Annotated in this window: 54 protein-coding genes (2 of these 54 cut by a window edge); 41 read left to right on the forward strand and 13 right to left on the reverse strand. The window is 66.1% G+C overall.

Translation table 11 applies throughout. The annotated features are described in order from the left end of the window. A protein-coding gene (locus JOF46_RS20275) for an RNase H family protein (RefSeq protein ID WP_209910720.1) crosses the window boundary here: on the forward strand, positions 1-599 show its 3' portion. 361 nt of this gene lie to the left of the window's left edge; only the last 599 of its 960 coding nucleotides appear in the window; its start codon lies beyond the left edge, outside the window; its stop codon occupies positions 597-599. Positions 600-1,041: 442 nt separating this feature from the next. Here JOF46_RS20275 and JOF46_RS20280 read toward each other — a convergent pair whose 3' ends face one another. After that, positions 1,042-2,028, reverse strand: a complete 987-nt coding sequence (locus tag JOF46_RS20280) for an HNH endonuclease family protein (RefSeq protein WP_209910723.1) — start codon at positions 2,026-2,028, stop codon at positions 1,042-1,044. Positions 2,029-2,139: 111 nt separating this feature from the next. Then, the gene (locus JOF46_RS20285; protein WP_209910725.1) at positions 2,140-2,739 is read right to left on the reverse strand and encodes a sunset domain-containing protein; all 600 of its coding nucleotides are present in this window, start codon (positions 2,737-2,739) and stop codon (positions 2,140-2,142) included. Positions 2,740-3,321: 582 nt separating this feature from the next. Here JOF46_RS20285 and JOF46_RS20290 point away from each other — a divergent pair. Continuing rightward, positions 3,322-4,677, forward strand: a complete 1,356-nt coding sequence (locus tag JOF46_RS20290; protein WP_209910728.1) for an MFS transporter — start codon at positions 3,322-3,324, stop codon at positions 4,675-4,677. A gap of 199 nt (positions 4,678-4,876) precedes the next feature. Here JOF46_RS20290 and JOF46_RS20295 read toward each other — a convergent pair whose 3' ends face one another. After that, positions 4,877-5,935, reverse strand: a complete 1,059-nt coding sequence (locus JOF46_RS20295) for an IS1595 family transposase (protein WP_209905747.1) — start codon at positions 5,933-5,935, stop codon at positions 4,877-4,879. A gap of 110 nt (positions 5,936-6,045) precedes the next feature. On the opposite strand from JOF46_RS20295, the gene JOF46_RS20300 reads away from it, so the two are divergent. From JOF46_RS20300 to JOF46_RS20355, 12 genes are all read left to right on the forward strand, one after another. Further along, positions 6,046-6,192 (forward strand): hypothetical protein, encoded by a 147-nt coding sequence (locus JOF46_RS20300; RefSeq protein WP_209910731.1) that lies wholly within the window; start codon positions 6,046-6,048, stop codon positions 6,190-6,192. A gap of 30 nt (positions 6,193-6,222) precedes the next feature. Next, a complete protein-coding gene (gene kynA, locus JOF46_RS20305) occupies positions 6,223-7,092 on the forward strand; it encodes a tryptophan 2,3-dioxygenase (protein WP_209910733.1) in 870 nt (289 codons plus the stop codon). A gap of 9 nt (positions 7,093-7,101) precedes the next feature. Further along, on the forward strand, positions 7,102-7,926 hold the full coding sequence (locus tag JOF46_RS20310; protein WP_342592520.1) for a PaaX family transcriptional regulator: 825 nt from the start codon (positions 7,102-7,104) through the stop codon (positions 7,924-7,926). A 192-nt stretch (positions 7,927-8,118) separates the two neighbouring features. Then, positions 8,119-8,454: an ArsR/SmtB family transcription factor gene (locus JOF46_RS20315; protein ID WP_113763346.1), complete on the forward strand. Its 336-nt coding sequence runs from the start codon at positions 8,119-8,121 to the stop codon at positions 8,452-8,454. 18 nt (positions 8,455-8,472) lie between these two features. Further along, positions 8,473-8,946: an SRPBCC family protein gene (locus JOF46_RS20320; RefSeq protein ID WP_209910736.1), complete on the forward strand. Its 474-nt coding sequence runs from the start codon at positions 8,473-8,475 to the stop codon at positions 8,944-8,946. Between the two features lie 737 nt (positions 8,947-9,683). Continuing rightward, a complete protein-coding gene (locus JOF46_RS20325) occupies positions 9,684-11,093 on the forward strand; it encodes an NAD(P)-binding domain-containing protein (protein WP_209910739.1) in 1,410 nt (469 codons plus the stop codon). Positions 11,094-11,333: 240 nt separating this feature from the next. Then, on the forward strand, positions 11,334-12,605 hold the full coding sequence (locus tag JOF46_RS20330) for a P-loop NTPase family protein (RefSeq protein WP_209910741.1): 1,272 nt from the start codon (positions 11,334-11,336) through the stop codon (positions 12,603-12,605). Then, positions 12,602-14,347 (forward strand): ATP-binding cassette domain-containing protein, encoded by a 1,746-nt coding sequence (locus tag JOF46_RS20335; protein ID WP_209910744.1) that lies wholly within the window; start codon positions 12,602-12,604, stop codon positions 14,345-14,347. The genes JOF46_RS20330 and JOF46_RS20335 overlap by 4 nt, the downstream gene beginning before the upstream one ends. After that, entirely contained in the window at positions 14,344-15,483 is a 1,140-nt protein-coding gene (locus JOF46_RS20340) for a CapA family protein (protein WP_209910748.1), read from the forward strand. The genes JOF46_RS20335 and JOF46_RS20340 overlap by 4 nt, the downstream gene beginning before the upstream one ends. A 3-nt stretch (positions 15,484-15,486) precedes the next feature. Continuing rightward, on the forward strand, positions 15,487-16,392 hold the full coding sequence (locus JOF46_RS20345) for a hypothetical protein (RefSeq protein ID WP_209910750.1): 906 nt from the start codon (positions 15,487-15,489) through the stop codon (positions 16,390-16,392). 84 nt (positions 16,393-16,476) lie between these two features. Beyond that, positions 16,477-16,842, forward strand: a complete 366-nt coding sequence (locus JOF46_RS20350; protein WP_209910752.1) for a PadR family transcriptional regulator — start codon at positions 16,477-16,479, stop codon at positions 16,840-16,842. Then, complete coding sequence (locus tag JOF46_RS20355) at positions 16,842-18,191, forward strand: permease prefix domain 1-containing protein (protein ID WP_209912093.1); 1,350 nt, start codon at positions 16,842-16,844, stop codon at positions 18,189-18,191. Before JOF46_RS20350 ends, JOF46_RS20355 begins: the two co-directional genes overlap by 1 nt. 121 nt (positions 18,192-18,312) lie before the next feature. Here the strand turns inward: JOF46_RS20355 and JOF46_RS20360 are convergent, their stop codons facing one another. The 3 genes from JOF46_RS20360 to JOF46_RS20370 form a co-directional block, all read right to left on the reverse strand. After that, on the reverse strand, positions 18,313-19,032 hold the full coding sequence (locus JOF46_RS20360; protein WP_209910755.1) for a transglycosylase family protein: 720 nt from the start codon (positions 19,030-19,032) through the stop codon (positions 18,313-18,315). 319 nt (positions 19,033-19,351) lie between these two features. Further along, complete coding sequence (locus JOF46_RS20365) at positions 19,352-20,041, reverse strand: phosphonatase-like hydrolase (RefSeq protein WP_209910758.1); 690 nt, start codon at positions 20,039-20,041, stop codon at positions 19,352-19,354. A 31-nt stretch (positions 20,042-20,072) separates the two neighbouring features. Beyond that, complete coding sequence (locus JOF46_RS20370) at positions 20,073-20,831, reverse strand: GntR family transcriptional regulator (RefSeq protein WP_209910761.1); 759 nt, start codon at positions 20,829-20,831, stop codon at positions 20,073-20,075. A 172-nt stretch (positions 20,832-21,003) separates the two neighbouring features. Between JOF46_RS20370 and JOF46_RS20375 the strand changes: the two genes are divergently transcribed. The 6 genes from JOF46_RS20375 (at position 21,004) to JOF46_RS20400 (ending at position 26,854) form a co-directional block, all read left to right on the forward strand. Further along, a complete protein-coding gene (locus JOF46_RS20375) occupies positions 21,004-22,200 on the forward strand; it encodes a TIGR03364 family FAD-dependent oxidoreductase (RefSeq protein WP_245348741.1) in 1,197 nt (398 codons plus the stop codon). A 14-nt stretch (positions 22,201-22,214) separates the two neighbouring features. Next, positions 22,215-23,129 carry a phosphate/phosphite/phosphonate ABC transporter substrate-binding protein gene (locus JOF46_RS20380; RefSeq protein WP_209910764.1) on the forward strand — a complete coding sequence of 305 codons (915 nt, stop codon included), beginning with the start codon at positions 22,215-22,217 and terminating at the stop codon, positions 23,127-23,129. Continuing rightward, positions 23,129-23,938: a phosphonate ABC transporter ATP-binding protein gene (locus JOF46_RS20385; protein ID WP_209910766.1), complete on the forward strand. Its 810-nt coding sequence runs from the start codon at positions 23,129-23,131 to the stop codon at positions 23,936-23,938. The genes JOF46_RS20380 and JOF46_RS20385 overlap by 1 nt, the downstream gene beginning before the upstream one ends. Next, a complete protein-coding gene (gene phnE, locus JOF46_RS20390; protein WP_209910769.1) occupies positions 23,935-24,753 on the forward strand; it encodes a phosphonate ABC transporter, permease protein PhnE in 819 nt (272 codons plus the stop codon). Before JOF46_RS20385 ends, phnE begins: the two co-directional genes overlap by 4 nt. A gap of 61 nt (positions 24,754-24,814) precedes the next feature. After that, positions 24,815-25,675 carry an EamA family transporter RarD gene (gene rarD / locus JOF46_RS20395; protein ID WP_209910772.1) on the forward strand — a complete coding sequence of 287 codons (861 nt, stop codon included), beginning with the start codon at positions 24,815-24,817 and terminating at the stop codon, positions 25,673-25,675. A 66-nt stretch (positions 25,676-25,741) separates the two neighbouring features. Continuing rightward, a complete protein-coding gene (locus JOF46_RS20400) occupies positions 25,742-26,854 on the forward strand; it encodes a YihY/virulence factor BrkB family protein (protein ID WP_209910776.1) in 1,113 nt (370 codons plus the stop codon). Between the two features lie 10 nt (positions 26,855-26,864). Here the strand turns inward: JOF46_RS20400 and JOF46_RS20405 are convergent, their stop codons facing one another. After that, positions 26,865-28,355 (reverse strand): TIGR01777 family oxidoreductase, encoded by a 1,491-nt coding sequence (locus JOF46_RS20405; protein ID WP_209910779.1) that lies wholly within the window; start codon positions 28,353-28,355, stop codon positions 26,865-26,867. 168 nt (positions 28,356-28,523) lie between these two features. Between JOF46_RS20405 and JOF46_RS20410 the strand changes: the two genes are divergently transcribed. After that, positions 28,524-28,697, forward strand: coding sequence for a hypothetical protein (locus tag JOF46_RS20410; protein WP_209910782.1), 174 nt, complete (start codon positions 28,524-28,526; stop codon positions 28,695-28,697). Between the two features lie 21 nt (positions 28,698-28,718). Here JOF46_RS20410 and JOF46_RS20415 read toward each other — a convergent pair whose 3' ends face one another. Continuing rightward, positions 28,719-30,467: a hypothetical protein gene (locus tag JOF46_RS20415; protein ID WP_209910785.1), complete on the reverse strand. Its 1,749-nt coding sequence runs from the start codon at positions 30,465-30,467 to the stop codon at positions 28,719-28,721. Between the two features lie 193 nt (positions 30,468-30,660). Between JOF46_RS20415 and JOF46_RS20420 the strand changes: the two genes are divergently transcribed. Then, on the forward strand, positions 30,661-31,275 hold the full coding sequence (locus JOF46_RS20420) for an NUDIX hydrolase (protein ID WP_209910787.1): 615 nt from the start codon (positions 30,661-30,663) through the stop codon (positions 31,273-31,275). Here the strand turns inward: JOF46_RS20420 and JOF46_RS20425 are convergent. Then, on the reverse strand, positions 31,272-32,003 hold the full coding sequence (locus tag JOF46_RS20425; protein WP_209910790.1) for a M50 family metallopeptidase: 732 nt from the start codon (positions 32,001-32,003) through the stop codon (positions 31,272-31,274). The genes JOF46_RS20420 and JOF46_RS20425 overlap by 4 nt on opposite strands. Positions 32,004-32,154: 151 nt before the next feature. On the opposite strand from JOF46_RS20425, the gene JOF46_RS20430 reads away from it, so the two are divergent. The 12 genes from JOF46_RS20430 to JOF46_RS20485 all read left to right on the forward strand — a co-directional run bounded on the left by JOF46_RS20430 (position 32,155) and on the right by JOF46_RS20485 (position 45,481). After that, positions 32,155-32,496, forward strand: a complete 342-nt coding sequence (locus JOF46_RS20430) for a hypothetical protein (protein ID WP_209910792.1) — start codon at positions 32,155-32,157, stop codon at positions 32,494-32,496. 73 nt (positions 32,497-32,569) lie between these two features. Beyond that, positions 32,570-33,214 carry a DUF305 domain-containing protein gene (locus tag JOF46_RS20435; RefSeq protein ID WP_209910794.1) on the forward strand — a complete coding sequence of 215 codons (645 nt, stop codon included), beginning with the start codon at positions 32,570-32,572 and terminating at the stop codon, positions 33,212-33,214. 14 nt (positions 33,215-33,228) lie between these two features. Then, positions 33,229-33,837: a thioredoxin-like domain-containing protein gene (locus JOF46_RS20440; protein ID WP_209910797.1), complete on the forward strand. Its 609-nt coding sequence runs from the start codon at positions 33,229-33,231 to the stop codon at positions 33,835-33,837. Between the two features lie 35 nt (positions 33,838-33,872). Continuing rightward, entirely contained in the window at positions 33,873-34,169 is a 297-nt protein-coding gene (locus JOF46_RS20445; protein WP_209910800.1) for a hypothetical protein, read from the forward strand. 93 nt (positions 34,170-34,262) lie between these two features. Further along, positions 34,263-35,834 (forward strand): AMP-binding protein, encoded by a 1,572-nt coding sequence (locus JOF46_RS20450; protein WP_209910803.1) that lies wholly within the window; start codon positions 34,263-34,265, stop codon positions 35,832-35,834. A gap of 66 nt (positions 35,835-35,900) precedes the next feature. After that, on the forward strand, positions 35,901-36,620 hold the full coding sequence (locus JOF46_RS20455; protein WP_209910806.1) for an SGNH/GDSL hydrolase family protein: 720 nt from the start codon (positions 35,901-35,903) through the stop codon (positions 36,618-36,620). Positions 36,621-36,625: 5 nt separating this feature from the next. Continuing rightward, entirely contained in the window at positions 36,626-38,413 is a 1,788-nt protein-coding gene (gene glsA, locus JOF46_RS20460; protein WP_209910808.1) for a glutaminase A, read from the forward strand. 117 nt (positions 38,414-38,530) lie between these two features. Next, entirely contained in the window at positions 38,531-39,199 is a 669-nt protein-coding gene (locus tag JOF46_RS20465; protein ID WP_209910811.1) for an alpha/beta hydrolase family protein, read from the forward strand. A 115-nt stretch (positions 39,200-39,314) separates the two neighbouring features. Further along, positions 39,315-42,779: a TM0106 family RecB-like putative nuclease gene (locus tag JOF46_RS20470; protein ID WP_209910816.1), complete on the forward strand. Its 3,465-nt coding sequence runs from the start codon at positions 39,315-39,317 to the stop codon at positions 42,777-42,779. Positions 42,780-43,077: 298 nt separating this feature from the next. After that, entirely contained in the window at positions 43,078-44,214 is a 1,137-nt protein-coding gene (locus tag JOF46_RS20475; protein ID WP_209910820.1) for a hypothetical protein, read from the forward strand. Further along, positions 44,211-44,387 (forward strand): hypothetical protein, encoded by a 177-nt coding sequence (locus JOF46_RS20480; RefSeq protein WP_209910823.1) that lies wholly within the window; start codon positions 44,211-44,213, stop codon positions 44,385-44,387. Before JOF46_RS20475 ends, JOF46_RS20480 begins: the two co-directional genes overlap by 4 nt. A gap of 95 nt (positions 44,388-44,482) precedes the next feature. Then, positions 44,483-45,481: an aldo/keto reductase gene (locus tag JOF46_RS20485; protein ID WP_209910825.1), complete on the forward strand. Its 999-nt coding sequence runs from the start codon at positions 44,483-44,485 to the stop codon at positions 45,479-45,481. Positions 45,482-45,491: 10 nt separating this feature from the next. On the opposite strand, the gene JOF46_RS20490 is transcribed toward JOF46_RS20485, so the two are convergent. Next, positions 45,492-46,799, reverse strand: a complete 1,308-nt coding sequence (locus JOF46_RS20490) for a polysaccharide deacetylase family protein (protein WP_209910828.1) — start codon at positions 46,797-46,799, stop codon at positions 45,492-45,494. Between the two features lie 160 nt (positions 46,800-46,959). Here JOF46_RS20490 and JOF46_RS20495 point away from each other — a divergent pair, with 160 nt between their 5' ends. The 7 genes from JOF46_RS20495 (at position 46,960) to JOF46_RS20525 (ending at position 54,816) form a co-directional block, all read left to right on the forward strand. Next, positions 46,960-48,417: a DUF3375 domain-containing protein gene (locus tag JOF46_RS20495; RefSeq protein WP_209912096.1), complete on the forward strand. Its 1,458-nt coding sequence runs from the start codon at positions 46,960-46,962 to the stop codon at positions 48,415-48,417. Then, positions 48,414-49,073 carry a DUF4194 domain-containing protein gene (locus tag JOF46_RS20500; RefSeq protein WP_113764614.1) on the forward strand — a complete coding sequence of 220 codons (660 nt, stop codon included), beginning with the start codon at positions 48,414-48,416 and terminating at the stop codon, positions 49,071-49,073. The genes JOF46_RS20495 and JOF46_RS20500 overlap by 4 nt, the downstream gene beginning before the upstream one ends. Then, complete coding sequence (locus JOF46_RS20505) at positions 49,070-52,393, forward strand: ATP-binding protein (protein WP_209910831.1); 3,324 nt, start codon at positions 49,070-49,072, stop codon at positions 52,391-52,393. The genes JOF46_RS20500 and JOF46_RS20505 overlap by 4 nt, the downstream gene beginning before the upstream one ends. A gap of 181 nt (positions 52,394-52,574) precedes the next feature. Beyond that, positions 52,575-53,183 (forward strand): nucleotidyltransferase domain-containing protein, encoded by a 609-nt coding sequence (locus JOF46_RS20510; protein WP_245348213.1) that lies wholly within the window; start codon positions 52,575-52,577, stop codon positions 53,181-53,183. Then, positions 53,180-53,584 carry a hypothetical protein gene (locus tag JOF46_RS20515; RefSeq protein ID WP_209910835.1) on the forward strand — a complete coding sequence of 135 codons (405 nt, stop codon included), beginning with the start codon at positions 53,180-53,182 and terminating at the stop codon, positions 53,582-53,584. Before JOF46_RS20510 ends, JOF46_RS20515 begins: the two co-directional genes overlap by 4 nt. Positions 53,585-53,746: 162 nt before the next feature. After that, on the forward strand, positions 53,747-54,226 hold the full coding sequence (locus JOF46_RS20520; protein ID WP_209910838.1) for an RNA polymerase sigma factor: 480 nt from the start codon (positions 53,747-53,749) through the stop codon (positions 54,224-54,226). After that, positions 54,223-54,816 (forward strand): methylated-DNA--[protein]-cysteine S-methyltransferase, encoded by a 594-nt coding sequence (locus JOF46_RS20525; RefSeq protein ID WP_209910841.1) that lies wholly within the window; start codon positions 54,223-54,225, stop codon positions 54,814-54,816. The genes JOF46_RS20520 and JOF46_RS20525 overlap by 4 nt, the downstream gene beginning before the upstream one ends. Here JOF46_RS20525 and JOF46_RS20530 read toward each other — a convergent pair. The 3 genes in view from JOF46_RS20530 to JOF46_RS20540 are tightly spaced (at most 14 nt apart) and all read right to left on the reverse strand, a layout consistent with a single transcriptional unit that may run on beyond the window. Then, complete coding sequence (locus tag JOF46_RS20530) at positions 54,813-56,135, reverse strand: PP2C family protein-serine/threonine phosphatase (RefSeq protein WP_245348214.1); 1,323 nt, start codon at positions 56,133-56,135, stop codon at positions 54,813-54,815. The genes JOF46_RS20525 and JOF46_RS20530 overlap by 4 nt on opposite strands. A 14-nt stretch (positions 56,136-56,149) precedes the next feature. Continuing rightward, complete coding sequence (locus JOF46_RS20535) at positions 56,150-56,581, reverse strand: ATP-binding protein (RefSeq protein WP_209910845.1); 432 nt, start codon at positions 56,579-56,581, stop codon at positions 56,150-56,152. Next, on the reverse strand, positions 56,574-56,875 hold the 3' portion of the coding sequence (locus JOF46_RS20540) for an STAS domain-containing protein (protein WP_209910848.1). 31 nt of this gene lie beyond the right edge of the window; the window shows 302 of its 333 coding nt (coding positions 32-333); its start codon lies off the right edge, out of view; it ends in the stop codon at positions 56,574-56,576. Before JOF46_RS20540 ends, JOF46_RS20535 begins: the two co-directional genes overlap by 8 nt.

The following is a 56,875-nucleotide window of genomic DNA, read 5'->3' on the forward strand; positions in this document are numbered from 1 at the left end:
GAGCCCTCGCCGCCAGCGCCCTGCTGCGCGAAAGCATCGACGACTTCCATTCCGAACTGACGATCACCACGGACGCCTCGCGCAGTTGGCACAGCCCGTTGATGGGCCACGGCTGGATCCTTGACTACGGCAGGGGCTCGTCGCCAACGATCAATGCCTATGCGGCCACCGGCAAGGAAATACTGCAAGGCGAATTGAACTCGATCCACTATGCCCTGCTGGATGCCAGCAGGTACCGCGAGGATCTGTTCGCCGGACGGGTTCGTTTCCACATTCGATCCGATTCCCTCATGGCCATCGACCTGCTCAACAATCCGGCCAGCCACGCACGCAGCAGGTCGCAGGCGGCCAGGTCCATCGTGCACAAGATCCACGAGCTGTTATCCCGGTCAGAGGTTCGGTACAGCTGGGTCAAGGCGCACTCGGGCGATCCCATGAACGAGCTGGCCGACAGGTTGGCGCTGGTGGCCAGGCGTTGTTACGCGGCGGACATCACCACCGGCGAACGCCAGCGCTTGATGCTGCAAATCGCTGCGGAGGGCGTGGATCTGGGCAAGGTGCTGCCCTTGCGCACCGGCCGCTACTTCCAGTTCCAATGACCTTCGTTCCGTCCATGGTCCCCGGCGGCTTCACAGTGGCGGGGGCGACGCGTTTGCGAGGGTTGCCACACCATCCATTTTGATACCCCCAGGGGTATGTGGAATCCTTGGTTCGGGCGTCATCCAGTCGGTCTTCGCCCTTGGACTTCCCCTGGAGAACGAATATGTGTCGAGCAGTCACCTGCCGCAAATGCTCAAAGACCACCTGGGCCGGATGTGGACAACACGTCCAGCAGGTCATGAAACACGTGCCGCGCACCGAACGGTGCAGCTGCGACCCGAACGCACCCAAGGAAAAGAAGGACAGCTGGTTCCGCCGGCTTTTCTCGGCCTGGTAGTCCCGGCCCAACGGCGAGATGAAACGAAATTGCCGCCCCTGCAAGCGCACGGGCGGCAATTTCACGTTCGTCCCGGATGCCGGAACGGCGATTGGCGGACGGGGCTACCGCCAACGCAATCGGGTGTCGGAGCTGCTGGTCTTGCAGGTGTAGCTCTTGCCGTTCTTCTTGCCGACGCCCTTGGCTCCCCTGTCGGCCTTCGCGCAGTAGGCGCCGGGCGACACCTGCTTGGGCTTGGCCACGCTGGTCGGCTGCTTCCCGGTCGGTGCCGCGGTGTTCTTCGGGGCGGGGGCCGGAGCCTTGGCCGCAACCACCTTGATCGGCGCCACCTTCGCGGCCTTTTGTTTCGGGCAGGAGTTGAGAACGCGCTTCATGGCGGCCTTCTCGGCAGCGGTCACCGAAAGTGCATACTTTTTCTTCACGCTGACTTGGGTGGCCACGTACTGGCAACGGAAAGGTTTGTGGGTCGGCAACCATTCGGCGGCATTGGCATCGCCCTTGGACCGGTTCGCGGAAGCCTGCGAAGCCATCAGGTTCAACGGGTCGTTGGCGACCGCCAGCCGCTGGTCCTGGGACAGCTTCTGGCCCCCGGAAATCCAGACGTTTTTCAGCGCAACCACGTGGTCGATGTCAACGGATCCGCTGTTCACCTTCCACTTGATCGTGGTTCCGGTGTAGGAATCCGCCAGGATGCCCGAGGCCAGCTGGCATTTCCTGGCGTCCTTGTACTTCACCTTCGACAGGTCTCGCTTGAGGGTGTCCTGGCGCTCGTCGCACTTGTTTCGATTGAAGTCTTTCCAACCGTTGCCGAACTTCTTGTTCCGGTCATACCCGGTAGCCGGCGCCTTGCCCTTGACCGGCAAGGTATTCAGGACGGTCATAGCGGAAGGGCCATCGAGCTTGGCGCCCGGGCGGGTCTTTGCGACCCCGGCTGGTGCCTTGGGCTTGGCCTTCGCGGCGGGAACGCTGATGGATGCCGAGGCACCGCTCGCAGCCTTCGGCGGTGCAGGTCCATCCATGGCGGCGGGGTCCACGACCAAGGAACCGGTCAGGATCAACACGGTGAGAATAAAGGAAATCAGGTGTTTCAAATCGCTCTTTCAAGATGACTCAACGAGGCACAACGCCAAAGGTACATACAAGCACCGGCCACCCACGCATTGAACGCCGGCGGCCGGTGCTTCGATGGTTCGGAGACGGATTTAGCGCTTGGAGGCGCGGTATCCGGCCTTGCGCGCGTCGGAGGTGTTCTTGAAGCACTGCTCCGGAACCGTGCGGTCATAGAACTGGCCACCGCGAACGTGGTACTTCCATTCCTTGTTGCTGCCGGTCTGGTTGCCCTTGACCGGGAACGCAGCGGGGCAGCTCTTGCCCTTGGGCGCTGCCCACGACTTCTTCGCCGCGGCCTTCTTGACGACCAGGGTTTGAGCCTTGGAGATGGTTTTCTTCTTCTTGCCGACCTTGTAGTTCACCTTTGTCGTCACCTTGTAGGTGCCGGCCTTCAGCTTGACCGAGGTCTTGTTCTTGGCAACGGTCTTCTTCCCCTGCTTGACGGTCAGCACCTTGGAGGTGATCTTCACGCCCTTGGCCGCCTTGGCCAGCGGCTTGATGGTGGCCTTCGCCGATCCCTTGACGGTCTTGGTGGGAATCTTCCCGATTGCAACGGCCGGCGCCTTCTTGGCTGCCACGACACTGACACCCTGCGCGGGCGCAACCGGTGCGGCCACTGCGACGGCGGCCCCGGAAAACGCGATCGACACCGCCGCGGCAAGGGCAGTGAGTGTGCGAGTCAAAGTCTTCATGAATCCCCCATGTTTTCGGGCACGCTTTCACCGCGGCCCATGATCGTGGTCAAACCTCAATCAAACCATGCGCCGCGCCCAAGCCCGGGCATCGAGGGGGCGTTGTGCAACCGGACGGCACCGGGGATGCACCCGACCCGACCGGAAACCTTCTTGGCCGCACGGCCCCGCGCCCGGAATGTCACGCACCGATCCCACCACGAGCAAGAGGGGGACAATGGTTGCATCACCCTCGTACCTACGGAGCGTTTTCGATGAAGCCACGCGCGGTTCCCCCGGGGAGGCACCAAGCCGGCACCGGCTCCTCCGGCTTCCCGGCCTGCACAACACGGCCGGAAATCCCCGCCGCGCCCGGTGCAACAGCCAGCCTCGAAGCCCCGCATCGTCAACATGAGCCAGCCGCATCGCCCCATGGGCGGGGCGAGAGTTAACATACCCGCAAGGGGTCCCTGATCAGCCTGATAGCCCCTTGGCCGTTGATCGATCGGGGAAGCCCGGTTCTACTTGTAGGAGAGGAAAACGATGTGCGGTAGATCACGTTCAGCCTCGCGTCTTTCGACTCCCAAATGCAAGGAGACTTCCGTGGCGGTTACCACGATCCTCAAGGGCACCCCCACCCGGTCAGGCACACCAACCACCCGACGAAACTGGGGCATCGTTCTGATGCTCCTGATTTTTTCCATGCTCAATTTTGCCGACAAGGCAGCGATCGGCCTGGCCAGCAAGCCGATCCGGGAAAGCATGGATCTCAGCGCCAGCCAGTACGGCCTGCTCTCCAGTGCGTTCTTCTGGCTCTTTGCCATTGGAGCCGTGGTGCTGACCGCGGTGTTCCGCAAGATCTCCTACACCTGGGCCGTGGGCATCCTCATGTTCACCTGGATCTTGACGATGCTGCCACTGACCACGCAGACCACGTTCGGTGTCCTGCTGGCAAGCCGCATCGCCCTCGGGTTCTTTGAAGGTCCCGCACATGCCTTGTGCCAATCCATCGTTCACGGGCTCTTCCCGGCCGAGAAGCGGGCAACGGCCGGCGCCGTGGTTACCGCAGGAACCTCGCTTGGCCCGCTGATCTCGGCCCCGGTACTGACCTGGATCATCCTCCGATGGGACTGGCACGCGTCGTTCATCTTCCTGGTCGGTGTCAGCCTGGCCTGGATCGTGACGTGGTTCTTCTTCGCGGACCGCCTTCCGTTCAGGAAGCGGATCGATACCGACGAGGAGAAGAAGGCGGAAACCGCCATCGACCCCAACGGAGACATCGACGTCCCGTTCTACCGCCTGCTGATGCTCCCCAGCTTCTGGGGCCTGGCCCTGCTCTCCTTTGCCGGATACCTGATCACCTCGCTCAAGGTCACCTGGCTGCCGGCCTTCATGAACGAAGGCCTGGGCTATTCCATGAAAACCGTCGGCACGCTTGTGGCAATCCCCTACGTTTCGGCCATGGTGATCCTGCTCGGTACAGGCATGTTCTCCGGATGGTTGATCAAGCGCGGATTCTCCTCCCGGGTGGCCCGCTCGTTCCTCACCTCCGCTTGCCTGCTGTTCGCCGGGGTCTGCATGATCACTTTCACCCAGCTCCCCTCCGGCCCGTTGCAGCTGTTGCTGGTGGTTTGCGCATTCTCCATCAACTCGATCGCCTTCGCGATCGGTTTCGCCGGGGCCTCGGACTTCCTGCCGGCCCACCAGCGCGCGGCATTCTTTGGCTGCATCGTCGCCGCCTACTCCGTGGCGGGCATGGTCGCCCCCTACGTGCTGGGATTGATCGTTGAAAACGCCCCCACTCCTGCCGAGGGATACTCCAACGGGTTCTTCATCGTCGGCATCGTCATTTGCGTCTTCGGCGTTGCCGGCGGCCTCATGCTGAACCCGGCCCGCGCCAGGGCCCGCCTCCTGGAGCTCACCGCGATCCACGCCATTCGCAAGCAAGCAGCCCAATGACCCCTTGGTCCCGATAATCGGCACCCAGGTCTTGCACCTTGGCCACGATGCTGCGGCAAGACCCTGCGCCCAGATCCTCCCGGATCCGGGCGCAGGGTCTTTTAATGCCACGACGACCGAGAATCCTGGAAAAGGGGTATCCATTTAGGTGCCAATGGCCACGTGAGGCCCTGCAAGCCGTGAACGCACGCCTTTTGGCTCAGGTGTTTTTGCGCCAAGGCAGCGGCGGGGAGTCGATATCCAGGGTGCCGGGCCATGCCCGCGCGCCATGGACCCCGGCGGGATGCACCGGTTTGGGTTTCGAGACCAGGGCAAGGTCGCGGTAGGTCACGCGTTGCGATGCGGCCGCGCGCTGCAGCAGCCGCATGAAGACCAGACCTCTGCTGCGGCTGTGTCGCCGATTGAACCGGAACACGAACTCATCAAGGTACTGCGGCAGGTGCTCAACGCTCCAGGAACCCTGGTAGGTCCCTTCCATGGATCTTTTGACCAGTGCGAACAGCCGGTGAACCGCGGGCAAGGACTCGTGGGCGGGTTTGCCTGACGCGGCCACGTTGACCGGCTCGTGCACGTAGCCCGCAAGGGCCGATGGGTATGACCTCCACGCGTCGGTGATGACGGTGGATCCGGACGCGATGTTGGCCCGGACAAACGCCTTGAGCGACGCGGCCGAGGCATCGGGGATGACCCCCAATCGTGCACGCCCCCAGCCGTCGGGCAGGATCTCCAGGGCGCCTGCCACCAGCGTCTTTCCCGCAGCGCCCCGCCCGAACTTGCCATGGCGGGGACCGCCCAGGAACGTCTCGTCCATCTCCACGGTTCCGCGCAGCGGCTCGCTTTCGGCACTGCTCATCACCTGCCGGAGCCGGGACAACATGGTCCAGGCTGTTTGGTAAGACCCGATGGGCAGCACGCGATGCAGGTACATGGCCGAAATGCCGCTCTTGCCGGCCGTGAACAGCCAGATGGCTTCGAACCAGACCGTCATTGGGATGCGTGTCTTGTCAAAGATCGTCCCCGCGGTCACCGAGACCCGTCGCCGGCACCCGTGGCAACGGTACCGGCCAATCTCATCCCGCCCGGCCGACGGCGAGCCGCAGCGAGGACAAATGAACCCTTGCGGCCAACGCAGCCAATCCAGGTAATCCAGGCACGCATCGTCACCGGGAAACCAGGCACGCAGCTGGGCGATATCAACCGGATAGTCCCTGCCGGCAACGGGCTCGACGGCCCCGGAGTCAGCGGTAGGCTCGAACACGACGCACACCCCTTCGCGGTGTAGTCCGTGCCCCCGGCTGTTGACGCAGCGCGGAGGTCCTTGGTTCACATCAGCCTACCGGTTCACGTAAGTGGAGCATTGGCATCTAAATGGATACCCCTTTCCTGGAATTCAAGCTCAAGCCCAAGCCCGGGGAAGCCGCGAAGCGTCGGGACCCGACCCCGACCACCGGCATCATCGCAGCGCTTCATGAGCACATCCCCACGCGCTCCACCCCAAAAATTTCACTATCTTGACGCACGTCGAGATACTGATACGCTGTTTTCATGGCCTGCCCACACGCACAGACACCCGAGGGTGCACGCGAAATCGAAGACACCGTCCGCACCGACTTCCACAACGCCATGTCCTACGGAAGCTACCTGGACCTTGAGCGCCTGCTTTCGGCCCAGCACCCGGTCAGCGTCCCCGAGCACCACGACGAAATGCTGTTCATCATCCAGCACCAGACCAGCGAACTCTGGCTCAAGCTGATGCTGCACGAACTCATGGAGTCGCGCCGGCTGATGGACAACGACGAAATCGGCAAGTCCCTCAAATGCCTGGCCCGCGTCAAGCACATCCAAAAGACCCTCACCGAGCAGTGGGCCGTGCTGGCCACGCTGACCCCGCGCGAATACGCACAGTTCCGCGGCTTCCTCGGATCGTCCTCCGGCTTCCAGTCCTTCCAGTACCGGGCCGTCGAGTTCATCCTGGGCAACAAGCACGAGGGCATGCTCAAGGTCTTCGAATCCGATCCGGAGGCGCACCAGTTGCTCACCCAGGTCCTGCACGAACCGACCGTCTACGACTCGTTCCTGCACGCCCTGGCCCGCTCCGGATACGCGATTCCCGAGGAAATCCTGGACCGCGACGTCACCAAGCCCTGGGTGTTCCACGAGGCCCTGGTTCCCATCTACAAGGACATCTACGAATCCGACGACACCACGTGGAGCCTCTACCAGGCCTGCGAGGACCTCGTCGACCTGGAGGACAACTTCCAGGCCTGGCGCTTCCGCCACATGCGCGTCGTGCAGCGCACCATCGGCTTCAAGAAGGGAACCGGCGGTTCCTCCGGCGTCGATTTCCTCAAGCGCGCCCTGGACCTCACATTCTTCCCGGAGCTGTACGCCGTGCGCACCGAGATCGGCAAGTAGCCCAGAGACGTGCTTTCCGAACTCGATGACCTCGATGCCCGCCCGGGCAGCACCACCTCCCTGGTGCGCACCATCGTGGGGCTGTACCTGCGCGAATTGGGCGGCTGGATTTCCTCGGCGCACCTGATCGCGCTGATGGACACCCTGGGCACCAAGGCGCAGGTGACCCGGACGGCGATTTCCCGCCTGAAGAAGAAGGGGATCCTGGACCAAAGGGAACGCGACGGGGTCTCGGGGTTCGAGCTCACGGCCACCGGCGAACGCATCCTGGCCCGCGGGGATCGGCGCATCTTCGAGCCGCGTTCCATGGGAGCGGACGACTCGTGGTGCCTGGCCTCCTACTCCATTCCGGAGTCCGAACGCGAACGCCGTCACCAGCTGCGCAAGTACCTGCAGGGCATCGGCGGCGGGCTGGTGGCCCCGGGGCTGTGGATCTTCCCCGACTACCTGCGCGCCGAGGTGTGGGAGATCCTGCGCGTGCTCGGACTGGAGGACCACGCGACCATCATTGTCTCCAACACCCTGGAGTTCACCGGCACGCCACGGGCCCTGGCCGCCGCTTGGTGGGACCTGGATGCTCTGGCCGCTCTGCACCAGGTGTTTCTCGAACAGAACGGGACGATGGCCGAGACAGGTTTCCCGAGCACCGGCGACAGCTTCGCGGCCTACGTTCGGGCCATTGATTCCTGGCGGACCATCCCCTATCTGGATCCCGGCTTGCCAGATGGCTATCTGCCCGGCAACTGGCCTGGACACCGAAGCGCAGAGCTGTTCCTTGGAATCCAGGGGCGCCATGCCGCCGCTGCACGTGAATTCATGCGTTCTGCCGCTTAGACGGCACCTGGCGTGGTTGCGGGTGCTGCCCGGGAGATTCCCAGTGGCAACACCCGCATGGGCTTCGTCTTGAATTGTGCCGGATCGGGAAAGTTTCCAAGAATTCCCTGGCCCACCCCTTGACTACGGAAGGGCATCGGAGCATTCTTGTAATCAACCGAAAGGTTGATAAAGAAATGAGTTGAATACTCGATGTTTGACGAGCAGGATCTCAACAGGGCGTTCCTCGCCCTCGCTGACCCGACGCGGAGGCAGATCATCGTCCGGCTCTCGGCCGGACCGGCCACCGTCAACGAACTCGCCGAACCGTTCAAGATGTCCATCCAAGGCATCTCGAAGCACATTCAGGTCCTGGAACAGGCGCACCTGGTGACCCGCACACGCGAGGCACAACGCCGCCCGGTCCACTTGAATCCTGCACTTCTCACGGAACTGACCGGCTGGATCGACAAGTACCGGATACTTGCCGAGGCAAAATACGACCGCTTGGATGCCGTGCTCCAAAAGCATTCCGCACGCCGCGGATAATTCCAGGAAAGTCTCATCATGAGCAACCCATTGAACCTCACCGTCCCCGAAGGAACGCCCTTCATTGATTTCACCCGGGAGTTCGATTTCCCCGTCGACGCCGTGTTCGAGGCACATCGCGATCCGGCCCTCGTCGCCCAATGGCTTGGGCCGAACAACATGAAGATGGAAGTCGACCACTACGACTTCCGCACCGGAGGCTCCTATAAGTACGCCCATTCCGATGAATCAGGAACCTACGGCTTCACCGGGGTGTTCCACACCGTGCGCGAGAACGAGTTCGCCATCCAGACCTTCGAGTTCGACGGATACCCCGACGTCGTTGCCATGGATTACATGCGCTTCGAAGCATTGGAGGGCAACCGCTGCCGGCTGGTGGGCCACTCCGTCTACCCGACCCAAGAGGCTCGGGACGGCATGGCCGCCTCGGGAATGGAAGAGGGCATGTCGCAGGGCTACCAACGGCTGGATACCCTGCTCTCCGCCCGCTGACCACCACGTGTCCCGGGGTGGCCGCCCTGCCGCGGCATCCCCGGGACGCCACCAAACAAGACACTGCCAAACCCAAAGTGGACAGTGGGGGGAATCCGCCGGCCGGAGCGATACCGGCGGCAACATCCGGTGCAGACTCAAGTGGCCACGACCGGTGTTCCGGGTCCGCACACGCGCTTGGGCATGGTCCGAAATCCGCCACAACGCCTGCGGCAACCTATTCCGGCAGAGCGATTTATCATTTCAGATATCTGTCAACTTACCCATGTCAATGTCTAAATTGTGACCTCGGCACTTGGACGCACGGGACCGCTTTTCCGATCAGCCGCTCTGGCCCCGGTTCCCGGGGAATATGCCGACATATAACTATTTGAAACTCTTGTTTTTGGCTGGGTTCCCGGCCCTGAATTAGGGCACAAGATTTGACTAATTGGCCCGCTACTGCTGTTATGGAGAGAGGACCAGTCCACCCACATCGGGCCGAACACTGGTTCATTCGGAACCGCAATGACCGCTATCTGTCGGTCCTTTTCTGTTATTGCGGAGCCTCTCCCCCTGCGGGGATCTGAGGCCCGGGAGCATTTGACCTTGCGGCGCGCGAAGCGCCGGGCCTCATATTCGGAGGAGAGCTTTGCCTCTTTCAAGGGTCGCACTTCCGTTGTCGCCTTTCATTGGCGCGGTCCCGAATTACCCTTTGCCACGGGTAATTGAATCGGCCCTGGAATGAGGAGAAAAGCATGAGCTTGCGAGTCGGAATCATTGGTGCAGGACCCAGCGGAATGGCACAGCTGCGGGCATTTGAGGCCGCGCGCGCCAAGGGTGCGGACATGCCCGAAATCGTTTGCTTCGAAAAGCAGTCCGACTGGGGCGGCCAGTGGAACTACAGCTGGCACACCGGCATCGACGGCTCGGGGGAATCGGCCCATTCGTCGATGTACCGGCACCTGTGGTCCAACGGCCCCAAGGAATGCCTGGAGTTCTCCGACTACACCTTCGATGAGCACTTCGGCCGGCCGATTTCCTCGTTCCCGCCGCGCGAGGTCCTCTTCGACTACATTGCAGGCCGCGTCGAAAAGTCCGACGTGCGCAAGTACATCCAGTTCAACACCGCCGTTCGCTGGGTCAACTACGACGAGGCAACCGAGGAGTTCACGCTCTTCAGCCAGGACGTGAAGACCGGGGAATCCAAGACCTATGTCTTTGACAAGCTGGTCGTCTCCACCGGGCACTTCTCCACCCCCAACATCCCGGAGTTCGACGGGATCAACACCTTCCCCGGCGAGGTGCTGCACGCCCACGACTTCCGCGGGGCCGAGCGCTTCGGCGGCAAGCGACTGCTGATGATCGGGTCCTCGTACTCCGCGGAGGACATCGGCATGCAGGCGCACAAGATGGGCGCCGCCTCGATCACCCTGAGCTACCGCAGCGGACCCATGGGATTCGACTGGCCCTCGACCACCGTGGAACGTCCGCTGGTCACCCGCTTCGAGGGCACCACGGCCCACTTCGCCGACGGCACCAGCGGCGAGTTCGATGCCGTCATCATGTGCACCGGCTACCTGCACAAGTACCCGTTCCTGCCCTCGGACCTGGCGGTGAACTCCCCCAACGTCCTGTACCCGGGCAACCTCTACAAGGGCGTGGTGTGGCAGCAGAACACCAACCTGTTCTACCTGGGAGCGCAGGACCAGTACTACACCTTCAACATGTTCGATGCCCAGGCATGGTTTGCCCGCGACGTCATGACCGGCAAGATCGCCATGCCCTCGGCCGCAGAACGCGCCGCGGACATCCAGTCCTGGCTCGACACCCAGGCCGCCCTGGCCGACCACGACGCCGAGGCCGATTTCCAGACCGACTACGTCCGCGAATTGATCAACGCCACCGATTACCCGGAATTCGACCTGGATGCCGTCAGCACGCTGTTCAAGGACTGGATGCGCCACAAGTCCGAGGACATCCTGGGCTACCGCGACAAGGCCCACCGTTCGGTGATCACCGGAACCATGGCCGAGATCCACCACACGCGCTGGATCAACGCCATGGACGACTCGCTGGAGCGCTTCCTCAACGGCCCGTCGCAGAACATGGACACCAATGCCATGGCGACGGTGGATGCCAACGCCATTCTGGCCAAGGGCAAGTAGGCCGACCGCCCTTTCCCGGCCCGCGCTCGTGACGCGGGATCCATGATGCGGTTGTCCCCGCCGGCTGGCGGCGAGGGCAACCGCATCATGCGTTTTGAAGGGGCCACTGTCCTCGGCCGTCGTCGCGGCTTGCGGGCGAGAAGTAGGTGGCCATTCCCATGCGTCGGTTTCTCTTGTAGGGTGCCTCGGACAGGAACTCTTTGGGGAGAGTTCGGGAAGTCAATTGATCTTGGGGATTAAATGGCCTTGCAATCTGTTGTCGTTTCCGTGCTGTCCGAAGCCGAACTCGCTTTGGCCCGTCCGGCATTCACCACCCGCAATGTACCCGCGTCCGTCATGCACACCTTGATTTCGGGCCGGGTACGACCCCGGTCGGGCGACCTGGTCATGGCCCGGGTGTCACGGCTGGGAAACCACCGGCGCATCGAGCTGCCCGACGGTCGCAAGGCCGGGCTCAATGTGGGCGATAACATCATCGTCTGCTATGCGGACCGTTACGCCCCCGACCAGTACGAAGCGGTGGTCCCGACCTCCCTGGCACGCACCAACCTCGTGGCATCCGGCGGCTGCGCGGCCGATGCGGTGAGCAAGAGCATGGACGTCAGGAATCCCACCGTCATTGCGCCGCTGGGGCTCATCGGAGACGAACACGGCCGACCGCTGAACCTGCGGGATTTTGCCTTGCCCAGGGAACAATCGGGGCTGCTGCACCCCCGCACCGTGGCGGTGGTGGGCACGTCCATGAACTCCGGGAAAACCACCACGATTTCCTCGCTCGTCTACGGCCTGGCGCAGGCCGGAGCCCGGCCCGGCGCCACCAAGGTCACCGGAACCGGATCCGGTGGGGACTTTTGGGTCATGATCGATGCCGGTGTCCACACCATGCTGGATTTCACCGACGCCGGCGTGGCCTCCACGTACAAGCAGCCCATGAACGTCATCGAACGAATCATGACACAGCTGACCAGTCATTTGACGATGAGCGGCACCGGAGTCAACCTGATCGAGGTCGCCGACGGCATCTACCAGCAAGAGACCTCCAAGCTCATCCGGACGGCCACGTTTGCCGAGCTGGTCGACGGGGTGATCTTTGCCGCGGGAGATGCCGGCGGCGCCTACGCCGGCGTCCAGGTCCTCCAGGGGCTGGGGCACAACGTTCTAGGCATCTCCGGCAAGCTGACCCGATCACCCTTGGCCGTGCGAGAGGCAGCGGCGATCACGGGCCTGCCGGTGCTTACCAGGTCGGAACTGATGGACCCCAAGACGGCCCTCGAGCTGCTGGGAATCGACGAATCCGTGCTGCAGGACCCGTTGCCCGTGCGTGAGGCGGCATGGCCCGAGGACCTGGTGGCGGCACCGTTGCTGCTGAACCTGGACGCCGAGCGCAGGGAGCGTGCCGAGCGGCAGCGACCGCGTGAACCCGTCGCTGTCGCAAAGCGGTCGTTGCCGCCGCCGGCGGCAGCCGCCCGGATCCGCCGCAGGTTTCATTTGCGTCTTGGTGGCATGCCATGAGCTCGGGCTTTAGCGACCCAAGCACCGGCAAGGATCCCTTCCGCATCAGCCGCGCCCTCATTGCGGCGGTGGTGGCCGCCGGTGTCCTGCAGTCCGTGGCATTGGTGTTCTTCGTTGTCGCCGTCCACCAGATGCTGCGGGCCGTCGGCCCGGACCAGTTCGGCTCCCAGGCCCAGGCGGACTGGACTGCCGGGACCAATGCCGCGTGGCTGCTCCTTGCCTCCATGGCGGGGGTGGCCCTGGGCCGTGGAGCCTCCTTCGCGTTCTCGGAGCGGGCCGGCTACGAGATGGTGCGCGAATTGCGCATGTCCCAATACCGGCACCTGCAAGGAATGAGCCAGCGGCAACTGCAGCACCGATCCCGCGGCGGGTTGCTGCTGCGCTTCACGGGAGATCTTGGCATGCTGCGGACGTGGGTGAGCCGGGGCCTGCTTGAGGGCAGCGTTTGCGTCATCGTGGTTTGCGCCGGGCTCGGCACGCTCTTTTGGCTCGACCCGCATCTGGGCACCGCCGTCGCCGGCTCCTTGTGCTTGGTGGCCGCGGCCGGCCTGGCGGGCGGGCACGGAATGCGCAAATCCATTCGTTCCATGCGCCGGCGCCGTTCGCTGCTCACCAGCAACATCGACGAACAGCTCCAGGCCATGCCGGTCGTGCAGGGCTTCGATCGGCTGGCCGGTGAGGAATCGCGGCTTTCGCGCCAGAACGACGCGATGACCCGCTCCCTGGTATCGGTGGCCAACCGGCGCGGATTCTGGCGCATGCTCACGGCCCTGTGCGGGCTGCTTCCGGTCGCCGCCGTCCTTTGCGTTGGGCTGGTGCAGGTCAGGAACCAGCAGATGGACCTCGCGGCGCTCGTCTCGGGCTTGGTGGTCGCCCAATATCTGGCCCGCCCCGTGCGCGTCATCGGGCAGGGCCACGACCATTGGCATCGCTCACGCATTTCCGACGGCAAGATCCGGGATTTCCTGGCCAGCTCCTCGCGCCGGCTGGATGACGGTTCGCCTTCCCTGCTCGTTGGCGCCGGTGAAATCCAGATGCGTGGCCTCGCCGTCGAAGGCTCTTTGAAACCGCTGACGGCAACAATCGCCGGCGGGCAATTTGTCGCCGTGACGGGAGCCAACGGATCCGGGAAATCTACGTTGCTGGCCGCCATTGCCGGGCTGGTGGCTCCCACCTCGGGCCTGCTGCTGCTCGATGGACAAGACACTTCCGAGGTCAACCTGCGCTCGCGCCTGGGACGTTGCGGCTTCGTGTCACCGGATTTACCGCTGATGCGGGGCTCCGTCCTGCGCAACATCACCTACGGACGACCCCTTTCAACGGGTGCCGAGATCCATCGCGTGGTGCTCGGCAGCGGACTCGACGAGGTCCTGTCCGACCTGGAGAACGGCATCGACACCTGGCTGACCGAAGGCGGCCGAAACTTGTCCGTCGGACAGCGCCAACGCATTGCCTGGGCACGCGCGCTGATGGGCAACCCCAAGATCCTGCTGCTGGACGAGCCCGGTTCGATGCTCGACCGCCGGGCCCGCGATGCGTTGCACGGGATGCTGCACCACCATGCCGGCACCGTGGTGCTGGCGACGCACGACCCGGACGAACTGGCGATGGCCGATGTCATCTGGCACCTGGAACGGGGCCAGCTGGTTCGTGTGCAATCGGGCGAGTCCTACCACGAGGAAAGCTGGCTGGCCCAGCAGGCGGACCCCGCACGCTTTGCCGGGATGGGAGGGATTCGATGAGCAGGAACCTGCGGCGCGCCGACCGGTGGACCATGGGCGTCCTGGCCACTGCCGGCGTGCTGCTGCTTGGAAGCACGACGCTGGTGTTGGCTTCCAGCACGCCTCCACCCGTGCCCACGAAAACCATCCAGGCAACAGTCGGCAACACCGGTGCAGTGCCGGGCCTGAGCATCACCTTTGCCGGGGACACCATGCTGGCGGACGCGGCCCTCTCCCGGCTGGAATCCGACGGCTACGACTGGCCCTTCGCCCAGTTGAACTCCGCCTTGATCGGCGATATCGTCATCGCCAATGCCGAGGCACCGCTCACGAACATCAAACCCCAGGCGTCCAAGCAATTTGTCTATGCGGCCGATCCACGGGCGGCGGCAGGCCTCAAGCGCGCCGGCATCGATGTCCTGGCACTTGCCAACAACCACGTCATGGACGCCGGAGCCGCCGGATTGCAGGACACGATCCGGCATGCCGAGGAAGCAGGCCTGGCGACCTATGGTGCCGGAAGCACCCGGGACGAGGCGGCCATGCCGCTGCTGATCGATGCCGGGGAAGACGGCAAGGTGGCCGTCTTGGGTTTCGGCGAGAATTTCGGCCGCACGTCCACCGCCACCACCACGGAACCCGGAATGCTGCCGTTCACCCTTGAACGGATCACCCGAGGTCTCGAAATGGGGAAAGCCGCGGGCGCGCACACCGTCATTGCCTACGTCCACTGGGGCACCAACTACGGGAAAGTCGACGAGTCGCAAAGATATTGGGCGCAGCAATTGGTGGACGCCGGATACGACCTGGTCGTTGGCGCCGGGTCGCACGCCCTGCAACCCCTGGAGATCATTGACGGCGTGCCGGTGATCTACAGCCTGGGGAATTTCGTCTTCACCACCCCGGGCCGATATGCCGGCAAGGAGGTCACCGGCCATGGTGCGGTGGCCACCGTGACGCTGGGCGCCAACGGCGCGGGACACCTCTTGTTGACCTGCCTGGAAGTCGACAACCTGGTCGTGGAATTCCAGCCGCGGCCCTGCCCCGCAGAGACCGCCGCAACCGTCCTGGGCGGTGTCCACCCCGGATTGGAAATCAGGGCGTCCTCCGGGACCTTTACGTGGCAGCGCACGGGCAATGACGAAGCCGGGGACTGAGTCATGCTGCGGCGCCGCTTTCTTTCACTCGCGGCACTTTCCATGACCGGGGCGGGCCTGGGCGGGCAGGCCGGTTGCGAGCGCACGCCACGGGCCGGCACGACCGAGTTGGCCCCGGGCGGACGTGGTTCCTTTGAGTTGGAGTTGCCCCGGCGCGTTGGTGAAGGCACCCTCACGGTCCATTTCGCCATCCCCGAGCGGCAGGCCTCGGATGCACCGATACTTATGGTGCTGCCCGGGCGGCAACGAAACGCCGGCGAATACCTGGATGACTGGCTGGACCTGGTGGACACCGCCCCCCTGGTGGTCCTGAGTCCGGAATTCCCCTCCGAGAGGTTTCCGACCGCCGCCTACAACCTCGGCGGAACACTTGACCACGACGACGAATTCACCGACCCGCAAGGCTGGACCTTCGTGGTCATCGAGGAGCTCTTTGACCACGTCATCGAGGCGTTGGGAGGAAACCAACGCGGATACGACATGTTTGGCCATTCGGCCGGGGCGCAGCTCATCCACCGCATGGTGCTGCTGCAGGAAAATGCCCGGATCCAGACAGCCGTGATCGCCAACGCCGGGTGGTACACGCTGCCGGACCCCCGCACCGACTATCCCTACGGACTCGCCGGGATCCCGACGACGAAGAAACAGTTGCGCCACGGGCTGGAGACCCGTTTGGTGGTCCTGCTGGGCTCGGATGACACCGACACCAACTCGGAATCACTGCGCAACACCCCCGAGGCCGAGGCCCAAGGCGACCACAGGTTGGAGCGCGGCCAGGTTTTCTACGAGGCCGGCCGGCGCCTGGCGAAGCGGCACGGTGCCGCTTTTGCCTGGCACCTTTTGGTTGTCCCCGGGGTCGCCCACGAGCACTCGCCCATGGCCCGGGCTGCCCGCCTCTTTTTGGCCTAGCGAACGCGGCCCAGGACCTTCCGGGCTTGCATTCACGGACACACGGGCGTTCAATACATAGAAGATCTATGTATAGGAGGAAGTATGCGCATCGACAAGGACCTGGTCGCCGCATCGGCGACCCCGCTCGTGCTGGGAATCCTCGCAGAGGGCGAGCTGCACGGCTATGCCATCATCAAAAAGGTCGGCGAGCTTTCCGGCGGAGACATGCAATGGACCGACGGGATGCTCTACCCCTTGCTGCACCGTCTCGAGCGGCTCGGCCACCTCGAGGCGAGGTGGGGCCACTCCCCCGAGACCGGGCGCCGGCGCAAGCACTACGCCATCACGCCCTCCGGACGCGAGGCCCTGGCCGAGCGGCAGGAACAGTGGAGCGTGGTGGCCAAGGCGCTGCGGCAGGTGTGGCACAACGCGCAGCTCCCGCCGGCAATGGAAACGGGGTGGGCGTGATGGAAGCGCATGAGGGGCTCGAAGCCCAGATCGATTACTGGCGCGGCTACGTCGCCCGGAGCCGGGCCATCTCACCCGCCGACCTCGACGAGCTCGAGGACCACCTGCGTGAACAAATCGCCGAACGGCGGGCCGGCGGGCTGGACGAGGACGAGTCCTTCCTGGTGGCCATCAAGCGCATGGGCAACCTGGATGCGGTTTCACGCGAATTCGCCCGGGAACACTCCGAAAGGCTGTGGAAGCAGCTGGTGCTGCTCCCCGAGGACCCCGCGGCCGCAGGCGTTCCGCCGTGGCGCGAGCTTGCCGTCGTGCTGTCACTGGCAGTGGGCGCGGGCCTGGCCCTGAAGGCCGGGCTCACCTGGCTGGGCGGGGACGAGGTGCTGTTGCGCAACGCGGGCCTGCTGGTCTTCCCGTTCCTGGCGGCCTACTTCGCGTGGAAGCGGCGGCTCACCGTGCGGCTTCTGCTCGCGTTGGCCGTTCCCTTCGCGGCGTTGGCCGTGGTGCTGAACGCCTACCCCTTCGCCGCGGAGGGTTCCACCGGGCTGCTGGCGGCATTGCACGCCCCGGTGCTCCTGTGGCTGTTGGCCGGGGTGGCCTACGTCGGTGGGCGGTGGCGAAGCGACGGGCGGCGCATGGACTTCGTGCGGTTCACCGGCGAGTTGGCCATCTACTTCACGCTGCTGGGTCTGGGCGGCGGGGTGCTCATCGGGCTCACCGCCGCGGTGCTGCAGCTGGTGGGGCTGGACCTGGAACCGGCCATGGAGGCCTGGATCCTGCCCTTCGCCATCCCCGGGGCGCTGGTCGTCGCGGCATGGCTGGTGGAGGCCAAGCAGGATGTCATCGAGAACATCGCCCCGGTGCTCACGCGCATCTTCACACCGCTGACCATCGCCATGCTGCTGGCCATGCTGGTTGTGCTCACCACCGCCGGCGGGCTCATCGATGTGGACCGCGGCCTGCTGATCCTCATGAATGCGGTGCTGGTGCTGGTGCTGTGCCTGCTGCTCTATGCGCTGTCGGCGCGCGAGCCGCTGGCTCCGGCGGGCATCTTCGATGTCCTGCAGCTGGTACTGCTGGTGTCGGCCCTGGCCGTGGACGCGGTGATGCTCACCGCCATGCTGGCGAGGATCGCCGAGTTCGGCTCCAGCCCCAACAAGATCGCCGCGCTGGGGTTGAACCTGCTGCTGCTTGTCCACCTGCTGTGGGCCGCCTGGCTTTCGGCCGGGTTCCTGCGCGGCCGGCGCCGGTTCGCGGTGCTTGAACGCTGGCAGACCAGGTACCTGCCCGTCTATGGACTCTGGGCGGCCGTGGTGGTGTTCGTTTTCCCGCCGGTCTTCACATTCGCCTAAGCCGTTCCCGTGAACCCTGCGACAGCGAGCGGACACGCAAAAGGACTGTTCCCTAGCCACTTGGGGGTTTGGCTAGGGAACAGCCCTCCTGGCCGTTCGTCCGCTCGCAAGAGGGACCGGTTTACTTGGTTGGCAGGTCCAGCGACTGGCCAACAAAAATGAGGTCGGCGCTGGGAACGACATCCTGGTTTAGCGAGTACAGGCCCTGCCAGCTGCTCAGGCCCTGGGCCTGGGCGATCTTGAACAGGGTGTCCCCGGACTTGACGGTGTAGTTCTTGCCCGAGTCCTTGACGTTGACGCTGATGACCGGGGCCTTGGCCACCGGGGCTGCGGCGCGCTTGCCGGAAGAGGCGTAGCTCTTGGCCGGAACCGACTTGGTCTTGTAGGTCTTGGCCGAGGTCGACTTGTAGGTCGAGGCCTTGGCGGACTTCTGCACGGTGGCCTGCTTCGCGGCGGGCTTGTAGGTCTTGGCGACCGAGCCCTTGCCCCCGGAGAGCCCCAGCTTGGCGGAGCATGCGGGCCATGCACCCCAACCCTGGCCTGCCTTGACGTTCTCGGCAACGCGGATCTGCTCGGCCTTGGAGGCGTTGTCGGCGCTTCCGCTGCCGCCGAATGCCTTCCAAGTGGAGTTGGTGAACTGCAGTCCGCCCTTGAAGCCGTTGCCGGTGTTGATGGACCAGTTGCCGCCGGACTCGCACTGGGCCAGCGCGTCCCAGGTGCTGGTGCTGGCTGCCGAGGCGGGTGCCACCGACATTGCCATGGCTCCCCCGGCCAAGGCGATTGCGGCGACGGTTGCTGCGCCACGGCGAATGTTTTTGGTTTTGGTGTTCTGCTGGATCATGTTTCTCCAGTGCCATCCTCCGCTTAGGTCGTCCAGGACCATCATGGCGGCGTTGTCCGGCGTCGCAATCGACGTTCGAGTGGCTACCGCCGCCATGGACAACGAGGGATACTCGGCGGTAGTGGTGACGCGTTCCGTAACCTGCTGTTATAGAAACGTTACTTAAAGACCGTACGACACCACCCCGGGGCCAAGTCAAGCCGGGAGTCCACCTTGCATTAATCAGGCCTAGTCAGGTTGGAGAAAAAATTAATCACACGCCAAAAAGCGCCCCGGGGGCCGCGCTGGCCTCCGGGGCGCCGTTACCAAAACGATATTATTAGGGGCTGACTAGTGCAGACTCGAGAACGCTGGGAAGGTCCTTGGCGCCGTCCAAAACCCAGCTGTGCGGGTGCTGCTCGAGCTCCTCGCGGCCCAGGGCGCCGGTGAGCACGCCCAGGCCCTGCACGCCTGCATGGTGGGCCGCCAGGAGGTCGACCACGGTGTCCCCGCCGGCCACGACGGCGCGCACATCCTGCACGCCGGTGGCCTCCATGACCCGGTGGATCATGTACGGCGCCGGCCGGCCCGCGGCAACCTCGTCGCTGGTGACCACGGCGTCGAGCAGCTGGCCTTCGCCGATCCCCCAGCCCAGCGTCTCCAGGATCGGCACGGCAACGTCGAGCGAAAAACCGGTGGTCAGGCCGACCTTGATGCCGCGGGCCTTGAGTGTGCGCAGCGCGTCCTCGACGCCCGGCAGGGCCACCGGCGGGTTCGCCGCGTAGCGCTCGGCCAGCAGGGCCCGGAAGTGGTCGAACTGCGCGGCAACGACCTCGGTGTCCGCCTTCACGCCGCCGAGTTCCATCAACGCGGCAATGGCCTCGGTCTTGTCCGCCCCCATCCAGGTCTGCAGGTCGGTTGCATCCACGGTGGCCCCCGTGGCCGTGACCGCATCCTCAAGGGCGCGGTAGACGATCCCGTGCTCGTTCACGGTGGTGCCGGCCATGTCCAAAACGACAAGTTCAATCATTGTTTTCATCCTCATGTTGGTGGTTCGGTTCTCAGGCGACCAGCGGGACGCGTACCAACGCGGCCCTGGATGCCCTGGTGTTTTCGATGACGAAGTTTGCAAGGTGCGGCAGGTACCGGTCATCCGAGCATTCAAGGATGCGTCCGTCGGCCGCATAGGTCAGCCGGTGCTCGCGCAGCAGTGCCGAGCCCGGCCCCACGCCAAGCAGCTCGGCGTCGGTGGCGTCCGCGCCGACCGCATCAATCACGTGCCTGCCCCGGGTCAGGTCCACGCCCCGGCTCGTCAGGTAGCCGAAGATCGAGCCGCTGTCGGTGTCGAAGCCAAAAAGGGCGTTGCCGACCTCCGCGATGAAGTTGCTGCGTTCGACCATGGTCGGTTTCCCGTCAAGGGACCGCAGCCGCAGCACCTGGATGACCGGCTCCCCGGGCCGGAGCCCCATCCTTCCCGCCAGGTCCTCGCCGGCGGGGCGCCGGGCGATTTCCACGGTCCGTTGGCCCGGTTCCCGGCCCAGCGAATGGGCCCACTCGGAAAAGGACATGAAGGTGGCAAACGACTGGGACGGCACCGGGCGGGCGACCACCGGGGGCTTTCCCCGGCCGCCGGTGACCATCCCCTCGCTGCGCAGGCTTGCCAACGCCTGGCGGACGGTTCCACGGGAAACGCCGTGCCGGGTGCAAAGCTCCGCCTCGCTGGGCAGCGGCTTGCCCTCTTTCCAATCGCCGGAAGAGATCTTCCCGCGGAAGAGGTCGCTGAGTCGCTGGTGGATGGGTTCATCGGATATTGACGGCACGTACTTGAGCATACAAGTGGAATCCGCGGCAATCCGGGGTCCTGGGTGAACTGTAAATGAACAGGTCATGAAGGAATTATCGGCCAAATGAACCGTTGGTGAACTTGTTTGGACAAGTGCCGTTCCGGCTTGATCCCAGGCACCCCGAGCGGCAAACATCAATGCCGTGAACATGATCAAAATGAATTCCGAGGCCACCGCAGAACCGGTGGCAAGCACCGACGTCCTGATCGTCGGGGCAGGCATCATTGGCCTGGCCCACGCCGCGCTGGCCCTGCAAGCGGGCCTGAGCGTCACCGTCATCGAACGCGACCACCGTGCGGTGGGAGCCTCGGTGCGCAACTTCGGCCATGCCTGCATCACCGCCCAGCACGGCGAGCTCTACGAACTGGCCCAGGCCGGCCGGAAGCACTGGCTCGACTTCGCCGCCAAGGCAGGGTTCTGGGCCATCGAGTCCGGCGCCCTGGTGGTGGCCGCGACGGAGACCGAGCTGCAGCTGCTGCGCGAATTCTCCGCCTCGCGCCCCGAGGGCCAGGTCACCATCCTGGACCCGGACACCGTGCGGGCCAGGCTCGGCCGCGAAAACACCGACGGCATCCGCGGCGGCGCCTTCCTGGCCGACGACCTGCGTGTCGACCCGCGCACCACCGTCGCCACCCTGGCCGGATGGCTCGACGCCCAGGACGACGCCGCGGTGCACTTCAACACCGCCGCCCTGGGCTTCGGCACCGGCACCTCGCGCAGGGCCCGGGTGGACACCGGCCGCGGCGCCTTCGAGGCGGACCGGGTCTTCATCTGCGTCGGCCACGACGTGGATCACCTGTTCCCGCAGATCGCCGCCGAGCACCGGATCACCCGCTGCGCCCTGCAGATGGCCGCGGCCCCGGCCCCGGAAAGCACCACCATCATCCCGGCCGTGCTCACCGCGACCTCCATGCTGCGCTACGACGCCTTCACGCAGCTGCCCTCGGCGAGCGCACTGCGCGCCCAGGTCGCCGCCGCACGCCCGGACCTGCTTGAAATCGGGGCCAACGTGATGTTCACCCAGCGCCCGGACGGCACCTTGCTGCTCGGGGACTCGCACTCCTACGACCTGGCCCAGGACCCGTTCCTGAACGAATCCACGACCCAGACGCTCCTGCAGGCCGCGGCAAAGGTGCTCGATGTCCGCTCCTTCGACACCTCCGAACGCTGGCAGGGCATCTACGCCTCCTCCGATCTCTCCCCGCTCCTGGTATGCGACATCACCGAGGCCATCACCCTGGTCTCGGTGACCAGCGGCATCGGCATGACGCTCTCCTTCGGCCTGGCCGAGGCAAACCTCGACTCCCGTCCCGTTTCCCGCCCCACCGCCTCCACCACCCGCTAAGGACCAGGCTTTCCATGAAAACCACTCGCACCCTCGCCCTGTCCCTGGCAGCCCTCGCCGCCTTCACACTGGCGGGCTGCTCCTCCACCGAGGCACCGGCCAACGCCGATTCCAACGCCTTCTGCCCCACCGGGGAACTGAAATTCGGCATCGAACCGTTCGAAGACCCCACCAAGCTCGAACCCGCCTACCAGGTCCTGGCCTCCGCCCTGGGCAAGGAACTGGACTGCAAGGTCGAGGTCCAGGTCGTGGAGGACTACGCCGCCGAGGTGCTCTCGATGCGCAACGGCAAGCTGGACATCGGCCAGTTCGGTCCCATGGGCTACGTCTTCGCCTCCACCAAGGCCAACGCCGAGCCGCTGGCGTCCTTCGGCACCTCCGACGGCTTGCTGTCCTCCTACACCGCCGGCATCTGGGTACCGAAGGACTCGGACATCCGGTCCATCGAGGACTTGCGCGGCAAGGACCTGGCCCTGGGCTCGGTCGGTTCCACCAGCGGGGACGTGCTTCCGCGCTTCGGCCTGAAAAAGGCCGGAATCGCCGAGGACGAACTGAACATGAACTTCGCCGGCGGGCACCCCGAGGCCCTGCTGGCCCTGGCCAAGGGCACCGTGGACGCGGCCCAGATCAACTCGCAGACCCTGGCCAGCGCCACCGAATCGGGCAACTTCGACCCCGCCGGATTCCGCCAGGTCTGGGAATCCGAAGCCATCCCCAACGACCCGATCACGGTCTCGGCGGACGCCGACCCTGCCTTCAAAGCCGCGGTGAAGGACGCGCTGCTGAACCTGGCCCCGGCCGACATCGAGGCCGTGGGCAAGTTCCTGGACGTCACCCCGGCCGGGCCCCTGATCGAGGTCACCAAGGAAACCTACAACCCGCTCTTCGACCTGGCCGAAACCATGGGCCTGACCGAGAAGGACATCTAATGACCACCCTGCACCTTCCACTCCCCCGGCTGGCCGAAGCCACCGCACCCGGCGAACCCATCCTTGAGGTGGAAAACCTCACCAAGTCCTTCGGCGGACGCACCGTGCTGGACGGGGTCGACTTCACCCTGGCCCGCGGCTCCGTTGTCGCCTTCCTGGGTGCCAACGGCTCGGGCAAGTCGACCACGCTCAAGTGCGTCATGGGCCTGGAGACCCCCGAGGCCGGCTCCATCAGGCTTGCCGGCATCGAGCTGTCCGCGCTGCGCGGAACCGAACTGGCCAGGGCCAGGTCCTCGGTGGCCATGGTCTTCCAGAAGATCCATCTGGTCCCGCGCCGCACGGCACTGGAAAACGTGTGCGCCGGAGCCCTGGGCAGGCTCGGCGGCCCTGCCTCCATCAGCCCGATGTTCTTCCCCCGCGAATTGAAGGAGGAGGCCATGGCGGCCCTGGCCCGCGTCGGCATGGCCGACCGCGCCCACGAGAAGGCCGGCCGGCTCTCCGGCGGGCAGGCCCAGCGTGTGGCGGTCGCCCGCGCCCTGTGCCAGCGCGCTTCCGTGCTGCTGGCAGACGAACCGGTCTCCGCCCTCGACCCGCGCGCCGCCGAGGAAGTCATGGCGCTGCTGGCCGAACTGGCCCACGAGGAAAACCTGGCAGTGGCCGCGGTGCTGCACCAGCCGGATTTGGCCCTGCGCCACGCCGACACCGTTATCGGCCTGATAGACGGCCGCATCGAATACTCCGGGCACATCTCCGGCCTGGATGCGTCCATGCAGGCCCGCCTCTACACCCCGAACCGGGCAGCGGCATGAGCGCGCCGGTCGCACGGCTCTCGGTCCCCAGGCTCCCCAACGCCGGGTGGCGGATCACCTCGATCCTCACCGCCATCGCGGTGTTCGCCGTGCTGCACGTCTTCGCGCTGCGCGGCACCGACTTCGAGGTGGCGGCACTTGTCACCGGTGCCGAGGGCATGGCCTCCTTCCTGGCCGACGCCTTCCCGCCGGACCTGGACTGGGAAGGGGTGCTCGCCCCGGCACTGAAGGCCACCACTGTGACACTGTGGATCGGGCTGCTGGGCACCACGCTCTCGATCCCCAGCGCCCTGCTGCTGGCCGTGTTCGCCTCGCGCACCACGACCCCGCACCGGGCCGTCTACCAGCTCTCCCGCGCGATCCTGTCCTTCTTCCGCGCCGTCCCCGACATCGTCTTCGCGCTGATCTTCGTCACCGCGGTGGGCCTTGGCCCCTTCGCCGGGGTGCTCGCGTTGATCTGCCACAACACCGGGGTCATGGGCAAGCTCTGGGCCGAGTCCATGGAGGAGGCCGATTCCGGCCCGCAACAGGCGCTGTCCACCGCCGGGGCCTCGCGCCTGCAGCAGGTCACCCACGCGGCCCTGCCCATGGTGCTGGGCCAGTTCGTCGGGTTGCTGCTCTACCGCTTCGACGTGAACGTGCGCTCCTCGCTGGTCCTGGGCTTGGTTGGTGCCGGCGGCATCGGGCTGCTGATCAACCAGTCCATCAAGTCCTTCCGCTTCGACGCGATGGCCACGCAGATCATCGTGGTGCTGGTGCTGATCATCTTGGTCGACCAGCTCTCCTCCTTCATCAGGCGCAAACTTGAAGTCTGAGTCAACAGCATTGATTTAGAATGGAGACCCAGTCCCAAACCCCAAAGACGGAGCGTCGTCGGTGAATCGTGGCGTTCTTGCCTCCCTTGTGGCCTCGGCGTTGTTCGCCGCCATCTTCCTGATCTCCGGGTCGCTGAGGGACATCGGGCACACCGAGGTCTACGGCTGGCGGATCGTGCTGACCCTGGCGATCATCGCCCCGGTCTACGCGCTGGTTCCCTCCCGCCGAACCCAGATGCTGGCCCTGCTCGGACGCATCAGGGCCCGGCCCTCGCTGCTGTTCTTCGGGGTCATCGCCAGTGCCCTGGTGGGCGTCCAACTCTGGCTGTTCATGTACGCACCCATGAACGGGTACGCCCTGGCAACCTCGCTGGGCTACTTCCTGCTCCCGCTGGTCATGGTCGTGGTGGGGCGGGCGGCCTTCGCCGAGCGGCTCTCCCAGGGCCAGAAGATCGCGGTGGTGCTGGCGGCTCTCGGGGTGGCGCACCAGCTGATCTTCGCCGGCGGGCTGGCCTGGCCCACGTTGCTGATTTGCCTCGGCTACCCCGTCTACTTCGCCGCCAGGCGGCGGGCACGCTTCGAATCCAATGCCGCCTTCACCCTGGAGATCCTGCTGCTGACCCCGCTGGCGCTCTGGTTCATCCTGACCGGGGACCGCGGGCCGGGGGCCGAACTGCTGCCGGTGCTCTCCATCGGCGTGCTTGGCGCCGTGGCCATGTTCCTCTACCTGGGCGCCGCCTCGCTGCTGTCCCTGTCGGTCTTCGGGTTGCTGAGCTACGTCGAACCGGTGTTGCTGCTGGTGGCCGCCGTGGCCATGGGCGAACAACTCGTTGCCCGGGACGCGTTCACCTACGCACCGATCATTCTGGCTCTGGTCCTGCTGGCCGCCGACGGATTTCGCGCCTCGCGTTCCCTGCGCTGAGGCTTCCAAGGCCGTAGGGTGGGAAAAAGCCCAAGCCAAGCCCGCCGAAAGCCGGTGATTTCCCCAGTGGAGAAGCCACAACACAAAGACTTGACGTTGCGCCGGGATTCCTGGCTCTATGCCGTGAAACGAACCGTGCGCGAGTTTTCCCGCGACGGGGCCACCGACCTGGCCGCCGCACTGACCTACTACGCGGTCCTGTCCCTGGTGCCCGGGCTGCTGGCAATGCTCTCGCTGCTCTCCCTGCTCAGCGGCGGGCCCGAGGCCCGGGACTGGATGGTGAAGGCCATCGGCACGGTCAGCACCCCCGAGATGGGAACGACCGCCAAGGAGCTGCTGACGCAACTCGGCGAGCAGACCGGGGCCGGATGGACCTTGCTGCTCGGTTTGCTCGGTGCCCTGTGGTCGGCCTCAGCGTACGTGGGCGCCTTCGGACGGGCGCTGAACCGCACCTACTCCACCACCGAGGGGCGCCCGCTGTGGAAGCTGCGGCCGCAGATGTACCTGCTGACCCTGGTGATCGTGGTCCTGGCGGTGCTCGCCCTGGCCCTGCTGGTGCTCTCCGGGCCGGTGGCCCGGGGCATCGGGGACGTGCTGGGCCTGGGCGAGGCGACGCTGCTGGCCTGGAACATCGCCAAGTGGCCGGTGCTGGTGTTGATCGCCGTATTCATGGTTGCCCTGCTCTTCCACTTCACCCCGAACATCCGGAAGCCGAAGTTCCGCTGGATCAGCGCCGGGTCCCTGGGTGCGCTGCTGGTGCTTGCCCTGGCCACCGCCGGGTTCTTCTTCTACGTGTCGTACTTCGGGAAGTACAAAAGCGCCTACGGTGCGCTGGCCGGGGTGATCGTCCTGCTGCTGTGGATCTGGCTGGCGAACATCTCCCTGCTGCTGGGCTCGGAACTGGACGCCGAGCTGGAGCGCGCCCGGGAACTTCGCCAGGGCCTGGCCGTGGAAGACGAACTGGCGTTGCCGGCCCGTGACGACACCGGGATCGCCAAGGCGCGCCTGGCCATGCTCGATGACCACCAGGACGCCCGGGCGCTGCGGATCAGGGCCGGCGGGGAGGCCCACCCCGACGTGGATCTTCCCGGACCGCGCATCCCCTGGGGACTGCTGGCCGGGACCCTGGGTGCCGTGGGCGCGTACCTTGCCGGGCGGCGGCACGGCGCGGGCCGTTGAGGACCCCTGCTCAGGAACGGCCCAGTACGTGTCGCAGCGCCGATTCCAGGTCCGGCTGCCGGAATTCGTAGCCGCTGGCCTCGACTTTTCCGCTGTCCACCAGCTGGTTGGCAAAGGCCAGCTCGGCGGCTCCCTCGCGGCCCAGCAGCAGCCGGGGCCCGAAGGCCGGGACCGGGACGCGTGCCGGGCGGCGCACCACTTTGCCCAGGACCCTGGCGTATTCGCGCCCCTGCACCGGGTTCGGCGCCACGGCGTTGAGGGGCCCGGAGACCGAATCGGTCAGCAGCGCGTGCGCGTAGATGCCCACCACGTCATCGAGCCCGATCCAGGACTGCCAGGCGTCAGCGCCCAGGGGCCCGCCCAGGCCCAGGGCGAAGAGCGGCAGCATTTGCGCCAGGATGCCTCCGGCCGGGGATTGCACCAGCCCGGTGCGCACATTGACCACCCGGACTCCGGCCGCGGCGGCCGGCGCGCAGGCCTCCTCCCAGGCCGTGCAGACTTCTGCGAGGAAGTCGGTGCCCGGTTTCGCGTCCTCGGCCAGCGGCACGGCCGGGGAGGTGCCGTGCGGGTTCGCCCCGTAGATGCCGATGGCGGAGGCAACGATGAAGCTGCGTGGCTTCCCGTCCCCTGCCAGCGACGCCAGGGCGCGGGCAAGCAGCCCGGTGCCCAGCACGCGCGAGGAGCGGATCGATTCCTTGGTTCCCTGCGTGAACCGGCCGCCGATGGTGTGCCCGGCCAGGTTCACGACCGCGTCGACCCCGCGCAAATCCTCCGGGTCCAGCACCGCGTACTCGGGATCCCAGAAGATCCTGTCCCTTCCGTCGGCGGCGGCCCGGTCGCGGACCAGCCGGATGACGCGGTGCCCGCCCCCGCCGAGCAGGGCGCAGAGCTGGGTGCCGATCATTCCCGTGGCCCCGGCCACGGCGACCACCAGGGGCCGGGCCTGGTGGCCGGCGTGGAAGGCCAGATCGGCCCGGAGCATCCGTTCGCGGTAGCGGAAGACCTGGATCAGTTCGTGCCTGAAGGCCTTCTCGCTGAGCTTGTGCGCCTGCTGCCACGGCAGCCGGTTGAGCACCGGCAGCTCGTACTCCACCACGTCGCGCATCACCGTGCCGCCGGTGGCCGGGGAGTCGTCGTCGGCGAAGAGGTGTTGGTGTTCCCAGCGGGCCAAGGGGCCCGATTCCATGATGTCGGTGAAGTCGTGCCCGGGGTTCAGGGCGATGTGCTTGGCGTGCCACGGGACTTGTGCGCGCACCCACCCGGGAAGCCCGAGGGTCCGGGCGCCGGTCTCGACGGCCGCGGCCAACGAGGTGCCCATGGTTCCGGGGGCCGCAACGTCCATGACGGCGCGCGAGCCCACGGCCAGGCCCTTGTCGGGTTCCTGCCTGATGGTTCCGGTGAAGGGTGCGGCCAGCCGGGGCAGGGCCCCGGGGCGGGCAAACCAGTCGAACACGCTCTGGCGCGGGTAGGGCAGATGCGTGGTGTATTCAAAGATTGCCATGGCCGTGCCCATCCCTTGCGTCGTGTTCGCTGCCCCCTTCCACCCACACTAGGCGAAATCCGTCTGTTCGGTCAGGCCCCGGCGGCGGGGTTCCGGCTGCGCCAAAGTGTCGGAGCCTCGTGGTTTGCTGGTGGCATCGATCCATCACCAAGGCAAGGGGGAGCGAAAATGGGTATCGGCATGCCGGCCTATCCAACCCTCATGGAACTGCGCACCGCCGGGTGGACGCTGGAACAAATAGCGAGCACCTACGGGGTCGAGGAACCAGCGATCCAGGCCGTGCTGACCTGGCATTTCCTCCACGGGGCCCCTGCGGGCCGGATACCGCCCGCCGCGACGTAGCAGGGCCTCCAGGCACCGGGATCAGATGTCGAAGGTGTCGTGGGAGACGAGCTCGTGGAGTTCGATGCGCCCGTCGGGCAGCTTCCAGTAATGCACGCGGCGGGCCGCGGCCACCCCGATCTCCACGCTCATCCGCCAACAGGTCGCCCCGTCCGTCTCCCGGATCTCCTGCGGGTCGTCTCCTCCGGGACCGGTTCGCTTGGGGTGCACCTCGCGTGCGGCCATCCGGTCCGCCCTCCCGGTCAGCAGCTGGGTCAGGGCCTTGAGGGTCTTGCCGCGCAGCGCGTCACCGTGCGCGTAGAACGAGGCGGCGAACTTCGGGCCGACGATGAATCCCGGGTCCCACGGATAGGCGGCCTTCTCGTTCGCCGGGACGCGCCGGGTCCATTCCAGGTACAGCTCGTGGCGCAATGCCGCCTCCGCGGTGGTGAACAGGTCCCGGGCGTCGGAGGCGGACGGCTCCACGGTGGTGCGCGCCTTCCGCCGGGCCATGCGGTGGTTCTGGTTCAGCGCCTCGGACTTGTTGCGCAGCAGGGTCCGCAGCCTGAGTGCCTCGGCACGGTACCGGCCCAGCTGGTCCAGCACGGAGGCCAGCTCGGGTTCCGCGTTGCCGGCTTGCTGTTGGCGCAACGCCTTCAGCTCGGATTTGAGCGCATCGATCTGCAGCAACGCCTGGCGCAGGGCCTCGCGCTGTCTTTCCGGCGTCGGGACCACCGGCAGGCCCGCCGCGGATTCGGCGGCCGGCGGTTCGGATGGTTCCGGGACATGGTCCCTGTCGATCACCAACCACGGGGTTCCGCCGCGCACCAGTGCCGGGGCCATGGCCACCGGTTCGTTGTCATCGACATCCACCAGCACGAGCTTGCGCACCCCGCCGGCATTGACCAGCCGCGCGGCAACGACCTGCCCCGGAGCCAGCAGCGAATCGACGTCGTCCAGATCGTTGGAGGAGACATCGGCGCGGTGCACCGTGATGTTCTCCCCCGGCACCGGCACCAGCACCGCCGCCTCGGGTCCGGCCTCGAGCACCAGGCACGGGATGACCTGGTTCCAGGAGTAGTGCTGCAGCAGGCGCGGGTGCAGCAGGGATTCGCGGATCAGCAGGCGCCCGGTGCCCGGTTCCAGGGCGCCGGCGAGCCGGCTGCCGGTTTCCAGCATCCAGGTCAACGGGGCGTGCGGATAGATGTCCTCGCTGTGGATCTGGGCGCTTGCGCCGTTGTCCAGGGCGATGACTGCGGTGAAGCCGTGGTTGCGGAATCCGGCGACCGCGCCGGCCACCAACACCGAGTGGCTTCCGGTGCCGGTCGAGGCTGGCCCCGGGGAGCCCACGGTGCGCACCGGGTCCGCGGCGTGCCGCCCGGGGCCGGGGGTCGGGGACGCGGAGACCACCAGCGTGCGGGGGTCGGGCAGGAAGAGCACCTCGTCGATGAGCTCGTTGCTGATCCGCTCGATCGAGTCCCCGGCGCGCACCACGTGCGGCCGCCCGGGCGCGATCCCCTGGCTGCCGGGCCCGGTGGGGTAGACGCGGGCGGCGGTCCCGAACACCTCCCACCCGTAGGGCAGGTGGTCGCGCAGCTCGTAGGTCAGCCGTCCGGTGGGAACCACGATGACCTCGGCCCAGTCCTTGACTTCCTCGTGGATCGCCCGGGCATCGAACCCGGGTGCTTCCGCCCGTGCGCTGTGGGTGATGACGACCGAATGAAGTCGTCTCGGTTGCATCAGGTGCAGGGCGAGGTCTTCCCCGGAGCGCGTCCAGCGGTGGACTCCCATCTGGATTCACCTCCCTGGCTTGGCCCGGCACCGTTCCCTCGTGCTTCCAAACCTACCGGAGCCGCGGCCCTGCAGGAATGGGCCCCCGGTGCGGGCGGGTGCCGCGAAGAAGCCCCATGGTGCCAGGGCTTTTGGCCCCTCTGGTAACCTCGGCCACATGCCTCGCACCTTTGACCTCCCGGGAGCCGGATACATGAATGGGTTTCCGGCCCCCTCGGTGATTCGCACCCGCCTTGCCGACCGCCAACGCCTGGATTTGTCCCATCTCGGGAACCTGCGCCGGGCCGCGGTGGCGATCACCGTCATGGACGCCGGAGCCACCGGCCCGAACGTGGTGATCATCAAGCGCTCGACAAGGCACGGGAATCCCGGGCAGTGGGCGCTGCCGGGGGGACGCATCGATGCCGGGGAAACCGCGCAGCATGCGGCGGTCAGGGAATTGCGGGAGGAAACCGCCCTGCGGGCCGCCGATGCCGAGGTGCTCGGGGCGCTCGATGACTTCGAGACCTCCAGCGGGCACCTGGTCACGCCGTTCGTCATCTGGCTGGGCTCGCCCCAACCGGCCGAACCCAACCCGGACGAGGTCCAGTCGATCCATCTGCTGCCGCTGTCCAGGCTCACCGGACCGGACATCCCCAGCTGGCGCGTCGACGGCGGCGGCGCCAGGTTGCTCTACCTGCCGCTGGGCGACGGGATGCGGATCCATGCCCCGACCGGGGCGTTCCTGTACCAGTTTGCCGCGGTGGCCCTCGCCGGCCGGGAGGTCCGCGTCAACGGCCTGGCGCAGCCCGGGTTCACCGCCCGTTAAGCGAGCATTGCCGCGAGCATCCAGCCGGAGAGCACGACCGAGCCGCCCACCGCCACGGTGAAGCCCATCAGCCAGAACCAGGCCGGCAGCCAGCTGCGCGTGGCCAGGATGTAGGCATCGGAGGAGGAAACCAGCTCGCGCCGCCGGGTGTGGACCCCGATCACCTTGAACAGGTCGCGCACCGACCCCACCAGCAGCATCAGACCCAGGCCGAGTACCACCCAGCCCATGGCCCGGACCGGGGTGTAGAGCACCAGCAGCTGGGCAGCCAGCGCGGAACACAACGCCACCGCGATGCCGGCCCAATTGCGCAGGAACACCAGCGACCCCAGCAGCACCAGCGCCCCGATGGACAGGGCAGCGGAAGCATGGCCGAAGTACGTCGAGGCAACCAGGCCCAGGCCGACCACGGCCGGTGCCGGGTAGCCCCAGAAGCCGCTGAACACCGCGGAGAACCCGGGCTTCCCGCTGCTGACCAGCTCCCCTGAATGGTCCAGCCGGATCTTCAGTCCATGGACAAACCGTCCGGTCAACAGCGCGGCAAAGGCGTGGCCCAATTCGTGCACGAAGGTCACATACAACCCGAAGATCCGCCAGGTGGCCCGCGGCACGGTCAGCAGCACGCACAACGCCAGCAGGCCGAGCACCGGCCAGGGCGCCAGCACCAACGGTTCGGTGCCGCCGAACCCGGCCAGCACGGCCTGCCACCACCGGTCAATGATTTCCATCCCCCAACACTATGTCGCGGTTCCCGTGCCGCTTGCATCCGGGCCGCCCGCGCCCGGGTCTCCGCACCCGGCTCACAGCAAATGCACATCTGGCATTTATATCGTTGATTTCTCAACCAACATCTGGTCCGCGATCCGAAGGGCGGCACACGTGAAGCAACTGCTGGGGCTGCTGCTTGCCCTCTGCGTCCTGCTTCCGCTGTGCCACACCCCGGCACCGGCCGCGGTGGCCGATTCATTCGCCCACGCCGGCATCTCGGCGAGCGCCGCCCCCGCGGCCGGGGCCACCCATTGCCCCACGGATGCGCCGACCAAGCAACACTGCGCCCCGAGCGCCGATCCGCAGTTGAATCTCGCCCAGATCGCCCCGCGCCCGGATGCCTCCGGGGCCTTCGGCGCGCTTCCGGCGGCCCTTGCGCCATCCTCCGGCGTTCCGCGGGCGCAGCGGGCCCGGGCCCCGGATTTGCACGCGCTGTCCATTTCACGCACGTAGAACGCGGCGTTCTTTCTCCTGCCGTCAGCGCGCCGTCTTGCGGTGCACCGCATCCTTTCTCCTAGGACCATTCATGTCCGAACCCAAAACTTCCCGTGCCCTGGTCATTGCCGTGGTGGTGCTCATGCTCGCCATGGCCACCGGCGGCTGGATCCTGGGCTCCGCCAACCCGCGCAGCGCCTTCCCCTCCGATGCCTCCCCCGAGGCCGGCTTTGCCCGCGACATGCAGACGCACCACCACCAGGCCGTGCAGCTGTCCATGATCATCCGCGAGCACTCCACCAATCCGTCGGTGCGCTCGATGGCCTACGACATCGCCCTGACCCAGCAACAGCAGTCCGGGCAGATGTACGCCTGGCTCGAGACCTGGGGGGTGCCGCAGACCGGCGAATCGATGACCTGGATGAGCGACCTGCTCACCGACGACGGCACCCATGCCGGGCACGGAACCGTTGCCCCCGACCAGGCGCACACCATGGCCTCGATGGGCATGGCCAGTGCGGCCGACATCGACAAGCTCACCGCCGCGCGCGGGACCGGGGCCGACCGCCGGTTCCTGACCCTGATGATCGCCCACCACAAAGGTGGGGTCGAGATGGCGCAGGCCTACCTGCAACGCGGAAACGATCCGATGGTCACCGCGTTCGCCGACAAAATCGTCATGACCCAACAGGCCGAGATCTCGGCCCTGACCCAGCTGCTTGCGCAGCTGAGCTAAAGGATTCCACTCCCATGAACAAGCGCCAAGAAGCCCAAGAAGTCCTTGCCAAGGCCCAGGCCAAGGAAAAACGCACCAAGATCCTCACCGTTGCGCTGGTCGCCGCCGCCGCCCTGGCCATCATCGTTCCCACCGCGGTGGTGCTCAGCGGTGCCGCCCAGGAGAAATCGGCCGTCGCCGCGGCCGCCGCCGCCCCCATCGAGGGTGTGAAGGACTACAAGGTCCCCTCGGCCAACCACGTCGATGCCAAGGTGACCTACGCGCAGAAGCCCGGCGTCGGCGGGGACCACAACCCCGTCTGGCTCAACTGCGGCATCTATGAAAAGCCGGTTCCGGAAAACAACGCCGTGCATTCCCTGGAGCACGGTGCGGTGTGGATCAGCTACGACGGGATTTCCGATGCGGAGCTGGCCGTGCTGAAGCAGGACGTGGGAGAAAAGACCTACATGCTCCTGACCCCGTACCCGGACCAGGGCGCCAAGATCAAGCTCACCGCCTGGGGCGAGCAGCTCAGCGTGGATGCCGCCGACGACCCGCGCATCGCCGCATTCGTCAAGAAGTACCGCCAGGGTCCCCAGACCCCGGAACCCGGTGCACCGTGCACCGGCGGCGTCGGCCTCTAAGCTGGAGGAAAAGGAATTAAGGAGAACACCGAACCATGTCACTGCTTCCCTCCGTACTTGCCGGAACCGGACTCATCGGCGGCTTCGCCACCGCCCGCACCACCAAGAACCGCCCCGCCGGCGGAGCCGTGCTCGCCATCGCGGGAACCGGCGCATTCCTGGCCTGGAAGGCCAACGTCGGGGCACCCCGGGCCGCCGCGCTGACCGGGCTCTACCTGGCCGCCTTCGGCGCCTCGCACCCGCTGGCCAAGAAGATCGGTGCGTGGCCGGCGGTCAACGCCGTCACCGCCGCGGTCGTGCTCGCCTCCCTGGTGGCGGGGCGCCGCAAGTAGTTTCACAATCAGTGGTTTTGCCTCCCCGCGCTGGTAGCTTTGGCGGCGGGGAAGCAATCCCCGCCCCACCATCCAAGACAGGTAACAGGCCCCATGCAGTCGTTCAATATCCCCGTCCTCTCCACGCTGCCGTGGGACGTGCAACCGGCGGTGCTCCTGTGCGACAGGCACCCCGGGGACGCGATCGCCTTCACGGTCATCGATGCGGACCTGGGCTCGGTGGACCTTGACTACGCGACGCTGAAACTGCGCTCCGAGCAGGCCGCGGCGCTCTTTGCCTCCCGCGGCATCAAGCCCGGGGACCGCGTGGCCACGCTGATGGGCAAGAGCGCCGAACTGCTCTACACGCTGCTGGGGCTGTGGCGGCTGGGCGCCGTGCACGTGCCGCTGTTCACCGCCTTCGCCACGCCCGCCATCGAGGTCCGGGTTGCCGGGGCCGATGCCAAGCTCATCGTCGCCGACGCCGCCCAGGCGCCCAAGCTCGCATCCCTGGCCTACCCGGTGCTGGGCACCGAGGAGCTGGTGGAGCTGCTCGAGGCGCAGCCGTCCGGCTTCGCACCGGCGACCCGGTCGCTGGATGACCCGCTGGTGGAGATCTTCACCTCCGGGACCACCGGAACCCCGAAGGGGGTTGCCGTTCCGGTGCGCGCGTTGGAGGCCTTCGACACCTACTTCCGCTACGGCCTGGACGTCGCGGCCGAGGACGTCTTCTGGAACGTGGCCGATCCCGGCTGGGCCTACGGGCTGTACTACGGGATCCTCGCCCCGCTCTACGCCGGGAAGCGGAACCTGCTGCTGTCCACCGGGTTCAGCGCCGAGGCCTGCTGGGCGGTGCTGGAAAAGTTCAACGTCACCAACTTCGCCGCAGCCCCCACCATCGTGCGCTCCCTGCGCGCCGCCAAGCCCGAGGGGGTTCCCGGGCTCACGCTCGCCAAGGCCTCCTCGGCCGGCGAACCGCTCGATGCCACCACCATCGCCTGGGCCCAGGGTGTGCTCGGGGTCCCGGTGCGCGACCACTACGGGCAGACCGAGATGGGCATGTGCATCGTCAACGGCTGGGCCCCGGAGGTCATCGATACGGTCAAGGCCGGATCCATGGGCCGGCCCATGCCCGGATACTCGGCCTGCGTGTTGCACCCCGAGAACGACGAATGCGCGCCGGCCGGAACCCGCGGACGGGTCGCGCTGAACGTCGCCGGATCCCCGATGCTCTGGTTCAACGGATACACCGGGGACCCGGCACGCACCGCCGAACGCTACTCCGCCGACGGACGCTGGTACCTCACCGGGGACGCCGGGACCATGGACGAAGACGGCTACATCTTCTTCTCCTCGCGCGACGACGACGTGATCATCATGGCCGGCTACCGGATCGGCCCGTTCGAGGTCGAGTCGGTGCTGGCCGAACACCCGCTGGTGCTCGAATCCGCCGTCATCGGGATCCCCGACGAGCTGCGCGGCGAGGTGCTGGTGGCCCACGTGGTGCTCAAGGACGGGGCCACCGGCAGCGACCAGCTCACCGCCGAGCTGCAATCCCTGGTCAAGACCCGCTACGCGGCCCACGCCTACCCGCGCAAGATCACCTACGCCGCCGAGCTGCCCAAGACCCCCTCGGGGAAACTGCAGCGCTTCATCCTGCGCGAACGGGAATCGTTGCAGGATTGAGTCCGTGCCGCCCGTTCCCGTGCACGGTGGACCCTTAGGCTTAAAGGCCAGGAAGGGGGCAATACCTTGGGAACCCGCAAACCCCTGCTCATACTCGCCATCGTGTCCGTCATTGCCGGCCTGCTCGGCTTCTCCGGAGGCCCGCGCGCCGATGAACCGGTGCCGCAGGCCTTTGCCCTGCCCGCCGGCGGGGTCCAGGTGAGGTTCATGGTCGCCGGGGACTCGATCACCGCCGCCGGCAGCCACACGGTTGCCGACGGGCACGTCGGGGAGGCCTCCTGGATCAACTACGTGAACACGCCCGGGGCACCCCCGGCCCTGGCCTGGACCGGCGGGTGGGCCCTGGGCGGGGCCCAGACCGGGGACATGGCCGCGGCCCTGCGCCACGGCAGCGCCGACGCGCTGGTGATCCTGGCCGGAACCAACGACCTGGCCCGCCACACCACACGCGAGCGGACCGCGGCGAACCTCATCCGGATCTCGCAGATCGTCCAGGCCCCGGTGGTCCTGCTCTCCAGCGTCCCGCCGCGCGACGACGCGGTGGACGCCACCGTGGACTACAACGGCTTCCTGCAATCCCTGGCCGCCGAGCGCGGGTGGATCTTCGTGGACGCCGCCGCCGGGCTGCGCAGCGATGCCAACACCTTTGCCGCCGGGCTCAGCGACGACGGGGTGCACCCCAACGTGGAAGGCGCCAGGATCCTGGGCGCGGCCATCGGCCAGGCGCTGGGCACGAAACCCGTCGTAGCAATCGCCGACACCTCGGGGGCCGAGCCCCTAGGCTAGGAGCCATGCGCTCCCCCATCGACAGCTACCTCGCCGACCTGCACGCCGATCTGCTTGGTCTTTCCTCCGGTGCCCCGTACCAGGGCATCCCGGCGATGAAGGATGCGGACAACACGAAGTTCGCCATCGCCATGGCCACCGTCGACGGGCACGTCTACCAGGTCGGGGACGCCGAGCTGGAATTCTCCATCCAATCCATCTCCAAGCCCTTCTCCTACGCGCTGGCCCTGGATGACATCGGGCTGGACGCGGTGGATGAGAAGCTCGACGTGGAACCCAGCGGGGACGCGTTCAACGAGATCTCCCTGTCCCGGGACACCGGGCGCCCGGCCAACGCCATGATCAATGCCGGGGCCATCGCCACGATCTCGCTGATCCGCGATGCCGACGCCCCGCGCTTCGAGCGCATCCTGGCGCACTACTCCGCGGCCGCCGGGCGGCAGCTGGAACTGAGCGATTCGATCTACGCCTCCGAGGCGCTGACCGGGCACCGCAACCGCGCCCTGGCCTACCTGCTGCGCTCCTTCGACATCATCGAGACCGACCCGACCCCGGTGCTCGAGGACTACTTCCGTGCCTGCTCGGTCATGGTCAATGCCCGGGACCTGGCCCTGATGGCCGCGACCCTGGCCAACGGCGGCACCCAGCCGGCCACCGGGGTGCAGGTCATGGGCAAGGAAGCGGTGCAGCGCACGCTGTCGGTCATGACCACCTGCGGGATGTACGACGACGCCGGGGCCTGGATCTCCGCGGTGGGCCTGCCTGCCAAGTCCGGGGTCGGCGGCGGGCTGATCGCGGTGCTGCCGGGCCAGCTGGGCCTGGCCATCTATTCCCCGGCGCTGGACCCGCACGGGTCCTCGGTGCGCGGGGTCGCGGCCAGCGAGCGGATCAGCGCCGACATGGGCCTGCACTTCGTGCGGGCCGCCCGCCTGGGCCGCTCGGCGATCCGCGAGAACTACGACATCACCCGCCTGCCCTCCCACATCCGCCACAGCGAGGCCGCCACGAAGCTGCTGGCGCAATACGGCGAGCGGGCCCGCATCATCGAATTGGCCGGGGACCTGCTCTTTGCCGGCACCGAGTCCATGGTCCGGGAGGTCAGCGAGCTCGATGCCTGCGTCGAACTGGTGGTCCTGGACCTGCGCCGGGTCGACGAGGTGGACAAGATCGCGGTGCAGATGATCCACCAGCTGCAACGCGAACTGGCCGCCGAATCCCGCACGCTGGCACTGGTGCAGGAGATTCCCTTCGAACCGTTGGCGTCCCTGCGCTCATTCCCCAGCCGCAACGACGCGGTGGAATGGGCCCAGGCCACGCTGCTGGCCCGCCACGGCACCGCTGACATGGTCCCCGAGACGGTGGCGGTGCGCGACTTCGCGGCGCTGGCCCCGTTGGACGGCGCCGATATCGCGCTGCTCGAATCCCTGATGGAGGAGAGCCGGATCGAGGACGGCCGGATCATCCGCCGCCCGGGCGAGGAATTCGGCGGCGTCTACTTCATCCTGGGCGGCAAGGTGGCCACCTCGACCCTCCAGGGGGGCCGGGCCGTGCGGCAGGCCACGCTCTCGGCCGGCATGACCTTCGGGGAGATCGCCCTGGGCGGCGAGGGTGAGCAGACCACCCGGGTCACCGCGGTGGGCAGGGCGCACCTGAAGGTGCTCTCTGCCGCGTCCATCGCCCGTCTGGAGACCGAAAACCCGGGTGCGGCGCTGCGCTTCTGGAAGGCCATTGCACGCGATGCCTACACCCGGGTCGAGGAGAACATCAAGGACTCCAGCTATCCCCTGCACTGATCGCCCGGGCCCCACGGACCGCTTCGCCCACGCGGGCGGGTTCGTGGCGTATCGGCAGGGGACGGGGCAGGGCGATCGGTTCGGTCCAACCCGCAGGCACGATCTAGGCTGGGAGGCATGAGCCAGGAACTGAACATCCCGTGGGGCGATTCAACCCTCAGCGCGTTGCTTGACGAGGCCGAGAGCCCCCGTGCCTTCCTGGTCCTCGCCCACGGTTCCGGGGCAGGCAAGGACCACGACTTCCTCTCCGGCTATGCCCGGGCAGTGGCCAACAAGGGCGTCTCGGTGCTGCGGTTCAACTTCCCGTACATGGATGCGGGCAAGAAGTTTCCGGACCGTGCACCCGTTGCGGTCGAGGTGTGGAAGCAGGTGCGCGAATGGGTCGGCTCGAACCTGTCCGGGGAACTTCCGGTGTTCGCCGCCGGCAAGTCCTTTGGCGGCCGCATGGCATCCCTGGCCGTAGCCGAAGGCATGGACGCCCGGTCCCTGGTCTTCCTGGGCTACCCCTTGCATGCCCCGAAGAAGGAAGAAAAGCTGCGCGACGAACACCTCTACCCGTTGGCGGTGCCGATGCTTTTTCTCGAAGGCACCCGCGATCCGTTCGCGAACCGGGACATCATGACCCGCGTTTTCTCCAACCTCAACCAGGACAGCGAACTTCTCTGGTTCGAGGGCGGCGACCACTCCTTCAAGGTTGCCCGCTCCGGACGCACTGTTTCGCAGGACGGTGCCGGGCTCGCCGATGCCACCGCGGACTTCATCGGCAGGCAGCTGGCCAGGGACTGAACACCGCGTCCCACCCGTCCCCGGGCCGGCCGTCGTCCCCGGCAGCGAAACCATTCTGTCGGCACCGAGGTGCTAGTTTCGAAGCTACGCCACTTCGCCAAAGGAGCACCGTCCCGTGTTTTTCCTCGATCAGGATTTGATCTACTCCGCTTCCGACCTCGTGACGGCGGCCGGCTGTGAGTTCGCTTCCCTGAGCAAGCTCGATGAACGCCTGGGACGAAGCGCCAGGGCCGACTTCGGCCCCGACGAAATGCTCGAACGCACCGCGGTGCTCGGAGACGCCCACGAGCACAAGGTGCTCGAGGAACTCCGGACGCAATTCGGCGACCACGACCCCGCCACCGGACGCGGCGTCAAGATGCTCGCCGCCGGGGTCCGCGGTGACCGCGCCTCCCTGGTCGCGGCCCACGAGGAAACCCACCAGGCGCTGCTCAACGGTGCCGACGTGGTGTTCCAGGCGACCTTCTTCGACGGGGAATTCGTGGGCTTTGCCGACTTCCTCATCCGCGAGGCCGACGGCTCCTACGCGGTGTGGGACACCAAGCTCGCCCGCCACGCCCGCGTCACCGCCCTGCTGCAGCTGGCAGCCTACGGCGACCAGCTGATCGGCGCCGGGATCCCGGTGGCCGAACAGACCACCCTGGTGCTCGGGGACAAGACCCACTCGGTGCACCAGATGCACGAGCTGCTGCCGGTGTTCAGGGACCGCCGCGCCCGCTTCAAGGATCTCACCGCCGCCCACCGCGCCGGAAACGACCCCGTTGGCTGGGGCCAGGACGGCATCGGGGCCTGCGGCCGCTGCGACTATTGCGCCGCCCAGGTCGCTGCCCACCGCGACCTGCTGCTGGTGGCCGGCATGAGCTCCACCCGGCGCAAGAAACTCCTCGAGGCGGGCATCAGCACCATCGACGAGCTCGCCGCCTCCAACACCAAGGCCCGGGATCCGCACCACAAGCTCGCCGAACAGGCCCGCATGCAGGTCGGGCTCGGCTCCACCGACGGAACCATCGGCGGGGTCGCCTACAAGATCAACGCCAACCAAACCATTTCCCGGCTCCCGGAGGCCGATCCCGGGGACATCTTCTTCGACTTCGAGGGCGACCCGCTCTGGCAAGACCCCTTCGACGAATCCTGGGGACTGGAATACCTCTTCGGCGTCATCGAGATCGACACCAGGGAGCCGGTCTTCAAGCCCTTCTGGGCCCACTCGCGGGCCGGCGAGCGCAAGGCCTTCACCGACTTCGTTGCCTACGTCGAGGCCCGGCGCGCCATCTTCCCGAAGATGAAGATCTACCACTACGCGCCCTACGAGAAGAGCGCGCTGCGGAACCTCTCGCTGCGCCACGTGGTTGCCGAGGACACCATCGATGCGTGGCTGCGCGAGGGGCTGCTGGTCGACCTCTACGACACGGTCCGCCATTCCCTGCTGATCTCCGAACGCTCCTATTCCATCAAGAAGCTTGAGCCGCTGTACATGGGCGAGCACCTGCGCGGCGGGGACGTCAAGGACGCCGGGGCCTCCGTGGTCGCCTACGCCAAGTACTGCGAGCAGCTCGAGGTCGATGAGGCAGCGGCCGCGCGGATCCTGGAATCCATCCGCGACTACAACGAATACGACTGCCTCTCCACGCTGCGGCTGCGGGACTGGCTTCGGGGCCTGGTTCCGCACGAACCGCACACGCAATGGGTGGACGAGGCGGCCCTGCCCGGCATCGACGACGTGGAGCCCAGCGCGGAGGAAATCGCGCTGCGCGAATACCTTGAATCCCTGCCGGCGGACCGTGCCCTGAGCAACGACGAGCGGGCCATTGCCATGGTCGCCGCCGCCACCGGCTACCACCGCCGCGAGGCCAAGCAATTCTGGTGGGAGCACTTCGACCGGCTGGACCAACCCTTCGACGCGTGGGCCGACACCCGCAACGTGTTCCTGGTCGATGACGCACAGGTGGTTGAGGACTGGCACAAGGCCACCGCCCGCGCCCAGGTGGAAACCCGCGTCACCGAGCTTTCCGGCACCATGGCCGAGGGCTCGGACTTCAAGGTCGGCAGCTCCTGGTTTGCCATGTATTCCGCTCCCCTGCCGCCGGAGCTCGAACCCAGCAACGCGCAGCGGGCCGGGCTCTTCAACGCCGTGGTGCGTCAGAACGAGGACCGCTTCGTCGTTGCGGAGAAATCCAGCAAGAAGGTCGCACCCTTCGGCACCCTGCCGGTGGCGCTGACCCCCGACCAGCCGATCAACACCACCTCGTTGCGCGAGGCCCTGGCGGAGCTCGCGCGCACCGTGGGAGGTGCCCTGCCCTCGCTGCCCAGGCACCCGGGCATCGACATCCTGCGCAAGTCCGCCCCGCGGTTCAAGAGCCTTTCCGCCCCTCCGGCCCCGGCGCTGGTCAACGGGCAACGCAACGTCGTCGGCGCCATCATCGAGGCCCTGAACGACCTTGACCATTCCTACCTCGCGGTGCAGGGACCTCCCGGCACCGGCAAGACCTTCGTGGCCTCCCACGTGATCGCCGCCCTGGTGAAGCAGGGCTGGAAGGTCGGGGTCGTCGCCCAGTCCCACGCGGTCGTGGACAACGTGCTCACCAAGGCCATCACCGGTGCCGGGGTGCACCCGGAGCAGGTCGCCAAGAAGCTGAAGGCCGGGGACAAGACCGAGGTCCCGTGGGCCGGCACCACCGACGACGCGGTGGAGGAACTGCTGAACTCGGATGAGGGTGCGCTGATCGGCGGCACCGCCTGGACCATGACCGGCAAGCGGGTCCCCGAGGGCTCGCTGGACCTGCTGGTCATCGACGAGGCCGGGCAGTATTCGCTGGCCAACACGCTGGCCGTCTCCCGCGCCGCCACCCGCCTGCTGCTGCTGGGCGACCCGCAGCAGCTGCCGCAGGTCACCCAGGGATCGCACCCGCAGCCGGTGGACGAGTCCGCGCTGGGCTGGCTCAGCGCCGGGCACCCCACGCTGCCAGAGGAGCTGGGCTACTTCCTGGCCGATTCGTGGCGCATGCACCCCAAGCTGTGCGCCAAGGTCTCGGCACTGAGCTACTCCTCCAAGCTGCAATCGGCCCCCGCGGCCGCCAAGCGCTCGCTGTCCCACGTGCCGGCCGGGGTTTCCACGGTCTTCGTGGAGCACCGGGGCAACACCACCCAGGCGGTGGAGGAGGCGCACGAGGTCATCAACCAGGTCCGCGCCCACATGGGGCTTTCCTGGATCGGCGACGAGGGCAAGGAGCCCCGGCCGCTGCTGGCAAAGGACGTGCTGGTGGTTGCCGCCTACAACGCCCAGGTCAACCTGCTGCGCACCGAACTCGACGACGCGGGGCTGGCGGAGGTGAAGGTCGGCACCGTGGACAAGTTCCAGGGCCAGGAGGCACCGGTGGTGATCGTGTCCATGGCGTGCTCCTCGGCCGACGACGCGGCCCGCGGCATCGACTTTTTGCTGAACCGCAACCGGATCAACGTGGCCGTCTCGCGCGGGCAATGGCGCGCCGTGATCGTCCGCTCCCCCGCGCTCACGCACTTCCTGCCCGGCACCCCTGCCGCCTTCGCGCAGCTCGGGGCATTCCTGGCCTTGGGTTCCTAGTGAAAGGGCGATGATGATGGTGCCTTGCTTCAAGCGCAAGATTCCAGACCAGCCGTCGAACGGTGAATCCTTGGCTTGGCTTTTTCTGAATTCGAGAGAGTGGATGCACCGGCGGGTCGAAGCCTTGCGGCTCGATCAGTCGGGAGCAACCCGCCTGCACATTTCGCATGACGCAACAATACGGGCTGAGTATCCAATCGTAAGGACAACAGGACGAATAGTTGTGTTTCTAGGTGCAATCCGTAAAGGAGGTCTAAGGAAATTTGACGTTTGCGCACCCGATGGAACGCCGGCGTCCATGCTCAACACCGCCCAAAATACGGCGTTGGTGGTGGAGATGTTGAAATACCTCTTGTCTCCGTATCTCTCGCAGTCCCAGGGGTGGAATGAGACCATCTTTTGGGAATCTGATCACGGCATTTGTGAAGCTACACTCCATGACGGGCTTGCTGCCGTTGTGGAATCAAGAAGTTCGAACGGACTTGTTACTGCGACAATGGGCTTCGTAGCCGAAATGTTGACCAAGAATGGCGACGATGTCGCCGCAGCCAGCCTGCTGGAAGCGCTATTTCGTCAGTTGCAAGATAATTTCCTGCTCTTGGCCGAGATCAGCGATGAATATCTCGGTCATCGCGTTGTCTTGAAATATTCGCGCGACGACGAAGTCCCGTCGACGGCAAGAGGCAGTTCCAGCGCATCCCGTCGTCAAGCACCTTACGACCAGCTTCCGAATGCGATTGACATAGAACTTCCGGAGTTTGCCACTGCTGACAGCTTCCACCTCGAGGTTCAGGTTCCCCCGGGGCTAATCATTACCGAATTGTCGCTCCAGCAATACGAGCTTGACTTGGAAGGGGGCGAAAATGAAATCTCTTCCGATTCCGACTGGTCAATATCAGAGAGATCAATTGCCCATGTAACGCTGGCGGCCAAGCACAGTCTGACTTTTGCCCGCGCCCAGGTTTTTGTCATGCCGGCTTCCCAAGGACTTGTTAGATTTACCAACATCACCGTGGTGATTATCGCTGTGATTGCAGCGCTCGGCCTGGTGGAGGCGCTCTTTCCATCGACGATTCTGAACCACAAGGCGAAGCCAGATTCATCGTTGACGTCACTTCTCCTTGCGCTACCCGCGTTCTTCTTGTCTTGGATGGCAAGAGCCCCAGAACACACCTTGGTGGCTCAGGTCCTTGAAGCACATCGTCGCGTCTTGTTCTTCTTGTCCCTTAGCCTCTTCGCCCTCGCGGCCATGATTGCTATTCACCTACAGACAATTTTTCTCGAAGTAGCTTCGTTATTCGCAGGTTCAATGATTTTGTGGGCAATCCTCCAGCTGACGTATCTCCACTTTTCGATGCAATCCGAGCGGCGAACCTCTATGCTTGGGAACAAAACATCACGTATGCGAGTCGGGAAGGACCGGAAACATCAATGAGCACCACTACGACTTCTGCAACCAACCGCCGACCCGCTCGTTTCAAGCTTTCAACGGCTTCCGCCACGATGTTGCCCCCCTCCCGTACCGTGGTTGGAAAAAAGCAAGTCGACAAGGCTGTCAACGATCTGTTCCAAAACGCCAAGTCCGCACAGTCAAAGAAAGCGCGCTAAAGCCCACTCCGAATCTTGTCTCCACTGTCGCCGGTTATGACGCCACTTTTCGGAGACTTCAAGGCGAGACATGGGTACGTGCTAGAAATTAAGCCATGACAACGCGCGTATTGGCCGGCAAAAACGTCAAACCCCTGGGCTTTGGCGCCATGAACATCACCCATGGCTACTCCAACTTCCCCAGCGACGACGAGGCCGGGCGGCTGCTGCACGAGGTGCTGGATTCAGGGGTCGACCACCTGGACACCGCCACCCTCTACGGCGGGCACCGCAGCGAAAACCTCATCGGACAGCACCTGAAGAAACGCCGCGAGAACTACTTCCTGGCGTCCAAGGGCGGGCTGTCGCTGATCGAGGGCCGCGGGAAGATCGACGGGCGGCCCGGCACCCTTCGGGCCCACGTGGATGCGTCCCTGCAACGGCTGCAGACCGATCACATCGACCTCTACTACCTGCACCGGCTGGACCCCGACGTCCCGGTCCAGGAGTCGGTCGGTGCCCTGGCCGAGGCCGTGGCGCAGGGAAAGATCGGCGGCATCGGGCTCTCCGAGATCTCGGGAGCGACCCTGCGCGCGGCCCACCGGGTGCATCCGATCGCCGCGGTGCAAAACGAATACTCGCTGGCCACCCGCAATCCCGAGCTGGGGATCCTTCGGGCCTGCAAGGAGCTGGGCACCGCGTTCGTGGCCTTCTCCCCGTTGTACCGGGGGTACCTCTCTGGCAACCTGCGCGAGACCGCCTCGCTGCCGGCCGGGGACATGCGCCACTCCATGCCTCGCTTCGAGGCGGAGAATTATGCGCGCAACCTCGAGCTGGTGGACCGGTTGGTCCTGCTGGCAGCCCGGCTGGGCACCACCGCCGCCGCGTTGTCCCTGGCCTGGGTGCTGGCGCAGGGCGAGCATGTCCATGCCATTCCCGGCACCAAGCGCGGCGACCACCTGGCCGAGAACCTCGGGGCGCTGTCCGTGTCGCTGTCCCCGGCGGAGGTTGCCGAGGCAGGGGCGATCATCAACCAGTCCACGATCGCCGGGGACCGCTACAACTTCCACCAGCAAAAGACCATCGACAGCGAGGAATTCGAGCCGGCCACCTAATAAATGGTGGCTACTTCGACTTGGACCGATTGGGGTCGATGACGTCCAAGACGTCAAAGAAATACTTCAGCACCGGCCGGTCCCCGCGCTGCTCCTTGGCGAATTGCAGGCCGTCGACGTTGATGCGCGCCTGGCGCAGGTAGGAATCCCCCTTCTGCATCCACGCCGGGGTGGTCCCGTCGACGCCGTAGAAGAAGTCGAACCCGTCCTTCTTGAGCATCTGGTACTTGGTGCCCTTGTACTTCGGGACCCCGGAGATGTCGGCACCGAACGGGTAGATGAACTGGTCCGTGTCCCCAAGGATGGGGCGCACCTCCCGGTCCCACAGCAACATGTCGTGCTTGATCCTCTTGATCGAGCTGGTGGTCATGTTGATGTGGCCCCAGGTATGGGAGGCAAAGACCCAGCCGTCCTTCTTCAGTGCGGTCGCCACCTCGGTGGCCGTGGCGATGTCCGCCTCCAGGGTCTTTGAATCCGGGTACTGGCTCTTCGAGGTTCGGTAACCCAGCACCCCGTTGTACCCGGTCAAGGCGAGGATGCCCTTGGCCCCGCGGTAGGAAAAGTCGGGGTGCTTCTCCACGAACTCGTCGACGACCGGGGGAATGTCGTAGGCGCCGATGTGCTTCTTGCCCGCGGCGTCCACGTATTCGTTCTTGACCTTGCCGTCGTCATCGATCAGCAGCTTCGAGGCGAACCCGTCCCCCTTCATGTATTCGTAGTAGCTGACGTCGTCCTCGGTGAGCACCAACGGCTTCTTGCCCTTGGGCAGGAGGATGTCCTTGTACTTCATCTTCCCGTTGGCATCCAGGGACGCGATATCCGCGGGGTTCACCAGCACGAAGCCGCGCTTGTACAGCTGCGCAAGCATCTTCTTGAACTCGTCCAGGGTGACCATGTAATTCAGGTAGCCCTGTTCCTTCGAATCCCCATCAAAGGCCCGCTTGGTGTCGACCACCAGGGAGTGGACGAAGAGGTGGGAGATCTTCGAGTTGTCATCCCAGGGAACCGCCTTGGCTGCTGCGGCCTTGATGTCCGCCAGTTCCGCATCGGCCTCGCCCCCTTCCAACCCGGCCAGGGCCTTCTTCGCCGCCGCATAGTCGTAGCCGGCGGCCAGCGCCCTGGCCTTCTCGATCCGTTCGGCCTCGGTGGGGCCCTCGGGTTCCGCGCTGGGGGAAACCAGCGATTGCGGGGCCGAGCCCACCGAGGTGGGGTCGTATTGGCTCGGGGGCATGTAGGGCGGGGTGGTGCACCCCGCCAGGACCAGCCCGGCGGCGGTCATGAGGGCCGCGGCAGCGGCCAGGCGTATCCGAGGTTTCATGGCGTTCCCCTCACTTTTCGTCCCGGAGCGGGGATGGATGGTCCCTCGCGCCTTGGGTCACCGGTGTGGTTCAAACGACCTTACCCAGATCGGGGGCGACCTTAAACGGGCGCGCCGATGGACTAGGATTGTTTGGTCAATCCCCAGCAAAAGGACCGTGATGCGACCTACCCACCAGGCGAGCCCGCTGTGGAGTCAGACGCAACAATTCAGGTCGTCCGCCGCCTGGAAATTGCTCTCCACCGCACCCTGGGCCGTGGCCTTCCTGCGCGCCGAATTCACCAGCGCCAAGCCCCGCGTCGGGCTGGAGGTCTTCCATGCCTCCCTGGAGTCCTTCCTCAAGGTCGTGCGCTCCGAGGACCCGAGTTTCAACGACTCGATGACCGCCGCCCAATATGCCGACGCCTGGGTGCGCAACCAGTTCCTGGCCCGCCCGCTGGTCGACGGGCACTTCGTCTATGAACCGACGGCGCAGACCGCCCGCGTGCTGAAGTTCCTCTCGGACTTCTCCGGGGACCGCACCAACCTGAACTCCTCGCGGCTCAACACGCTGTTGACCTCCCTCGAATCCCTGGCCCACGAGACCGACCCCGACCCGGCCGCACGCATCCGCGCGCTGGAGGCGGAAATCGCCCAGCGCCAGGAGAAGATCGCCTCGCTGCGCGACGGCACCTCCCCGGCGGTGCTGCCCCGCGAGGGCGCCCTGGCCGCGACCCGTTCGGTGCTCGACATGGCCTCGGGGCTGCCCGCAGACTTCAAGCGCATGCGCGACGGGGTGCAGGAAATGCTCCACGCGCTGCGCGGGGAAATCATGGAATCCTCCTCCGTCAAGGGCGTCGCGGTCGGTGCCGTCCTCGAGGGCGACAAGCAGCTGCGCAGCACCCCGCAGGGCGAGACCTTCCGTGGATTTACCGAGTTCCTGAACTCCCCCGAGGCCCAGGCCCGCTTCCGCGAGGCCGTCAACGAGGTCATGGAACGCGACTTCGTCGACGCCCTGGACGCCCAGGAACGCCACACCCTGGCCAACATGCTCCGCGAACTGCGCCGCCAGGCATCCGAGGTCCACCAGTCCTACGGCCGGCTCTCCGAATCCCTGCACGCCTACGTGCAATCGGCCGAGTTCAAGGAGGCAGCGATCCTGCGCGAGGCCGTGCGGGCCGCGGAAATCGCCGTCGCTTCCTCGCGGGTCCTGCACTCGCGCACGCCGGTGACCCCGATCCGGCTCTACGCCCCGCGCTTCACCTCCATTGCGGCGCTGGGCATCTACGACCCGGACGAGCACGTCGCCCCGCCCAAGCTGGCCGCCCCGCCGCCGCTGTCCATCGCCGACATCCGCCGCACCCCCTCCACCCCGAGCCCCGACATCCCGGCGTTGAACCACGCGATCCTCACCTCACGGGCCAAGGCCGGCGGCTCGGTGGGATTGCGCGAAACCTACAACGGGCTGTCGGACGAACACCGGCACCTGAACACCATCAGGTACCTCATCGAGGCCGCCCGCAACGGCGGGGAAGGCATCGACGAGGCCACCCTCGAGGAAATCACTTTCACCCAGATCGACGGCGCCACACGCACCGCAATGGTGCCGGCCATGAGCTTTACGAAGGATCCCGCATGAGCAGCCCACTTCCCTCCGGTGCCGTCGATGAACGCCGCCTCTTTGCGGGCGACACCGGCTCCTTCGAACTGCCGCTGCGCCAGCTTTTGGTGCGCCTGCTGCGCGGCCCCTACCTGGACGGGGTCGCCGAACCCCGGCTCTGGCAGCTGGTGCTGGACCGGCGCGCCGAGATCTCGGCCTATGTCGCCGAGATCTTCCTGGTCCTCGAGGTCGATGCCAACCGCAAGATCGCACTGCTGGCCCCCGTGGACCTGGAGGCCGCGCACACCACCGCGATCGCCCCGCGCCGCGCGCTGAAGCGCGAGGAAACGCTGCTCGCGCTGCGGCTGCGCCTGCTGCTCGAGCGCCACGCGGGCTCGGGCACCGACGCGGTCATCACCCGGGAGGCGGCACGCGAGATCCTGCTGGAGCACCGCGCCCCCGGGGACACCGATGACAAGAAGCTGGAAGAAAACACCGATGCGGCCCTCACCCGGCTGCTGAACCTCAAGCTCGTCCTGCCCACCGAGCTGGCGGACGAGTATAAGGTCTCCGGTGCCCTGGCCCTGGCCCTGCCCTTTGCGGCGATCGAGGAAATCCCCGAGTACATCAAGGCCATTGAACGCGTGGGCACCGATGACACCGAAGAATTCGAGTTGGAGACAGAAGAGCTATGAGCATTGAAATGACCCTCCCGCTCTCCGACGCGCTGAACCCCGGGCAGCACCGACTCACCCAGATCCAGGTCATCAACTGGGGCACCTTCCACGGCCGGCACACCTTGTATGTGGATCGCGCCGGAACCCTGCTCACCGGGCACCCGGGCGTTGGCAAGTCGACGCTCTTTGACGGCATCGGACACATCTTCCATGCCGCACCGCGGCTGAACGAATCCGCGCACGAGGCCTCCACCCGCAAGGACCGCCGCACCACCTACTCCTACATGCGCGGACGCCGCTTCAAGACCGAGGCCGGCACGCTCTACCAGCGCCCCGGCGCCACCTGGAGCGCCCTGGCCCTGGTCTACGAGGACGGGCTGGGTTCGTCGGTGTGCATCGGCGCGATCTTCGACCTGCCGGCCAACGGCCTCGAGGGCCAGGTTGGCAAGCACTACGTGATGGGCGACCGGGTGCTGGACACCGCTGCCCTGGAAGATCACGGGGCCCGGCGCTTCACCCCGTCCTCGCTGCAGAAATCCCTGCCCGGCTTCGAGTCCTTCGACGTGCACCGCGCCTTTGCCGAGAAGTTCCGCCGCCGCCTGGGCATCGACAACGACAAGGCGTTCTCGCTGCTGCGCACCCTGCAGAACGGCAAGGGACTGGACAAGGGCGTGAACCAGTTCTTCCGCTACGAGGTGCTGGAAATCCCCGCCACCATGAAGGCGGCCGCCGGGGCCATCGAGGACTTCTCCCACCTGCGCGGCATCCACCGCCAGCTCGAGGAGGCCCGCGCCCAGCGCGACGCCCTGGCTTCGGTGCCGGAGCAGAAGCTGCGCCACGACGAGCTGACCGCCGAGCTGTCCACCCTCAGCGCGCTGGTCTCCACGCAGCTTCCGGCCTTCGGCGCGCAGTTGGCGACCCGGGCCCTGCAGGGCGAGAATTCCATGCTCGGCGCCGCGGTCGAGGCCAACACCGCGTTGATCGAGGAAAGCGGCGCCCGCAAGGCCACCCTTGAAACCAAGGTCGCTTCGCTGAACGAACAGCACGAGGCCGGAGGCGGTGCCGGGCTGGCGCTGCTGGAACGCGAGGCCCAGGCCGCCCGCAAGCACCTGGCCGAGCGCGAAGAAGTGCTGCGCACGCTGCGCGAGAACTTCGAGGCCGTGGGCCTGAACTTCACCTTCACCGCTTCCGGGCTGCAGGCCATGCGCCGGCAGGCCGCGGTCAGCGCCGAGAACCTGGCCTCCATTGCCAAGGACGCGCGGACCATGGAGTACGAGGCCATGGCAACGGTCATGAACCTCAAGGACCGGGCCAAGAAGCTGCGGCTGCAGATCGATTCCTATGCCAAGCGCGGCTCAAACATCGATGACCGGTCGATCGCCGCCCGCCGCGCCATCGCCGCCTCCACCAACCTGGACATCGAGGACCTGCCCTTCGCCGGGGAACTGATCGACCTCTCCCCCTCCCACGGGCAGTGGCGTCCGTCCGCTGAAAAGGCGCTGAGGTCCCTGGCCACCACGCTGCTGGTGCGCGGGGATGACATCAAGTCGGTCACCCGGGCCATCGACTCGCTCTCGGGCCTGGGCCGGATCCGCTGGATGGACATCTCCAAGACCCCGCGCGAGGTAGTCTCCGGCCCCGGGGACCTGGTGGGGAAGCTCGACTTCAAGCATTCGGCCGCCGGCACCTGGCTGCGCGCCAAGATCGCTGCCGACTACCCGCTGGCCTGCGTCGAAACCGATGCCGGCCTGCACATCCACGACAAGGCCATCTCGCTGGCCGGCACCATCAAGACCGGGTCCGGGACCTTCGAGCGCGACACCCGCCCGGTTGCCGCCTCCGACTACCTCCTCGGCTTCACCAACGCGGAGAAGATCTCCGAGCTGGAAACCAAGCTGGCGGCCCTGGAGGCCGAGACCACCCGCGCCGCCGCGGTGGCCGATGACCGTTCCGCGGCCAAGGACCAGCTGGCCGCCAAGCTGGCGCTGCTGGGCTCCCTGGCCAGCGACGAGCGGTCCTTCGCATCCCTGGATGCCTCCGGCGCCCTGGTCATCCTGCAGGACCTGGAAGCACGCATGGCCGAGGCGCTGTCCCGGTCCGGGGACCTCTCGCATGTGCGCCGGGCCCTGGAGGCGGCGCGCGCCGAACTCGAGGAATGCGTCGGCACCCTGGCCGTGGCCCGCGCCGAGGCAACCACGCTGTCCGCGGCGCTGGAACGGGCCAAGGGTGCGCTGCGCGCAGCGTCGGTGCGCGATGCCAGCACCGAGGACTGGGCCGTGGAGAAGCTGGCAGCCAGCGAGCAGCTGGCCCCGCTCACCAAGCGCCTGGACGAGGGGGCCTCGGTGTCCACCACCGAGCTGGAGGCCGCACTGAACGCGCTGGCCCTGTCGCTGTCCGAGTCCGGTGCAGAGCTCAAGCGCGAGGCCTACACGCTGGAAGCAGCGTTGAAGGACACCTTCAAGTCATTCGCCCGCGAGTTCGGCAATTCCGCCGCGGTCTCCTTCGGCACCTCGGTGGAGGCGGCCGAGCACTACGTCGCCCTGCACCAGGGCATCATCGAGCAGGGATTGCCGCAGCACGAGGAGGAGTTCCGCGAGTACTTCTCCAACCGCTCCTACGAGCGCTTCTCGGACCTGTTGCAGCTGCTGGAGGAGGATCGCCGGTCGATTGCCGAGCGCATCTCGCCGCTGAACCAGATCCTGGCCGATGTCACCTTCGAGCACGGCTCCAAGTTGGCCCTCGAGGTCGCCACGACGATCCCCGACGAGGCGCGGGCCTTCCGCCAGGCGCTGAAGGAGGCCCTGGCAGGGGCGTATTCCTCGCGAGGCGCCGGGACCCTGAGCGAAAGCTACAAGGCGCTCGAGGCCCTGGTCGATGCGTTGGATGATTCCTCGCGCGCCGCCTGGCGCGACACCGTGCTGGATGTGCGCCAGCACGTGACCATCAGCTGCAACGAGCACAAGCCCAACGGAGAAATCGAAACCGGGCTGGAGCCCGGCACGCTCTCCGGCGGCGAGGGGCAGCGCTTCACCTCCTTCATCATGGGCGCGGCCCTGGCCTACCAGCTGGGTTTCGCCACCGCCGGGTTCACCGCCTACGGCACCGTGATGATCGACGAGGCGTTCATCCAGGCGAACTCCGAGTACGCGGCCGCGGGCATCAACGCACTGCAGGAATTCGGGTTCCAGCTGCTGCTTGCCGCCCCGGAGGACAAGATCGATCTGTCCCGGCACCTGGGGTCGGTGTGCGACATCATCAAGCACCCCGAATCCAATGTCTCCGGGTTCGTGGCCTCGGGCCGTTCCCCGGCCGTGGCCACGAGCATCATTTTGCGATAGCCGGTCGGTATTGGCGAGAATGTGCCATCCACCCACAAATGTGGGTGACCAACCGCTAATGTGGGAAGTCGCCCATAAATGTGGGTGATCACCCACATTTATGGGCGACTCGGAGTAGACTGATAGGAACAGGGTCGAACGAGAAGTTCGATGCCGGCAACGCTGGGAGAACATGATGAGGATGCAAAACCCGTTCGCCGCCATCAGCCCAACAGGTGTCGACTCGATTGTGCTCAGTGTTTTGGCCAGGTCGACCGGAATGTACACCACCAGCGACATCATGGGGCTGCTGCCAGAGAAAGCGTCGCGCGAAGCTGTGCGTCAGGCCACGGCCCGACTTGTTGTCCAAGGTGTAATCATCGAGCAGCGCGCTGGCATTCTTTCCATGTTCACCCTCAACCGGGAACATCTCCTTGCGGACGCCATCCTTGCCATCTCAAAAGCCAAGCGGACATTCATTGCAAGACTTCGAGAGGAAATATCCTCTTGGCCAATGCAACCGGTCACAGTGATGCTTTTCGGATCAGCTGCGCGCAACGAAATGGGCAATGGCAGCGACATCGACCTGCTCGTGGTTGTTCCGGATACCTGGCCGGAAGACGAAAACCACATTCAACAGTTGTCCGGCAGAGCATCCCTCTGGACAGGAAACGACGTGCGGCCGTTGGTCTACACCGAGTCGGAAGTCGCCGATGCGCCGATCTTCAACTCGATCCTGACTGACGGAATCGATGTCGCCGGCGACAAAAACTGGCTAAGAAAACGCATCAGGAAGGTGCCAGTACGGTGACACCCAAAGCAGACAAAGTTAAGACGACAGCCGCTGACAAGCATGTCATGGCAGGCCGGCTTGCCAAGGCGAAACAATTTTTGCAGGTTGCTGAAGATGCAAGGGAACTCGCCAGCGATGAAGAGGTGATAGATGCTGTGGTCACCTTGTACGTACACGCAGGAATCGCAGCGGCCGATGCCATTTGTGCCAAGAACTTGAACAGGCACGCCCAAGGCGAAAACCACAACGCGGCAGTCGACCTGCTGGCTTCAGTGGACAAGAATTCAGCAAAGCACCTCAGCACCCTTTTGAGAATGAAGAGTCGCGCCGGATATGGCCACGATTCGGTAAGCCATAGAAACCTGACGAGTGCCGAACGTGCAGCAACGCAGCTAGTTGCCATTGCCAGCGAAGACTAATCCGGTACTTCAAGCACTTCCAAGCTCGTGAAAAGCTCTCCGCAAGGTTGGCCAGTGATCCGGGGCGGGGTACCGACTCCACCATTCGACGGGTACTGGGTTTGTCCAAGAATCAGTAGCACCTCACATAATGGTGTCCCGGAACGTTTACAGGGTGTGAAGATGACAACGAACCCCGCCTTCGAGCTGGTGGTGCGCCGGCACGGCCCCTCGGTGCTGCGAATGTGCACCGCCCTGCTGGGCCCGGGACCCGATGCGCAGGACGCCTGGAGCGAAACGTTCCTGGCGGCCCTGCGCGCCTACCCGGCCCTCGCTCCCGGTGCCAACATCGAGGCGTGGCTCATCACCATCGCCCGGCACAAGGCCATCGACATCCTGCGCGCCAACCACCCCGTCCCCATGGACGAGCTCCCGGAAACCGTGGTGCTTCCCGAGCTGACGGGGAAGCTGGAAATGCTGGAGTCCCTGGCCTCGCTGAGCGAGCTGCAACGCAAGGTCATCGGCTACCACTACCTGCTCGGGTTCCCCTATGCCCAGATCCCGGCATTCCTGGGCGGCAATCCCGCCTCGCTGCGCCGGGCCGCCGCGGACGGCATCAAGGCCCTGCGCAGCCAACACCAAGAAGCGGAGGAAGAATCATGAGCGAACTTGCCATGCACGAAATGGATGTCCTGCGGCAGCGGCTGGCCGAGCGGGCCGCGGCCGAGGGATTGATCGATGTTTCCTACCGGCTGGTGGACTCCCCGGTGGGGCAGCTGATGCTTGCGGCCACGGAGCGCGGAATCGTGCGCGTCGCCTTCGCCGCGGAGGACTTCGACGCGGTGCTCGGCACCCTGGCCGAGAAGGTCGGGGTGCGGGTGCTGCACCGTGCCGCACCACTGGATGCGGCGGCGGCCCAGCTCGACGAATACTTCGCGCATGCGCGTCAGGGCTTCGAGCTGACCCTTGACCACCGGCTTTCCAGCGGGTATCGCCTGGAGGTCCAGCTGGCCCTGCCGGGCATCGGCTACGGGCACACCGCCAGCTACAAGGAAATGGCGGCGCTGACCGGTCGCCCGGCGGCGGTGCGGGCCGTGGGCACCGCGTGCGCCACCAACCCGCTGCCGATCCTGGTCCCCTGCCACCGGGTGCTGCGCAGCGATGGCTCATTGGGCGGCTACCTCGGCGGCCTGGAGGCCAAGAAGGTCCTGCTCGATCTCGAGCAGGACCGCTTGGCCGACCCGTCTTCCTAGGCCTTGGATACCGACGACAGGGCGCGCCCGTCTCCAAGGCCCAGGTCCTGGGCAACCGCGGTGTTCAGCTCGGACCGGCGCACGGCCAAGACCGTGACATCGTCAGGATTGCTGTTTCCGGAGGCCATCTTGTGGACTGCGTCCACTATGTCCTGGGCGCAGTCGGCGTTCAGTGCCAGCTCCGCAACCTCGGCGATGGCGGCCAGGGTCCCGTCGTAGAGGTCCAGCACCCCGTCGCTGAAGCTGACAATCATGTCGCCCGGGGCGAGCCAGATTTCCCGGGACGTCCAGGTTGCGTCGGGCATCAGTCCCACCGGAAGTTCATGCGAGGTCAGTCGCTCCCATGTCCCGTTACCGCGGATCAACAGGCTCAGTCCGTGGCCCGCGTCGGAAAACAGGACCCTGCCGTCGCTCGCGCGGAGCCTGGCATGGAAGAGCGTGGCGAACGCTGCCGCCTGGCTCAGCTCGGTGGCCAGGCAGTCCGAAGTCAAGGCCAGCGCCTTCACCGGGTCGTCGCTGTTTCGGGCGCTGCGGATGACGGCGCGGGTGGTTGCAGCGATCATTCCCGCCCCGGCGCCCTTGCCCATGACATCCCCCAGGGTGAATCCGAGGCCTCCGTCGATGGCATACCAGTCGAAGAAGTCCCCGCCGACGGCCCTGGAGGGGATGCAGGCCCCGGCGGTTTCGTAGCCGGGCAGGATCGCGGCTTTCTTGGGAAGCAGGAACTTCTGGATCTGGGCAGCCCTGCTCAGTTCCTCCGCGGCCGCGGCGGCCTCTGCCCGGGCGCTTCCCAGGTGCTGGCGGGCACGCGCGGCCAGCATGTTGACCACGGTCGCGCTGATCGCGAAGACCGTGGCGTTGAAGATGCCGCGTGCCAGCTCGTTGGGATTGTTTTCCCTCTGGGCTCCGAGCATGAAGGGCACCATGACCGACAGGATGGTTCCCAGGACGGCGTAGATCACGTAGCGGCGTCCGGCCCTGGCGGCGAACCAGAGCAGGGGCAACAGCAGGATGGCGGCAAAAATGGAGTGTGACTCTCCGGTGCCGTGGCGCAGCAGGCCGGCGGCAACGAAGTCCAGCGCTGGCACGATGATGGCGAAGCGCAACAGTGCCGGGCGGCCGAAGATGACCGCCAGCACCAGTGCCACGGCAACCACTGCCAACCCCGCGATGAGGGATGTGACGGAGCTGACGGGCACTGTCGGGAGCAATACGGCCATGAGCGCCGCGACGAGGAACAGCCCCGCGAAGGGAATTTGCTTGCGCAGCGGCGACAGCTCATCAAGCCCCGCCAGGATGCGTGCGGGTCCTGATGTCATGGAAATTCCCTTGCTCATGGGTGTGGTGTCGAATCCCGGGACAGGACCCAGATGTTGGTGCCGTCCTGCCGGGCGAAGGTGACGGTGCTGACCAGGGCCCGGATCAGCGCCAGGCCGCGCCCGGACTCGGCCTCGGGACCGGGCATCCCCTTGGCTTCGGTATCCAGCTGGGGGTCGGTGGCGCCGAAGGCGCTGATCTCCGCCCGCAGGCTGTGGGTCCTGACGCTGATGTCGACTCCCAAGTCCACCGGCGTGGGGAATTCCGGCAGGGCATGTTGGACGATGTTCGAGGCGGCCTCGATCACGGCGGTGGCAAAGGTCATGCGGTCCATGTCCGGAACGAAGGGTGCATCTGCCCACAGCTCGTCGAGCAGGACATGGACGGCTTCGATGGACTCCGGGATGGCCTGGTCGCGGAAGCTCCTGCCGGCAATCGGCTCATTCATTCCCGAAGGCTTCCTCGGTCGAGGAGTACGAGGTCAGCACCCGATCCATGCTGGTCAGCTCCAGGACCATCTTCACCTGGGGCTGAACGGCCGCGATGCGCAGGTCCCCGCCGGCCTGCCGGGCGGCCTTGAGGCATCCGATCAGCGCGCCGAGCCCGGAGGAGTCCATGAAGGTGGTCTGCGCCAGGTTCACGACGATGCGGTTCGAGCCGGAGGCCACGACCTCGCCCACGTAGGCCCTGAGGGTGGGCGCGGACACCATGTTCAACCTGCCGTTGGCCGTCACTTCCGTGT

The organism is Paeniglutamicibacter psychrophenolicus, from assembly GCF_017876575.1.
Lineage (GTDB): Bacteria > Actinomycetota > Actinomycetes > Actinomycetales > Micrococcaceae > Paeniglutamicibacter > Paeniglutamicibacter psychrophenolicus.

Excerpts from the sequence above, each read along its gene's own strand:
- JOF46_RS20285 (WP_209910725.1), bottom strand. The coding sequence starts at position 2,739 with ATGAAGACTTTGACTCGCACACTCACTGCCCTTGCCGCGGCGGTGTCG.
- JOF46_RS20300 (WP_209910731.1), top strand. The coding sequence starts at position 6,046 with ATGGATACCCCTTTCCTGGAATTCAAGCTCAAGCCCAAGCCCGGGGAA.
- kynA (WP_209910733.1), top strand. The coding sequence starts at position 6,223 with ATGGCCTGCCCACACGCACAGACACCCGAGGGTGCACGCGAAATCGAA.
- JOF46_RS20315 (WP_113763346.1), top strand. The coding sequence starts at position 8,119 with ATGTTTGACGAGCAGGATCTCAACAGGGCGTTCCTCGCCCTCGCTGAC.
- JOF46_RS20320 (WP_209910736.1), top strand. The coding sequence starts at position 8,473 with ATGAGCAACCCATTGAACCTCACCGTCCCCGAAGGAACGCCCTTCATT.
- JOF46_RS20325 (WP_209910739.1), top strand. The coding sequence starts at position 9,684 with ATGAGCTTGCGAGTCGGAATCATTGGTGCAGGACCCAGCGGAATGGCA.
- JOF46_RS20330 (WP_209910741.1), top strand. The coding sequence starts at position 11,334 with ATGGCCTTGCAATCTGTTGTCGTTTCCGTGCTGTCCGAAGCCGAACTC.
- JOF46_RS20335 (WP_209910744.1), top strand. The coding sequence starts at position 12,602 with ATGAGCTCGGGCTTTAGCGACCCAAGCACCGGCAAGGATCCCTTCCGC.
- JOF46_RS20340 (WP_209910748.1), top strand. The coding sequence starts at position 14,344 with ATGAGCAGGAACCTGCGGCGCGCCGACCGGTGGACCATGGGCGTCCTG.
- JOF46_RS20345 (WP_209910750.1), top strand. The coding sequence starts at position 15,487 with ATGCTGCGGCGCCGCTTTCTTTCACTCGCGGCACTTTCCATGACCGGG.
- JOF46_RS20350 (WP_209910752.1), top strand. The coding sequence starts at position 16,477 with ATGCGCATCGACAAGGACCTGGTCGCCGCATCGGCGACCCCGCTCGTG.
- JOF46_RS20355 (WP_209912093.1), top strand. The coding sequence starts at position 16,842 with ATGGAAGCGCATGAGGGGCTCGAAGCCCAGATCGATTACTGGCGCGGC.
- JOF46_RS20360 (WP_209910755.1), bottom strand. The coding sequence starts at position 19,032 with ATGATCCAGCAGAACACCAAAACCAAAAACATTCGCCGTGGCGCAGCA.
- JOF46_RS20365 (WP_209910758.1), bottom strand. The coding sequence starts at position 20,041 with ATGATTGAACTTGTCGTTTTGGACATGGCCGGCACCACCGTGAACGAG.
- JOF46_RS20375 (WP_245348741.1), top strand. The coding sequence starts at position 21,004 with ATGATCAAAATGAATTCCGAGGCCACCGCAGAACCGGTGGCAAGCACC.
- JOF46_RS20380 (WP_209910764.1), top strand. The coding sequence starts at position 22,215 with ATGAAAACCACTCGCACCCTCGCCCTGTCCCTGGCAGCCCTCGCCGCC.
- JOF46_RS20385 (WP_209910766.1), top strand. The coding sequence starts at position 23,129 with ATGACCACCCTGCACCTTCCACTCCCCCGGCTGGCCGAAGCCACCGCA.
- phnE (WP_209910769.1), top strand. The coding sequence starts at position 23,935 with ATGAGCGCGCCGGTCGCACGGCTCTCGGTCCCCAGGCTCCCCAACGCC.
- JOF46_RS20405 (WP_209910779.1), bottom strand. The coding sequence starts at position 28,355 with ATGGCAATCTTTGAATACACCACGCATCTGCCCTACCCGCGCCAGAGC.
- JOF46_RS20410 (WP_209910782.1), top strand. The coding sequence starts at position 28,524 with ATGGGTATCGGCATGCCGGCCTATCCAACCCTCATGGAACTGCGCACC.
- JOF46_RS20415 (WP_209910785.1), bottom strand. The coding sequence starts at position 30,467 with ATGGGAGTCCACCGCTGGACGCGCTCCGGGGAAGACCTCGCCCTGCAC.
- JOF46_RS20420 (WP_209910787.1), top strand. The coding sequence starts at position 30,661 with ATGAATGGGTTTCCGGCCCCCTCGGTGATTCGCACCCGCCTTGCCGAC.
- JOF46_RS20425 (WP_209910790.1), bottom strand. The coding sequence starts at position 32,003 with ATGGAAATCATTGACCGGTGGTGGCAGGCCGTGCTGGCCGGGTTCGGC.
- JOF46_RS20435 (WP_209910794.1), top strand. The coding sequence starts at position 32,570 with ATGTCCGAACCCAAAACTTCCCGTGCCCTGGTCATTGCCGTGGTGGTG.
- JOF46_RS20440 (WP_209910797.1), top strand. The coding sequence starts at position 33,229 with ATGAACAAGCGCCAAGAAGCCCAAGAAGTCCTTGCCAAGGCCCAGGCC.
- JOF46_RS20445 (WP_209910800.1), top strand. The coding sequence starts at position 33,873 with ATGTCACTGCTTCCCTCCGTACTTGCCGGAACCGGACTCATCGGCGGC.
- JOF46_RS20450 (WP_209910803.1), top strand. The coding sequence starts at position 34,263 with ATGCAGTCGTTCAATATCCCCGTCCTCTCCACGCTGCCGTGGGACGTG.
- glsA (WP_209910808.1), top strand. The coding sequence starts at position 36,626 with ATGCGCTCCCCCATCGACAGCTACCTCGCCGACCTGCACGCCGATCTG.
- JOF46_RS20465 (WP_209910811.1), top strand. The coding sequence starts at position 38,531 with ATGAGCCAGGAACTGAACATCCCGTGGGGCGATTCAACCCTCAGCGCG.
- JOF46_RS20475 (WP_209910820.1), top strand. The coding sequence starts at position 43,078 with ATGCTCAACACCGCCCAAAATACGGCGTTGGTGGTGGAGATGTTGAAA.
- JOF46_RS20480 (WP_209910823.1), top strand. The coding sequence starts at position 44,211 with ATGAGCACCACTACGACTTCTGCAACCAACCGCCGACCCGCTCGTTTC.
- JOF46_RS20485 (WP_209910825.1), top strand. The coding sequence starts at position 44,483 with ATGACAACGCGCGTATTGGCCGGCAAAAACGTCAAACCCCTGGGCTTT.
- JOF46_RS20490 (WP_209910828.1), bottom strand. The coding sequence starts at position 46,799 with ATGAAACCTCGGATACGCCTGGCCGCTGCCGCGGCCCTCATGACCGCC.
- JOF46_RS20495 (WP_209912096.1), top strand. The coding sequence starts at position 46,960 with ATGCGACCTACCCACCAGGCGAGCCCGCTGTGGAGTCAGACGCAACAA.
- JOF46_RS20500 (WP_113764614.1), top strand. The coding sequence starts at position 48,414 with ATGAGCAGCCCACTTCCCTCCGGTGCCGTCGATGAACGCCGCCTCTTT.
- JOF46_RS20505 (WP_209910831.1), top strand. The coding sequence starts at position 49,070 with ATGAGCATTGAAATGACCCTCCCGCTCTCCGACGCGCTGAACCCCGGG.
- JOF46_RS20510 (WP_245348213.1), top strand. The coding sequence starts at position 52,575 with ATGCAAAACCCGTTCGCCGCCATCAGCCCAACAGGTGTCGACTCGATT.
- JOF46_RS20520 (WP_209910838.1), top strand. The coding sequence starts at position 53,747 with ATGACAACGAACCCCGCCTTCGAGCTGGTGGTGCGCCGGCACGGCCCC.
- JOF46_RS20525 (WP_209910841.1), top strand. The coding sequence starts at position 54,223 with ATGAGCGAACTTGCCATGCACGAAATGGATGTCCTGCGGCAGCGGCTG.
- JOF46_RS20530 (WP_245348214.1), bottom strand. The coding sequence starts at position 56,135 with ATGACATCAGGACCCGCACGCATCCTGGCGGGGCTTGATGAGCTGTCG.
- JOF46_RS20535 (WP_209910845.1), bottom strand. The coding sequence starts at position 56,581 with ATGAATGAGCCGATTGCCGGCAGGAGCTTCCGCGACCAGGCCATCCCG.